The organism is Novosphingobium sp. PhB165, assembly GCF_004341845.1.
Taxonomy (GTDB): domain Bacteria; phylum Pseudomonadota; class Alphaproteobacteria; order Sphingomonadales; family Sphingomonadaceae; genus Novosphingobium.
Window position 1 is genome coordinate 958,850 of sequence record NZ_SLVB01000001.1, and the last position, 56,459, is coordinate 1,015,308.

Genomic DNA, 56,459 nt, shown 5'->3' on the forward strand with positions numbered 1-56,459 from the left:
GCTGGTCAATCCGAACCGTCTGGACGAGAGCGAACTCGCCGCCGGGCATGGACATCTCGCGGCTGTCGGCGTCGCATTCCTGCTGGCCGTGGCCACAGTGCGGGCCCTGCGCCGCAAGGGCTTTTTCGCCACGCACCGCGAACCCGATCTCTTCGCCCTGCTCGACCTTGTCGCGCTGGGCACCGTGGCCGACGTTGCCGCGCTCCACGGCCTCAACCGCGCGCTGGTGGCGCAAGGCCTCAAGATCATGGCCAAGCGCGAGAATATCGGCATGTCGGCGCTGATTGACGCAAGCCGCCTCAATCGCGCGCCCACCTGCTCCGACCTCGGCTTCGCGCTGGGTCCGCGCATCAATGCAGGCGGTCGCGTCGGCGAATCGACGCTGGGCGTGCGCCTGCTCACCACCACCGACACGGAAGAAGCGGACACGATCGCCGCCCAGCTATCCCGCCTCAACGACGAGCGCCGCGCCATTGAGCAGGCGGTGCAGGAAGCCGCCGAAGCGCAGCTTGCAGCCCAGCACAACCGCGCCGTGATCGTTGTCGCCGGTGCCGGCTGGCATCCCGGCGTGATCGGCATCGTCGCCGGACGGATCAAGGAAAAGACCGGAAAGCCGACACTGGTCATCGCCCTTGACGCCGACGAGGCAGGCAACGGCAAAGGTTCGGGCCGTTCGATCTCGGGCGTGGACCTTGGCGCCGCGATCATCGCCGCGCGCGAGACGGGCCTGCTGGTGGCGGGCGGCGGCCATGCCATGGCGGCCGGCCTCACGATCGCGGCCGACAAGCTGGACGCACTGGCCGAATGGCTCGATTCGCGCCTTGGCGCCGACGTTGCGGCGGCCAGCGCCCACCAGTCGATGCTGCTGGATCTGGCGCTCGCACCCGGCGGTCTCACCCCTGATCTGGTCGAGACGCTGGAAAGCGCGGGGCCGTACGGTATGGGCTGGCCGGGCCCGCGCGTGGCAGTCGGGCCGGTACGTGTCATCAAGGCCGATACGGTGGGCGCCGATCACGTCCGCCTGATCGTTGGCGGCAACGACGGCGGCCGCTTCAAGGCCATGGCCTTCCGCGCAGCCGAAACCGACCTTGGGCAGGCCCTGCTCCACGCCTCGCAAGGGCGCCGCCTGTGGCTGGCCGGTCGGGCCAAGATCGACGACTGGGGCAGCCGTCCGCAAGCCGAACTCCACGTCGATGATGCCGCATTTCTCGACTGATTTCGGGAACTGACACGAAGAGTTCATTTTATTCGCCAAGAGGGGGTTGACCCCCCGGGGGACCGCCGCTAGAGGGCCGGTCCTGCCTCCGGCACAGATCGGAATGGCCCCTTCGTCTAGCGGTTAGGACGCGGCCCTTTCACGGCTGAAACACGGGTTCGATTCCCGTAGGGGTCACCATCTTGGTGCACGAGCGCAGGACCAAAATGCCTTTACGGCCCCTTCGTCTAGCGGTCAGGACGCGGCCCTCTCACGGCTGAAACACGGGTTCGATTCCCGTAGGGGTCACCATCTGCGGCTGCTTTCGGGTGACGCTTATGGGTAAAAATATGGCCCCTTCGTCTAGCGGTTAGGACGCGGCCCTTTCACGGCTGAAACACGGGTTCGATTCCCGTAGGGGTCACCATCCTTGAATGGATCGGTGCAGGCATAGCGGCTCAGAGCCGCCTTTTCCCACTCAATTTTGCTTAGTGACAGACCCGCCAGCCGGTCGGCCGGTTCGCCTGATCGAGATGCAGATGATCGGCATGCGCGGCGTTGTAGTCCGGCGAGAGCACGGTCGCGAAGCTCTTGCAGGCCTCGTCCCGCACGGCATGCAGGAACACCGCATCGTCGATGCCACCCTTCCAGTCGCGCCGGACCTCTATCCGACGCCCATTGGCCAGCACGAAGGCCGCCACGTCGATGGCATTGCCGGTGGCATGCTCGCTCCAGTTACCCATATCGCCGTGACCGATGCGACGACAATTCACCGTACCGAGATGCTCTATCCGCACCACCGGGCTGCCGTAGATCATTTCCGCATGCGGCTGGATACCGTGGCGCAGCCACCATGCCAGGCCTGCGTCCAGAGCGCAGGTTCCCTCCGCATGGCGTGGCTTGAGAGCAGGCACCGTCGAGCCCGGGAAGCCAAGCATCCGGCGATCGGCGCGGCGGCAGGTTCCCTCCCCCACCGGCGGCAACGGCTTGCCGGGAAAATCACTGCGGAGCAGGAAGGATTGGCAGTCAGCCGGATCAGCACGCAACGCGGCCAGTTTGCGCCCCGTGGCCCATCCCGGGCGCTCAGCCAGTGTGAGCGGGGCCCAGGGATCGCTTCCGGGATGGTCGCGCAGCCAGTCCGCCGCCGCCAGCCCGAGACAGGCAAGCAGAATGAGCGACATGGCCACGCGGTCGATGGGAAAGATCATGCCGCATCAACGCCCGCACCTTCCCCTTCGCTCCGCACATCGGTTTATTCGAGCATCGAGAAGATCGCCCAGGCCAGTCCGGTGGCGCCCAGGAACAAGGGCCAGGACCAATAGAGTTCGTGACCTTGGTAGAACGTATGCGTGATCGTAAGCGCTCCCCCATGCGAGCCTTGCGATCCGATGACCAGCGAAACGACCCACGTAAGCAGGAAAGCCGGGATCAACGCCTTGATGATTGCCATGACGATAAACTGCCTTGACTGTGCCTGGGGGGAATTCTCCCACCAATTGGTAAATTTCGTACTACTGGAGCGGCCGGTTCAAACGATTGTCGCACTGTGGGTAACTCCGGGAAAACCGGAGGATAGTGCGGGGAAAATTTAGGGAGAACTTCGCTGTACCGGGCAACAAAATAGGGCCGGGCAACAAAAAAGGGGGCGCGAAGCCCCCTTTCCTGTTTTCGCTAAGCCCCTGCCTCAGTGCGGCGGAAGCGGCTGCGGCGGAGCGTCGAAGTCTTCCTCGTGAGTCTCGACGATACCGCGGCCGACATGGCTCTTGCGGTAACCGTAAGCGAAGTAGACGACGAGGCCGATACCGCCCCAGACCGGAAGCACCAGCATCGCTTCAACCGGCAGGTTGAAGAACAGCACCACGCAGCCGATGATCGCGAAGGGCGCCACCACCCACACCAGCGGGGTGCGGAACGGACGGACGCGCTTGGGATCGCGCACGCGCAGGATCAGCACGGCCACCGAGACCATCAGGAACGCGAAGAGCGTGCCCGAGTTCGAGATGTCGGCGAGCTGGCCCACCGGCAGCAGTGCGGCGGCAATCGCCACGAAGACGCCGGTAATCATGGTGACGATGTGCGGCGTCTTCCACTTGGGGTGGACGGTCGCCAGCTTCTCGGGAAGCAGGCCGTCGCGCGCCATCACGAAGAAGATACGGGTCTGGCCGTAGAGCATCATCAGGATGACCGAGGGCAGCGCAAGGTTGGCGGCCAGACCGATGAGGTCGCCCGCGCGGGTGTAGTTGATCGAGCGGAGAACCTGGGCCAGCGCCTCGTTCGAGCAGACCAGCGGCGTTGCGCCCTGCTTGGCGAGTGCGGCGCACTGTGCGGCGAACTCGGGCGAGCCGGGCTGAATGCCCGCTGCGGTCGGCTGGGCGCCGACGGCACCGATCGCCCCGCCGGCGACGAGCAGGTAGAACACGGTGCAGATCGCAAGGCTGCCGATCAGGCCGATCGGCACGTTGCGCTGCGGGTTCTTGGTTTCCTCAGCCGCGGTGGAAACTGCGTCGAAGCCGACATAGGCGAAGAAGATCGAGGCGGCGGCGCCGAAGACGCCCATGCCGCTGCTACCCGCCGGGCCGAACCAGCCGTTCGGCGTGAAAGGCTCGAAATGCTCGACTTTCAGCACCGGCAGGGTCAGCGCGATGAACATCGTCAGCGCGGCGACCTTGATGGCGACGAGGATTGCGTTGAAAGTGGCGCTTTCCTTGGTGCCGATCACCAGCAGCGCCGTCACCGCCAGCGCCACGAAGATGGCGGGGACGTTGATGATGCCGTGGCTAAAATCGACGCCGGTGAGCGACCAGCTGGGTCCAGCCGATAACAATTCGGGTAACTGGAACCCTGTCAAACTCTTGAGCAGGCCCATGAAATAGCCCGACCAGCCGACTGAAACGGCCGAAGCGGCAACGGCATATTCCAGGATCAGCGCCCAGCCGACCATCCAGGCCAGCAATTCGCCGACGACTGCATAGCTGTACGTGTAGGCAGAACCGGAAACCGGCACCATCGAGGCCAGTTCCGAATAGCACAGTGCCGCCACGGCGCAGACGACGCCGGCGATCACGAAGCTCCACATCATGCCGGGCCCGGCCTTCTGGGCCGCCGCGGCAGTGAGAACGAAAATACCGGTGCCGATGATTGCGCCGACACCCAGAAGCGTCAGCTGCACGGGTCCGAGCGACCGGTGAAGAGATTTCTTTTCCGCCGTCGCCAGAATGGCGTCGAGCGGTTTTACGCGTCCGAACATTATTGGACCCCCGAGTTCTTGTATGGCGGCGACGCTAGCGCCATGCCCGAACATCGCAAGCGATAACGCGCTTGGTTCCCCAGTTTTGCTGTATCTGGACCGCATAATGGGGCCAGTTCCGGGCTGTGCCGAAGACATCGAGCTAATGGGGTTTACCGAGCACGGACGAGCCCGCTAAAAGCCCGAGCCATGTCCACGACCTTCCAGCTCGACACCGCGACCAGCCGCGCCAATCCCACTCCGGCACCGATGAAGCGCCTGACGGTTCCTGCCATTCAGCGCCGCAAATCCGGCGGCCTGACCGCCGAGCCGCTGGTCATGCTAACGGCCTATACCGCCCGGCAAGCACAATTGCTGGACGAACATTGCGACATCCTGCTGGTAGGGGATTCGCTGGCGCAGGTCATCTACGGCCTGCCCTCTACCCTGCCCGTCACGCTGGACATGATGATCGCCCACGGCGCCGCCGTGGTGCGCGGCAGCTACCACTCGCTGGTCATCGTGGACATGCCTTTCGGCTCTTATGAGGAAAGCCCGCAGCAGGCATTCGCCTCGGCCGCGCGCGTCATGGCCGAGACCGGCTGCGCCGCCGTCAAGCTGGAGGGCGGCGTCGCCATGGCGGAGACCATCGCCTTCCTGACCAGCCGCGGCATTCCGGTGATGGCGCATATCGGCCTCACCCCGCAGGCCGTGAATGCGCTGGGCGGCTACGGCGCACGGGGACGCAGTCAGGAAGAGCACGCCAAGATCATTTCGGACGGCAAGGCCGTGGCGGATGCGGGCGCCTTCTCGGTTGTCGTCGAAGGCGTGGTGGAACCGATCGCAGTCGCGCTCACGCAGAGCCTTGAAGTACCCGTGATCGGAATCGGCGCTTCGGCGCAGTGCGACGGACAAGTGCTGGTGGCCGAGGACATGCTGGGCATGTTCGACCGCGTGCCTCGCTTCGTGAAGCGCTATGCCGACATGGCGACGCTGGTCTCCGAAGCAGCGGCCAAATATGCCGAGGAGGTGCGCGCCCGCACCTTCCCCGGCGTCGAACAGACCTATCAGCCGAAGTAACCCGATCATGGTCACAGCAACGCTCACCTTGCGGATCGACGATCCGACGGCGCCCTATGTCGCCGACTTGCTCACCCATCACCTTTCCGAGCTGGCCTCGGTCATGGGCGAGCATGCCTTCGCGCTCGATTCCAGCGGCCTTTCGGCGCCGGAAGTGACCTTCTGGACAGCCTGGCGCGGGGACCTGCTTGCCGGTTTCGCCGCGCTCAAAGATCTGGGAGACGGCGAAGGCGAAGTAAAATCGATGCGCGCCGCCCCCGAAGCGCGGGGCACCGGCGTCGGGCGTGCCCTGCTCGATCATGTGGTCTCCGAAGCCCGTGCGCGTGGCTATGCGCGGCTCTATCTGGAAACCGGCACGGCAGAGCTGCACCAACCGGCCATCGCGCTCTACCGCAAGGGCGGCTTCACCTCGTGCCCGCCTTTCGCAGACTACGCAGAAAGCCCCCATAACCAGTTCATGGTGCTTGATTTTATCTCAGCGTGATGTCTCCACATCGGGCGCCACGCCGGGACTTTCCGCGTCACCCACGATACGATTGAGACGGCTGAGCATCGACGCGGCGTAAGCGGCATAAGGCCCGATCCAGCGCTCGTGAATCGCGTGGATCGGCAGGGCGTCGAGGTGGTTCCACCGCTCTCGCCCGCGCCGCTCGACGATCAGCACCCCGGCCTGCTCCAGCACTTTCAGATGCTGCATCACTGTGCAGCGATCGAGTTCCGGCATCAGCGCGCACAGTTCGCCTGTCGTGCAGGCGCGCTCCTTCAGCACGTCCAGCATGCGCCTCCGCACCCGGTGCCCAAGCGCCTTGAACAGCGCGTCGTCTTGATCGTCGGTTGACATGTTACAAAATCATAACATAATCGGATCGACCTGCAAGGGAGTCGAACCATGACGCCGAAGTTCACTGTCGGGGGCCGGATCGCAAAGCCTGTTGGCGAGGTTTTCGAAGCCGTCGCGAACCCTGACTCGCTGTCCGAATTCTTCACCACCGGCGGCGCGAAAGGCCGGCTGGAGACGGGTGCCGTCGTCACCTGGGATTTTCACGATTTCCCCGGCGCCTTCCCCGTCCATGTGGTCGAAGTCGAGAAGGACAAGCGCATCGTCCTGCGCTGGGATGGCGACAAGAGCGCGGTCCCAGCAGATGCCGACGGCACACACCGGACACTCGTGACCATGACGTTCGAAGCGCTCGACGACGGCCGCACGCGCGTCCAGATCGCCGAGGAAGGCTGGCTGGACACGCCGGAGGGGATCAAGGCCTCCTACGGCAATTGCGAAGGCTGGACCGGGATGCTGGCAGCGATGAAAGCGTGGCTGGAACACGGGATAAACTTGCGCGAAGGCTTCTATAAATAACGACACATCCGCAGCGCCCCGGAACCCGCAGACCCCAAACCACCTTCCAATCCCGCTCAGCCTGAGCCTGTCGAAGGCCCCGCAGACAAGCACTACCACCCCTTGCCTCCCCCACCTCGCGATCTAAAAGCGTGGGGCATGAACACGATATCCCCCCCTCGCATCCCCATTCTGGTCGCAGCCCTGCTCGCCGCCGCCTCGCACCCTGCCCTCGCCAAGGAGGCCATCGATCCCGCACGGATCGTTGCCGATGTGAAAACGCTCTCCTCCGACACGTTCGAGGGCCGCGCGCCCGGCACCGTGGGCGAGGAGCGGACCATCGGCTACCTGATCGCGCGCTTCCAGGACCTCGGCCTCCAGCCTGCCGGGCCTGATGGACAGTGGGTCCAGAACGTACCGCTGCTGCACACCCGGCTGGCCGCGCCCCGCACGCTCGCCTTTACCAGCCCCAAGGGCACGATGCCGGTCGAGGTGGCGAAAGACATCTACATCTCCACCGTGCGCCCGGACGACACGGCCCGGATCGCCGGCGCGCCGGTGGTCTTCGTCGGCTACGGCGTGAACGCGCCCGAACGCGGCTGGGACGATTTCAAGGGCGCCGACCTCAAAGGCAAGGTCGTGGTCTTCCTCATCAACGATCCCGATTTCCACGCCGCCAGCGGCGAGCCGGTCGCCGGCAAGTTCGGCGGCCGGACGATGACCTATTACGGCCGCTGGACCTACAAGTTCGAAGAAGCCGCGCGGCAAGGCGCAATCGGCGCGCTGATCGTCCACGAGACCGAAGGCGCGGGCTATGGCTGGAACGTCGTCACCAGCCCGGGCGGCGAGAACTACGACATCGTGCGCGCGCCGGGCAAGCTCACCAGCCTGGCCTTGCAAGGCTGGCTCTCGGGCGATGCGGCAACCCGGCTGTTCGCTTCGGCCGGACTGGACCTTGCAAAACTCTCCACCGCCGCCCGGCGGGCCGACTTCAAGCCCGTGGAACTCAAGGGCGTGGCGTTCGATGCCGATGTGCCGGTGAACCACGAACAGGTCATGAGCCACAACGTGCTGGCCCAGATCCCCGGCACCACGCGCAAGGACGAAGTGGTGATGTTCGGCGCCCACTGGGACGCTTATGGCAAGGGCGCTCCGGACGCGCAGGGCCGCATCTACCGCGCGGGCGCCAATGACGACGGGATCGGCATCGCCGCGCTCTTCGACATTGCCCGGGTCATGAAGGCGGAGACGCCGCCGCAGCGCTCGGTCGTTTTCGCCGCGTGGACGGCGGAGGAGCGCGGGCTGCTCGGCTCCGAATTCTACGCTGCCAATCCGGTGTTCCCGATGGAGAAGACCGTCGCCAACCTCGCCATCGATGTGCTCCAGACGGCGGGCGCCGCGAACGACGTGACGCTGATCGGCAAGGGCCAGGACACGCTGGAGGACGACATGGCCCGCGTCGCCGCTGCACAAGGCCGCCGCGTGACACCCGAGGGCCTGCCCGAGCGTGGGCTGTTCTATCGGGCCGATCACTTCTCCTTCGCCAAGCGCGGCGTGCCGGTGATGCTGCTGATGGGCATCGCGGGCGCGGCGGACCTCAAGGACAGCGGCGTCAAGGCGGGTCAGGCGTGGATCGATGCCTATACTGGCCAGTGCTATCATCAGGCCTGCGACATGTGGTCGCCGGACTGGAACATGGACGGCGCGGTGCAGGATATCGAACTGATCCGCACGATCGGTACCGACCTCGCCAATTCGTCCCGGTGGCCGCAGTGGAAGCCGGGTTCGGAATTCAAGGCAGCACGGGACAAGTCGGAAGCGGCGCGCAAGTAAGCGCCTCGCCCTTAACACAGTGGGCGGCGACCTAAGGGGGCTACACGGGCCGCACGTGATTACCGCCCACCGTTTCCCACCCTCGTCATTGCGAGCGGCGAAGCCGCGCGGCAATCCAGAGTAGGCGCAAACCGCTCTGGATTGCTTCGCTCCGCTCGCAATGACGAACGACGGTGGAGGAACGACGGACTACGGACGGCGGGCGCTGGCTCAGGTCCAGTGGATCAGCAAGGCGGCAAGCGCGTGAAACACCACCGCGCCGCCTACCAGCCATCCAGCCAGCTTGATGGCTCTGGCCGCGCTCTCGTCGCGGGCCTGAGAGACGGGCGCTTCCATCCTCGCGGCAGCGGCGCGCAGGAAACGGGGCGCCTCTTCAGCCACGCGGGAGAATTCCAGCAGCGCGGCTTCGAGTTTATCCGGCTCGGTCAGCCGCGACAGCCGCGAGGCGACAAGCTTGCCGCGCATCCGGCCCAGCGCGTCCGAAAGGTCAAAGTCCGGCGCGATGCCCGCCAGCACGCCGTCCATCGTCACCATCGCCTTGAAGATCAGTACGAGGTCAGGCGGCAGCACCAGCCCCTCCTGCCGCAGCAGCGGGAAGAAATCCGCCACCATCGCATTGAGCACCAGCTTGCCAGTACCGTGCCGCGAGACGAGGCGCTCGGAGGCCCGCAGCAACGTCTCGCGCGGGATATCGCCCCCTTCGGACCATGCCACCAGCATGTCGGCCACGCCGCGCGGATCGCCGCTGCGCAGCGCGAGAATGAAAGTCAGGAATTCGTGCTGTCTTCGCGGGCTGACGAAACCGACCGAGCCAAGGTCCAGCAAGGCCAGCCCATCGTCTCCCGGTTGTTTCGGCGGTATGCACAGCAGGTTGCCGGGATGCGGATCGGCGTGGAAGCGCCCGTTGACCAGCACCATCTCCAGTACCAGTTCCGCCCCCAGCAAGGCGATGCGCGAAGGATCGATCCCGGCGGCCTTGAGTGCCGCCGGGTCGCGTGGGGGAATGCCCTCGACATAGTCCATGACGAGCACTTGCTCGCCGGTCCATTCCCAGTGGATGCGGGGCACGATGACATGTTCCAGCGAGGCGAGATCGGCGCGCAGCAGGTCTGCATTGCGACCTTCGTTGGCGAAATCCAGCTCATCCAGGATCTCGCGGCCCAGCTGTTCGATCATCGCCGTCGGCCGCATCCGCCGCACTGCGCCGCTACGCGCCTCGGCCAATGCCGCGAGGTGGCGCATGAGCCGGAGGTCCGCCTCCATCCGCGCGCGAATGCCGGGGCGGCGGATCTTGACCACGACTTCTGTGCCGTCCTGCAACCGGGCGCGGTGGACTTGCGCGATCGAGGCCGCCGCGAGCGGTTCGGTATCGAAGGCGGCGAAGGCCGTCTCGGGCGTTTCACCCAGTGCAGCTTCCACTTCGGCGCGCAACTGCTCGAACGGCAGGCGCGGGGCGTCGCTCTGCAATTGCTCGAAGGCGGCGATCCATGGGTCAGGCAGCAGATCCCGCCGGGTGGCGAGGATCTGGCCGAGCTTGACGTAAGTCGGCCCCAGCGCCTCCAGCGCGCGGCGCGTGCGTGTCGGCAGGTCGCGGGCTTCCACGCCCTCGCGGCTGTCGCTCTCACCCAGCCCCAGCCGGACCGCCAGTGATTCCAGCCCGAAGCGCGCAATCACGGCAGAGACTTCGGCCATCCGCCCCCGGTCGCGCGTGGCCACCGCGATCGACTTGAACATGCGCGCACTCCTTCAGCCGTGGACAACCTGCCGGACGCGCCCCCGGTTCCGGCGACCCGCCCGCAGTCAGCGCCGGAACGATTGGACACGGCGACGCCCATAAAGCTAGGAATTTCAAATGAGCGGCAGTTTAACGGGCGCGCGGGGGCCCGCATTCGCATTGACAGTCACGCTGGCCGTGGCGCTATCGGCCTGCGGCGGCGGGACAAAGTTCCGCGCGGTCAGCGACGTTCCGGTGCGCGTCGGCGCGCCCTACAAAGTGCGCGGCGTCACCTATACGCCCGCGACCCAGCCCGATTACGACGTGCTCGGCTATGCCACGTGGTACGGCAACGAATCCGGCAACAAAGCCGCCAATGGCGAACGCTTCCGCCCGGACTGGATCACGGCCGCACACAAGACGCTGCCACTGCCCAGCTATGTCGAAGTGACTTCGCTCGACACCGGCCGCCGCATCGTGGTGCGCGTCAACGACCGGGGGCCTTTTGGCGAGAGCGCCCGGGTGATAGACCTGTCACGTGGCGCCGCAGAAGCCCTTGGCATTCGCGGCAAGGGCAAGGCGGCCGTCCGCGTGCGCGTGGTCGAACCACCGGAAAAGGACCGCGCCGCCCTGCGCAAGGGCAAGGCGGCGCAGGAACTCCCGCCAGTCAGTCCGACGACGCTGGCGAACCTGCAATCCCAGTTCGATCGCGGCGTCGGCACCCGCTGAGGACCGGCTCAACCGCGAGGGCGGTCACGCCATCTCGCGCTCGGCGTAAGCTTCCTCTTCCTTGCCGATCAGCAGATTGGCAAGGAACCAATATGCCTCACCCCAGGCCGCGAGCACTTCGTCGGTAGCCGCATCGCCCAGCACGTCACGGATCGCGGGGAGCAGCGCTTCGGCCACGAGCGGGTAGTGTTCTGCCTTCACCCCGGTCTCGACGTGGCGATGGACCATGCGGGCCACGGCGCCATCCAGCTTCTGCAACTTGTCGACATTCTGCGCATAGCCAAGGATCGCGGCGGCAAGGCGGCGCGGCTGCTCACCCGATTGCTGTGCGGCCTGGTCGAACATCGCCCGCACTTCCTCATTCACGAAAAGCCGTTCGTACATACGCGTGGTGATCTCCACGCCATGTTCCTGAAGCGCCGGCGCGGTGGCCTTGACGATGGCGACGGTCCGTTCGCCGAGAGGAGCAGTCATATCGAGTCGCCCTTTTAAAGATGCAAACTGAATGCATCTATACGTCGATCGGAAAAGATGTAAACCAGAAGCATCAATTTACGGAGACCGCGATTGCGCCTGACTGCGCACACCGATTACGCCCTGCGCATCCTGCTTCACGCCGCCATGGACCGGGATCACCTGCTCTCGATCGCGCAAGTGGCTGAAGCCCACGAGATCTCGCGCAATCATGCGATGAAGGTGGTGAACCTGTTGGGGAACGCGGGCTTGCTGGAGACGGTGCGCGGGCGCGGCGGTGGGTTTCGGCTCGGCCGCCCGGCGAGCGAAATCACGCTGGGCGAAGTCGTGCGCCTGACCGAGCCCAACCTGCAACCGGCCGATTGCGACAATTGCCTGCTGAAGGGGGCCTGCGGGCTCACCGGCCTGCTCCGCAATGCCGTGGGCGCGTTTCTGGCCGAACTGGACCGCTCCACGCTGGCCGACGCCGCCGCGGGTACGCGCCTGCCACTGCCGCTGTTTTCTGCGACCTGAATCCGAGCCCAGAATCTGGTGACCTGATTTCCTTGGCCTAACTCTTTTGACCTGACTCCTTCCTCGGATTCGCTGTCCCAAAGTGGGAACCTAGTCGCCGCTTCGGCGTTGCTGGGCGTGAGAGGAGATACATTATGAACATTGGGGCCGAACTTCCTTACCGCCGCAGCCGCTTTGCCCGCCGCACCGGCTCGCTGATCTTCGATCGCCAGCTTGAGGATCGCGTGCGCGCACACGACGAAGGCCGCGAGCAACCCATGCAGATCTGGTCGAACGGTCGCTTCCGGTCGAACTGACCGGGCCGGAAATCCCCCCGCCGGCAAACTCGCCTCTTCACAGAGGCATGGCGCGACCGTCGAGGCGCCGGAGCGTAACATGGTTGCGCTCCGGCGTCATTGCGCTTGGCGATAACGAAAGCCCGTAAGCCCGCTTGCGCAATGCGCCGGAATGGTGCGTGTGAGCGCTTGCCTGTGGCGGATTTCTGCGCTTCAACCCATGGCTTCCACCACCTGCGGCGCCCTCACCGGCGCCAGGGGAGCCGGCTTCATGCACACGCTCCCCCGGATGCCGGCTCATCTTTCAGGGTTGCCGCCGCCAGGAGAAATGACCGATGAAGACCCGGCTCATGGCCGCTGCTGCCCCCCTCGTGCTGGGCACCGGCCTGCTTGGAGGCATGCCGATGACCGCTCTTGCCAAGGATGCCAAGGCCAGCGCGGCGCCCGCCGCTGCAACCGCCTATGCCGGGCCGTTTGCCCAACCCAGCACGCTGCAATTCCAGGCGCCGAACTTCCCCCTCTACAAGGACACCGACTGGCAGCCCGCGATCGAGGCCGGCATTGCCGCCAAGCGCGCCGAAATCAAGGCGATCGCCGCCAACCCGGCCAAGCCGACCTTCGAGAACACCGTGGTCGCCATGGAGCGCGCGGGCAGCATGTTCGACCGGGTCTACAACGTGTTCAGCCAACTCACGTCGGCCAACACCAATGACACGCTCGACGCTGCCGACACGGCCGTGAGCCCGCAGATCTCCGCGCTCAACGACGATATCTACCTCAACGCCGCGCTGTTCGCCCGCGTCAAGGCCGTGCACGACAGCGCGGAAGGCAAGGCGCTGACCGGCGAAGACGCGATGCTGCTCGCCACGACGTACGACAAGTTCGTCAATCGCGGCGCCCTGCTCTCACCCGCGCAAAAGGTCGAACTCAAGAAGATCAACCTTGAGATCGCCACCCTTGAGACCAAGTTCTCGCAGACGCTGACCGCCGGCACTGCCGCCCATGCGGTGGTGTTCGACAACGCCGCCCAGCTCAAGGGCATGAGCGATTCCGACATCGCCGCCGCCGCCAAGCGTGCCGCCGATCAGGGCAAGCCCGGCAAGTACCTGATCCCGCTGCTCAACTTCACGCAGCAGCCGGTTCTGACCCAGCTCGAAAACCGCGACAGCCGCAAGCAGGTGTTCGAGACGAGCATCAACCGCACCTCCTCGGGCGACCAGTACGACACCACCGGCATCGTCACCCAGATCGCGGTGGCACGCGCCAAGAAGGCCCAACTGCTCGGCAAGCCGGACTTCGCGACGCTCCAGATGTACAACCGCATGATCAAGTCGCCGCAGAAGGCGATGGACTTCATGAATGGCTTCGTCCCCGCCCTGCGCGCCACGCAGGACCGCGAGGCTGCGCTGCTGTCCGAAGCCGCCAAGGCCGACGGCGTGACCGACGCGCTCCAGCCCTGGGACTGGAGCTACTATGCCGAGAAGGTCCGCAAGGCGAAGTACGACCTCGATGAAACGGCAATCAAGCCCTACTTCGAAGTCTGGAACGTGCTGGAAAACGGCGTGTTCTACGCCGCCACGCAGACTTACGGGATCACCTTCAAGCGCCGCACCGACCTGCCGGTCTATCACCCGACGATGCGCGTCTACGAAGTCTTCGACAAGGACGGCTCGTCGCTGGCGCTGTTCTATTACGATCCCTTCGCGCGTGCCAACAAGAAGGGCGGCGCGTGGATGAACAACTTCGTTGACCAGTCCTTCGTCAACGGGACCAAGCCCGTGGTGGCCAACACCCTGAACATCGACCCGCCCGCCGATGGCCAGCCCCCGCTTGCCACGTGGGACGATGTGACGACGATGTTCCACGAATTCGGCCACGCGCTGCACGGCTTCTTCGCCAGCCAGAAGTACGCCTCGCTCTCGGGCAGCAATACCGCCACGGACTTCGTGGAGTTCCCCAGCCAATTCAACGAGAACTTCGCGACCGTGCCGCAAGTGCTCCAGAACTTCGCCAAGCACTATCAGACCGGCGCGCCGATGCCGGCGGACCTGCTCACGAAGATCAAGGCGGCGCGCAAGTTCAACCAGAGCCTTGCGCTGGGCGAAACGCTCACCGGCGCGATGCTCGACTTGCGCTGGCACACGCTGAGCCCCGAAGCCGCCGCGCAGCCGCCAATGGCTTTCGAAGCCAAGGCGCTGGCCGAAACGGGCCTGCGGACGGACCTTATCCCGCCGCGCTACCGGACGCCGTACTTCCGCCATATCTGGGACAACGGCTATGCGGCGGGCTACTACTCGTACATCTGGACCGAAGTGCTTGCGCATGACGGCTGGGCCTGGGTGGAGCAGAACGGCGGCATGACCCGCGCCAATGGCGACCACATCCGCGCCACGTTCCTCGGTCAGGGCCACTCGAAGGAACTGGGCGAGATGTTCCGCAACTTCACCGGCCATGACCCGAGCGTCCAGCCGATGCTCGAAGCGCGCGGCCTTACGCAGCCCGCGAAGTAAGACAGACAGGGATCATGCAGGGGGCCTTGCGGCTTCCTGCATGTCCGAAACGCCGGCGCTCGATTGGGCGCAGAAGGAGTGGCGAATGGGCCGGCCTAACGGTCCGTTCGCCACTCCTTCATCTTTTCCCGTCAGATCGTACCGCTCCGGGACAGTCGCGAGCGCGCGCATGCGCTGTCCGCGCTGAACCGCTAGGACGACCGCGTGACCGAAATCCCCTTCCCTGCCGCACTCACCCAGATGGAGCCGCGCCCGCGTGACTTCACGGGGAAGTTCGCGCGCGGCGGGCGACGTCATGCCCGGCGGCGGCTACGGCGACGCTGGGCGCTTGGGGCCGGGGCGCTGGCGGCCGTCGCCCTGCCCGCCGTGGCCGAACCCGGCAATTGGGATCGCTTTACTATAGCCGATGCCCGTAGTGGTGATGGCGCCGTGCTGCCGATGCCCTTCGAGCAGCCGGGCAGCAGCTTCCCGGGCTCTGCTTATTATTACCTCCAGCCAGAACCGGCCGTGGAGACGGACGACGCCAGTGCAGCCCTTCCCGCCGATCCATCCGGACCGGTAGCCCGCGCGTTTCGTTTCGTCGGGACCGAACTCGACCGGGCCCGCGCGCAGCAGTGCATGACCATGGCGATCTATTACGAGGCCGCGACCGAGCCCGATGCCGGCCAGCGCGCGGTGGCGCAAGTCGTGCTCAACCGCCTTGCGCATCCCGCCTATCCCAAGACCGTGTGCGGCGTCGTGTTTCAGGGGTCGGAACGGCCGACCGGCTGCCAGTTCACCTTCGCCTGCGACGGATCGCTGGCCCGTGCGCCGCAGCGCTTTTTCTGGGACCGCGCCGCCGCCGTCGCCCGCGCCGCGCTGGCCGGTTATGTCTACGCGCCCGTGGGCCTCGCGACGCATTATCATACGATCCAGATCAATCCCTACTGGGCGCCAACGCTGCATTATCTCACCACGATCGGCGCGCACCGGTTCTACAGTTTCGAAGGCGCCGCAGGTGCGCCTGCCGCGTTCCGCCTTGCCTATCTCGGCGGCGAGCCGATGGCCGCGCCGCGCCCACGCGACTTGTCCGCCGCCAGTGCCATGGCCGATGCCGCGCTGGACCCGGTCGCGCTGCAACGCGCCTTCGCTACGGCGCCGACTGCGCCTCCACCGGCCGAGAGCGACGCCGCTCCTGCGCCTTCACCGGCCCCACGCTATACGCAAGACGTGCGCGGACGCGGCGGCGATGCCATTTACCGCGCGCAGGGCCTGCCGGAGGCGCAGGGCATCCGTCCTGAATATGCCAATTCCGGCAAGTGGATCGCCGCCCCAGGCACCTGATAAAGGTCTTTCCTTAGTTAATCTGAACACTCTGGAAACCATAGCCCCTCACGAAGACTTAGCGGGCTCCGTGGCAATAGAAGGCCCTACGACAATCACAAAAAGGGCCTGCGACGATGACCATTCGCTTTTCCGCTGCACGGGGCGGGATGACGCCGGTTATCAAGCGCATGCGCTGTGCCTGGGCGCCGCTCGACGCCGCGAACGACAACGACCCGAAACGTCGCGGCACTTTCGCCTCAGGCCCGCTTCTCCCTTCCGCCGCCAACCAGAACGGCCATGACCAGCGGATGCTGACCGAGGCCTTGCGCCACTTCGCGGTCTACGGCCTGTCCGCCGCGCGGCATGCCCGCGCCAATGCCGAGGAAGCCCGGCTCCACGGTGACGAGAAGGCCTGCAACTGGTGGGTGGCAATCTGCCGCCAGCTTGACCGCCGCATGGCCGAAGCGCTCGCACGCAAGATCGCCAACGGCGCCTGACCTCGTTTCCCCATCGAAATCCATAAAAGAGGCGCGGGTCGAAGGGCCCGCGTCTCTTTCGTTTCATCCCTTGTATTGCCGCCTCAATCGCGACAACGCGCCTTGCCGGCGCGCCGACTCGCATCGTCCGTTCTTGCCAGTGCCATTTTGCTGCGGGAGAATCCGGGCAACGCAAGGCTGCCACAGGCTTGCGAATTGCGCGGTTGCTTTTGCGCCGAGCGGTTGGCCGGATGCGATTCCGGGCCCAGTTTCCCGCGCTTCCGACCCCTCTATTGCAATTGCGAACTATTATCAGTAAAATCTTCGTCGCCATGCCGATGCAAGGCGGTTTCCCGGTTGCAATGTCGGATCGAGGGGCGTAACGCGCCCTTCGTTGAACCCGGCACCTGCCTTCAGCGGGACGAAAGCAGGCCGCCTTATAGTCCGTCGATCCCGCCTTGTGGGAAGGACAAGCACGCATCATGGCTCGTAAGAAGATTGCCCTCATCGGCGCCGGCAACATCGGCGGCACCCTCGCGCACCTCGCCGCGCAGAAGGAACTGGGCGATATCGTCCTCTTCGACGTCGCAGAAGGCCTGCCGCAGGGCAAGGCGCTCGATCTGTCGCAGTGCGGTCCGGTTGAAGGCTTCGACGCCAAGATCACCGGCACCAACGACTATGCAGACATCGCCGGCGCAGACGTCATCATCGTCACTGCCGGTGTTGCCCGTAAGCCCGGCATGAGCCGCGACGACCTGCTCGGCATCAACCTCAAGGTGATGAAGTCGGTCGGCGAAGGCATCGCCGCCAACGCACCCGACGCATTCGTGATCTGCATCACCAACCCGCTCGACGCGATGGTCTGGGCGCTGCGCGAATTCTCGGGCCTGCCCCATAACAAGGTCGTCGGCATGGCCGGCGTGCTTGACTCGGCTCGCTTCTCGACCTTCCTGGCCTGGGAATTCGGCGTTTCGGTCCGCGACGTGACCTCGTTCGTGCTCGGCGGCCACGGTGATACCATGGTGCCTGTGGTCGAATATTCGACGGTCAAGGGCATCCCGGTTCCCGACCTCATCAAGATGGGCAAGTCCACGCAGGAGCGTATCGACGCCATCGTCAAGCGCACCGCCAACGGCGGCGGCGAAGTGGTTGCCCTGCTCAAGACCGGCTCGGCCTTCTACGCACCTGCCGCTTCGGCGATCGCCATGGCTGAATCGTACCTGGGCGACCAGAAGCGCGTTCTGCCCTGCGCCGCACACCTTGAAGGCCAGTATGGCGTCGACAACCTTTATGTCGGCGTGCCCGTCGTGATCGGCGCCGGCGGCGTCGAGCAGGTCATCGAAATCGAACTGAACGAAAAGGCGAAGGCCGGTCTTCAGGTCTCGATCGATGCGGTCAAGGAACTGCTGGTCGCCTGCAAGGCGATCGACGGCTCGCTGGCCTGATCCGAAATACCGCCCGAAGGCTCCCGGCACCCTGCCGGTAGAGCCTTCGGGCGGTCCGGATATTTTCAGGGCCGTTGATTTTACGACTTGGACGGTTGCACTTCGCAGAATTTGCGCCATGGCGCTTCCCAAGCCGCACTTCGGCCTACCCCAGGAACAGGAATTAGGATTCCCCTATGTCCATTCTCGTCGACAAGAACACCAAGGTCATTACCCAGGGTATGACCGGTGCCACCGGCACCTTCCACACCGAGCAGGCCCTTGCGTATGGCACGCAGATGGTCGCCGGCGTGACCCCGGGCAAGGGCGGCACGACCCACATCGGTCTGCCGAACTACAACACCGTTGCTGAAGCCAAGGCCGCCACGGGCGCCTCGGCCACCTGCATCTACGTTCCGCCGCCGTTCGCCGCCGATTCGATCCTCGAAGCGATCGACGCCGAGATGGAACTGATCGTCGCGATCACCGAAGGTATCCCGGTTCTCGACATGGTCCGCGTGAAGCGCGCCCTCTCGGGCTCGAAGTCGCGCCTGATCGGTCCGAACTGCCCCGGCGTCCTGACCCCCGGCGAATGCAAGATCGGCATCATGCCCGGCAGCATCTTCTCCAAGGGTTCGGTGGGCGTTGTTTCGCGCTCGGGCACGCTTACCTATGAAGCCGTGTTCCAGACCACCAACGCCGGCCTCGGCCAGACCACGGCCGTCGGCATCGGCGGTGACCCGGTCAACGGCACCAACTTCATCGACGTCCTGGAACTGTTCCTGGCCGACGAAGCGACCAAGTCGATCATCATGATCGGCGAAATCGGCGGCAGCGCCGAAGAAGAAGCGGCGCAGTTCCTCAAGGACGAAGCCAAGCGTGGCCGCAAGAAGCCGATGGTTGGCTTCATCGCCGGCCGCACGGCTCCTCCGGGCCGCCGCATGGGCCACGCCGGCGCGATCGTGTCGGGCGGCCAGGGCGGCGCCGAGGACAAGATCGCGGCGATGGAAGAAGCGGGCATCCGCGTCTCCCCCTCGCCCTCGCTGCTTGGCGAGACGCTGGTCGAGGTTCTCAAAGAACTGGCGTAACCAGTTTTGCCCGTGGCGGCAGCCCATTGCCGCCGCCACGGGTCTATAAATAACCGGTGCGATTTGACGCCGGATGATATGCGAAGAACCGGGAATTCCTCCCCGGATTCCGGCTTCGCGCAGATTATGCTCGGTAGCGCCGGGAATCCCCTCCCGACGCCACATGAAGGTGATTCCCATGGGCGACGAGAGTTTCGACTTCACCCCCGGCTCGGCTGACAATGGCGCCCTCGACGGCCCTCAGGCCGGACCCAGCTGGCAGCGCAAGAACTGGCCCCTCGTCGGCGCCGAGTTCGAGGACGACCTGACGCAGGGCCTCGACCCCGCGGCGCTGAAGGTCCAGATCGAGAAGGCCGCCGCCAAGGGTGGTCCGAAGATCGACCAGTCCCGCATAGACGAAGCGGCGGCCGATGCCATCCGCGCCATGATGCTGATCCGCACATATCGCGTGCGCGGTCACCTGGCGGCGGAACTCGACCCGCTTGGTCTTAACCAGCGCCAGCTTCCGGCTGACCTGACCCCCGAATACCACGGCTTCGTGGGCGCTGCGCAGGACCGTCCGGTCTACGTCGGCGGCGCGCTGGGCCTTGAGTGGACGACCGTTCGCGAGATCGTGCAGATCCTGCGCGCCAACTATTGCGGCAAGGTCGGCCTCGAATACATGCACATCTCCGATGTCGAGGAGCGCCGCTTCCTCCAGGAGCGCATGGAAGGCGCCGACAAGGAAATCGAGTTCACCGTCGAAGGCAAGAAGGCGATCCTTCAGGCCGTCGTCCGCGGTGAGCAGTACGAGAAGTTCCTCGGCAAGAAGTACGTCGGCACGAAGCGCTTCGGCCTCGACGGCGGCGAAGCCATGATCCCGGCGCTGGAAGCCGTGATCAAGTACGGCGGCACGCTGGGCGTGAAGGAAATCGTGTACGGCATGGCCCACCGCGGCCGCCTGAACGTGCTCGCCAACGTCCTCGCCAAGCCCTACAAGGTGATCTTCCACGAATTCTCGGGCGGCACTGCCAACCCGGAAGACGTCGGCGGCTCGGGCGACGTGAAGTATCACCTCGGCACTTCGGCCGACCGTGAGTTCGACGGCATCAAGGTCCACATGAGCCTGATGCCCAACCCGTCGCACCTCGAAACCGTCGATCCGGTCGTGCTCGGCAAGGTCCGCGCCTACCAGACGATCGCGGACGACATCGGCGACGACGTCGGCCCCGGCGCCAAGCACAAGCAGGTGCTGCCGGTCCTCATCCACGGTGACGCGGCCTTCGCCGGCCAGGGCATCATCTGGGAGTGCTTCGGCCTCTCGGGCGTGAAGGGCTACAACACCGGCGGTTGCATCCACTTCATCATCAACAACCAGATCGGCTTCACGACGAGCCCGCAGTTCGCGCGCAACTCGCCGTACCCGTCGGACGTGGCGAAGGGCGTTCAGGCGCCGATCCTGCACGTCAACGGTGACGATCCGGCTGCGGTGACCTTCGCGTGCAAGCTGGCGATCGACTATCGCCAGACCTTCGGCCGCGACATCGTGATCGACATGTGGTGCTATCGCCGCTTCGGCCACAACGAAGGCGACGAGCCCGGCTTCACGCAGCCGCTGATGTACGCGCAGATCCGCCAGCACCCGCCGGTCAGCCAGATCTATGCCGAGCGCCTGAAGAAGGAAGGCGTCATCGACGACGCGTTCCTGCCGCAGACCGAGGCCGCGTTCACGCAGCATCTGGAAGAGCAGTTCGAGGCCGCCAAGACCTACAAGGCCAACCAGGCCGACTGGTTTGCCGGTCAGTGGAGCGGCTTCCACAAGCCTGCCGATCCCGAAACCGCGCGTCGCAACGTCGAAACCGGCATCGAGAACAAGCTGTTCGACAGCCTCGGCCGCGTGCTGACCACTGTTCCTGAGGACCTCACCGTCCACAAGACGCTGGCCCGCGTGATCGCCGCCAAGGACGAGATGTTCAAGTCGGGCGACGGCTTCGACTGGGCCACGGCGGAAGCACTCGCTTTCGGCAGCCTCGTCACCGAAGGCTACAGCGTGCGTCTGTCCGGTCAGGACTGCGAACGCGGCACCTTCTCGCAGCGTCACGCCGTCTGGGTCGACCAGAAGGACGAGCACAAGTACACGCCACTGAAGACCCTGCCCCACGGCAGCTTCGAGGTGCTGAACTCGACGCTTTCGGAATATGGCGTGCTCGGCTTCGAGTACGGCTATGCCAGCGCCGATCCGAAGACCCTGGTGCTGTGGGAAGCGCAGTTCGGCGACTTCGCCAACGGCGCGCAGATCATCATCGACCAGTACGTCGCCTCGGCCGAGTCCAAGTGGCTGCGCGCCAACGGCCTCGTCATGCTCCTGCCCCATGGCTACGAAGGCCAGGGTCCGGAGCACTCGTCGGCCCGTCTGGAGCGTTACCTGCAGCTCTGTGCGCAGGATAACATCCAGGTCTGCAACATCACGACGCCCGCGAACTACTTCCACGTTCTGCGCCGTCAGATGCACCGTCCGTTCCGCAAGCCTCTGGTCATCATGACGCCGAAGTCGCTTCTGCGTCATCCGCTGGCCAAGTCGCTCGCTTCGGAATTCCTCGGTGACGGCCACTTCCGCCGCCTGCTCTCGGATCCCAATGCTCCGAGCGACGCGGCGACGAAGAAGGTCATCCTGTGCTCGGGCAAGGTCTTCTACGACATCCTCGAAGCCCGCGATGCCGCCGAAATCGACGACACGCAGATCATCCGCATGGAACAGCTCTATCCCTTCCCGGGCGAGCCGCTGACCAAGCGCCTGTCGCGCATGCCGAATCTCGAAGAGATCGTCTGGTGCCAGGAAGAACCGCAGAACAACGGTTCCTGGTTCTTCGTCGAATCGCAGATCGAAGCTGCCGCCAAGGAAGCCGGTGTCGCCCAGCCGCGTCCCCGTTATGCCGGCCGCAACGCCTCGGCCTCGCCGGCCACCGGTCTCGCCAAGCGCCACGTCGCCGAACAGGCCGCGCTGGTTGCCGATGCGCTGCACCTCTCCGTACGTTCCGAACTCCGCCGCAAGCAGAAGGCTTGAGATAAATCATGACCACCGAAGTCAAGGTCCCCGTCCTTGGGGAATCCGTCGCCGAGGCCACCATCGGCCAGTGGCTGAAGCAGCCCGGCGAAGCGGTTGCCGCTGACGAACCCATCGCCAGCCTGGAGACCGACAAGGTCGCCATCGACGTCATGGCGCCGCACGCCGGCGTCATGGGCCAGCAGCTTGTCAAGGAAGGCGACACCGTCGTCGTCGGCGCGCTGATCGCCACGATCGAAGCCGGTTCGGGCGCCGCTGCGGCCCCCGCCGCCGCTGCCGCCCCGGCTGCATCTGCGCCGGCTCCTGCCCCGGCGGCCGCTGCCGTCGCCCCTGCTGCGGCTCCCGCAGCGGACGACGCTGCCGCCGGTTCGTCGGTGCTGTCGCCGGCCGTGCGCCGCGCGATCCTGGAACACGGCATCGATCCGGCCACTATCAAGGGCACCGGCAAGGACGGCCGCATCACCAAGGACGACGTCCTTGAAGCGGCCAAGAACAAGCCGGCTTCGGCGCCCGCCGCCTCGGTCCCCGCTGCCGCTGCCCCGGCCGCGCGCAACGAGGAACGTGTCAAGATGACGCGTCTGCGCCAGACGATCGCCAAGCGCCTGAAGTCCGCGCAGGACAACGCTGCGCTTCTCACCACCTTCAACGACGTCGACATGTCGGCCGTCATCGAAGCGCGCGAGAAGTACAAGGACGTGTTCCAGAAGAAGCACGGCATCAAGCTCGGCTTCATGTCGTTCTTCGCCAAGGCTTCGGTCCTGGCGCTCAAGGACATCCCGGCCGTCAACGCGCAGATCGACGGTGACGAGATCGTCTACCACGACTACGTCGACATCTCGATCGCCGTCTCGGCCCCGAACGGCCTCGTCGTTCCGGTCGTGAAGGACTGCGACAAGCTGGGCTTCGCCGGCATCGAGAAGGCCATTGCCGATTTCGGCAAGAAGGCCAAAGAAGGCACGCTGACCATGGCCGACATGGCCGGCGGCACCTTCACCATCTCGAACGGCGGCGTGTTCGGCGGTCTGATGTCGACCCCGATCATCAACCCCCCGCAGTCGGCCGTGCTCGGCCTGCACCGCATCGAGGACCGCCCGGTCGTGCGCAACGGTGAGATCGTGATCCGCCCGATGATGTACATCGCGCTGTCCTACGACCACCGCATCATCGACGGCCGCGAGGCAGTCACCGCGCTCAAGACGATCAAGGAAGCGATCGAGGATCCCACGCGTCTCCTCATCGACCTCTGAGGGTCCAATGCCGCGCGGCATCCTTCGACAAGCTCGCAGATGAGCGGATGTCGCGCGGTAGTTACTTGAAGTTAGAACAATTCCCGCTCAGGCTGAGCTTGTCGAAGCCCCTTAGCGCGACGGAGGCCTAAACAATGGCTGATTACGATTACGACGTCCTTGTCATCGGTGCCGGCCCCGGCGGCTATGTCGCAGCGATCCGCGCCGCGCAGCTCGGTCTGAAGACCGCCTGCGCCGAAGGCCGCGAGACGCTGGGCGGTACCTGCCTCAACGTCGGCTGCATCCCCTCCAAGGCCCTGCTCCACGCTTCGGAATACTTCGAAGCGGCGAAGGAAGGCGGCTCGATGGCCAAGATGGGCATCAAGGTCACGCCCGAACTGGACCTCGACACCATGCAAGGCCAGCGCCTTGACGCGGTGAAAGGCCTGACCGGCGGCATCGAATTCCTGTTCAAGAAGAACAAGATCGACTGGCTGAAGGGCTACGCCCAGTTCAAGGACGCGCACAGCGTTGAGGTTGCCGGCAAGACCGTCACCGCCAAGAACATCGTGATCGCCACCGGTTCCTCGGTCACCCCGCTTCCGGGCGTGGAAATCGACAACGCCGGCGGCGTGGTCGTGGACTCGACCGGCGCGCTGGAACTGGCCTCGGTGCCCAAGAAGATGGTCGTCATCGGTGGCGGCGTGATCGGTCTTGAACTCGGTTCGGTCTGGCGTCGTCTCGGCGCGGAAGTCACCGTCGTCGAATTCCTCGACCAGCTGCTCCCCGGCATGGACCTCGACGTCCGCAAGGAAGCCGCCAAGATCTTCAAGAAGCAGGGCATGACGCTCAAGCTCTCGACCAAGGTCACCGGTGTTTCGGTTGAAGGCAAGGCTGCCAAGGTCACCGTCGAGCCCGCCGCTGGCGGCGCTGCCGAAACGATCGACGCTGATGTCGTGCTCGTCGCCATTGGGCGCAAGCCGAACACCGATGGCCTCGGCCTCGCAAACATCGGCCTCGAACTCAACCAGCGCGGCCAGATCGAGACCGACCACGACTTCGGCACCAAGGTCGACGGCGTCTGGGCCATCGGCGACGTGATCCCCGGCCCGATGCTCGCGCACAAAGCCGAGGACGAAGGCATCGCCGTTGCCGAAAACATCGCGGGCCTGACCGGCATCGTGAACCACGACGTGATCCCCGGCGTGGTCTACACGCAGCCGGAAATCGCCGGCGTCGGCCTGACCGAAGAAGCCGCCAAGGCTCGCGGTGCAGTCAAGGTCGGCAAGTTCCCGATGCTCGCCAACTCGCGCGCCAAGACCAACCATGAGCCCGACGGCTTCGTGAAGGTGATCGCGGACGCCGAAACCGACCGCGTTCTCGGCGTGTGGTGCATCGCCTCGGTGGCGGGCACGATGATCGCCCAGGCCGCGCAGGCCATGGAATTCGGCGCGACGTCGGAAGATATCGCCTACACCTGCCACGCCCACCCGACCCACTCGGAAGCGATCAAGGAAGCGGCCATGGCCGTGCAGGGCAAGCCGATCCACATCTGATCGGCTCCGCCTTGAAGGCATAGAAAAGGCCGGTGGCGCTGATGCGCTACCGGCCTTTTTCTTTGGCAATGCGAACCGATCAGCTCTGCAAATCGTACTGCTTCAGCAGATCGTACAGCGTCGGCCGACTGATCCCCAGCATCTTGGCGGTGCTGGAAATATTGCCCTCGCTCCGGGCCAGCGCATGACGGATGACCTTGCGATCGGCCTGCTCGCGCGCGGTCTTGAGGTTGAGGGCATTGGCCACTTGCTCGTCAGGCTCGGCAAGATCGAGATCGACGGCGGAGACGAGCTTCTCGTCCGCCATGATAACGGCGCGCTTCACCCGGTTCTCCAGCTCGCGCACATTGCCCGGCCAATGCCAGGCATCGATGGCCGCCAGCGCATCGGCGGAAAAGCCCCGCACGCGCGGGTTCATTTCCTTGGCGTAGCGATTGAGGAACGCCTTCGCGAGCAAGGTCGCGTCGCCCGGCCGCTCGGCAAGGCTGGGGATCTTCACGACGATCTCGGCGAGCCGATAGAACAAGTCCTCGCGGAACCGCCCATCGGCGATCATCGCTTCCAGATCCTGATGCGTAGCGCAGACGATGCGCGTATCGACGGGGATCGACTCCCGCGAACCCACGCGCTCGATCACGCGCTCCTGAAGGAAGCGCAGCAGCTTCACCTGAAGCTGGAGCGGAATATCGCCCACTTCGTCGAGGAACAGCGTACCGCCGCCCGCCTGTTCGATCTTGCCGGGTGTGGTCTTCACGGCGCCGGTGAAGGCGCCCTTCTCGTGCCCGAACAACTCGCTTTCCAGCAGGTTCTCAGGGATCGCGGCGCAGTTGATCGCCACGAATTCACCCTTGGCGCGCCCGCTTGCCTCATGCAGCCCGCGCGCCAGCAGTTCCTTGCCGGTACCCGACGCGCCGAGCAGCATCACCGAGACATTGGTGTTGGCCACACGCTCGATCGTCCGCGCGACGCGCACCATTTCCGGCGCTGCGGTGATCATGCGGCCGAGAACCTTGTCGTCCTTCTCCACCTTGGAGGCCAGACGACGGTTCTCGTCCTCAAGTCGATGCAACTGAAGCGCACGGCGCACGATCAGCCCCAGCGCATCGATATCGACCGGCTTCTTGTAGAAGTCGTAAGCGCCGCGCGCGATGGCCTGAAGCGCGGATTCCCGCGCGCCATGCCCCGAGGCGACAATCACCTTGGTATCGGGCTTCAACGCCATGATCTCGTCGAGCACGGCAAAGCCCTCGGTCACGCCGTCGGGATCGGGCGGCAGGCCGAGGTCGAGCGTCACCACATCGGGCATTTCCGAACGCAGCAGCGCCATGGCCTGCGCGCGGTCGCCCGCGATCAGGACCTCGAAATCCTCGTAAGCCCACTTGAGCTGGGCCTGAAGCCCGGCATCGTCCTCTACGACAAGCAGCTTCGGCAGCGCCTTGGAAGTTTCTGTCATCTCAGGCTACTTTCTGATCCTTGGCGGCAAGGGTCTGGTAAAAATCGGTGGCGGCGGCGAGCGGGATGCGGACGACGAAGCGCGATCCCAGCCCCTCGCGGGATTCCACTTCGAGGCGGCCGCGCATCGCACGTACCAGTTCGCGCGCTTCGAACGCGCCGATGCCGAAGCCGCCGCTCTTGGTGGAGACGAATGGCTTGAACAGGCGGTTGCGCACGAATTCGGCAGACATGCCGCAACCGGAATCGAGCACTTCGAACCGGGCATTGAGCCCGTCCGTCGCGAGCGACAAAAACACCGGACTGTCAGGCTCGCTGGCATCGAGCGCGTTCTGAATGAGGTGGACGAGCACCTGATCGAGCGAATGGCGGTTCGCTGTCACCATGGTCTCCAGCGTTTCCGCCAGCACGACTTGCGGATTGTCGCGGAATCGCTCGATCACGCCCCGTGCGACATCACCTGCGGGAACCGGTTCCAGCTTGTCCACCGCGCCGTTTCCATAGCGCGAAAGGCGGGCCAGCAAGGCGTTGAGCTTGTCCGACGAATTGCGCAACGTCACCAGCATGTCGGCGCGGAACGCGGGCTTGTCGGCATGGAGTTCGGCGTTACGGGCCAGCAGGCTGAACTGGCTGGCGAGATTCTTGATATCGTGCATCACGAAAGCGATGCGGCGGTGGAAATCCTCGAACCGGCTCGATTCCGCCAGCGCTTCCTGACTGGAATTCTCCGCAAGGTAGCTCGCAAGCTGCTGGCCAATCACGCGCAGCAGGTCGAAATCCTCCCAGTCCAGCTTGCGCGTCAGTTGCGGACGCGCAAGCACGACCATGCCGACGAGCCGCTCATAATGCACCAGCGGCACCAGCGCCCAGGCGCGCGGCTCGGCCAGCAGCCATGCCGGGACTTCGACTTCGTATCCGCCAGCCATGACGCCGGTGCGCTGCTCATCAAGGTCAGCGATGAAGGCGTGCCTCTCGAACGGCGCCAGCGCACGCAGCGGGTAGGCCACGGCGGGAACGTCGATGTCACGCCAGTTCCAGCGCGCGGCAATGGTGAGGTCGCCCTGATCACCCGGGGTCAGCAGCAGGCCCGCCGCACTGGCGGTGACATCTGCGACCGACTGGACCACGCGCTCACCCAAGGGCAGCGCCTGTTCGCCGCCGTTGCCGATGGTGCGCGTGAACCGCAGCCATTCCTCGCGGTAGTCATATCGGTGCTGGAAGAAGTGCTTGGCCAGCGTCACTTTCAGCCAGCCCCGCACCCGCCGCGACGGTAGCACGACAAGCGCAAAAGCGCTGGCCAGCGTCAGGAAGGCCAACTCGATCAGGCGCGCGAAATCGCCTCCTGCATAAGCCAGCCACTGCGCCACGGCGACCATGGCGACGAGGTAGACGCCGATCACCAGCAATGAAAACGTCTGGAACGTCACCGCGCGCGAGGGGCGCAGGCGCAATTCGTCACGGTTGCGCGCCGCGCCGATGGCGAGGCATGCCGCCAACGCCATCGCCGAGAGACCCCGCAGGGCCGCGATCTCGACCGGCCATGTGCTGCCCAGATAAGCGATCGTGTAAAGGTTGAGGTCGAAGGCCCAAAGCACCGCCAGCCCCGCTGCCGGCCAGCGCAGCGCCCCGCGCGCCTCACGCGGCGCACCCGCGTAGAGGTTGTGGACCAGCACCAGCCCGCCCACGGCCACCAGCAGACGAAGCATCACCGTGAAGTCGAATGCCACCTGCACAACGTGCCGCTCGAAAGCGGGGCGCGAAAGGCCAAGGTCTACCCCCAGATGCAGCACTTCAACGAAGACCAACGCGTAGATTACCGGACGGATCGGCGCGAGGCTGGCGTGGCGCCCGTCGCTGGCGAACAGCGCGTATACGGCCATCAACCAGCCCAGATTGCGCGCGCTCTCTGCCAGAGAGACTGTCAGCATGTTCGCGGTCGCCACTGCGGCCACTGCCCATGTCGCCGTCAGCAACAGCGCGGCGACGATCGGCGTGCCGGCCTTGGCGAAGCGCCCGCGCTGCGGCCAGAGCCAGAACGCCAGGCTCGCCACGGCAACCGCTCCGGAGAGGTTGAGCGCGGCGCCGACGCTCGACCACAATATGGCGGTCTGTTGCCCGATAATCATCGTGCCCCCTCGCTCCACAGCACCACTCGCAACGTCTGAAGAATGATCAGAAAATCGAGGAATGGCGTGTAGTTCTTCGCGTAATAGAGATCGAATTCGAGCTTGTGGCGGGAATCCTCGATCGAGGCGCCATAAGGGTAATTGATCTGCGCCCAGCCAGTGATCCCCGGCTTCACCATGTGCCGCTCAGCGTAATAGGGCAGTTGTTCTTCTAGATCGGCCACGAATTCGGGCCGCTCCGGACGCGGGCCCACAAAGCTCATCTCGCCCTTGAGTACGCTCCAGGCCTGCGGCAGTTCGTCGATCCGCACCTTGCGGATGAAGCGGCCGACGCGGGTCACGCGCGGGTCGTCCTTCTGCGCCCACTTTGCGCCCGCGATCTCGGCATCGGTGCGCATCGAGCGCAGCTTCACCACGTCGAAAGCCTCACCGAACAGCCCCACGCGCGATTGCCGGTAGAACGCCGGGCCCCGGCTGTCGATCTTCACGATCAGCGCGAACAGGACGATGACGGGCGCAGCTAGAACCAGCAGCAGAGCGCTCGCGCAGATGTCGAACACGCGCTTGGCGGCGCTGGAAAGCATCCGGCCCGAGGAAAAGCCGTCGGAGAAGATCAGCCAGCTGGGATTGACCGTATCGAGATCGACGCGGCCGGTTTCACGCTCAAGGAAGCTGGAGAACTCGTTGACGTGCACGCCGGTGGTCTTGATCCGCAACAGATCCTTGAGCGGCAGGGAATTGCGCCGTTCCTCCAGCGCGAGGACCACTTCGCTGACGCCAAGGTTGCCCACGAAGCGAGTGAGATCGTGGATCGCGCCGCGCGCTATCGCTTCCTCGACCACCGGCTTGGCCTCGCTCATGCCGATGTAGCCGACGATGGCAAAGCCGCTCTCCGGCCGTTCGGCCAGATCGCGCAGACGCTGCGCCCGATTTCCGGCGCCGAGCACCAGCACGCGGCGACGGAACGCGGATGTGCCAAGGAAACCGCTCAACACCAGCCGGTTGGCCATCAGCAGCAGGATCGCGAACGCCATCGAATAGGCCAGCGTCGAGCGCCAGAAGTGCTGTCCGGCAACAAGAAAATCGACGAAGGAAAGCGCGATGACGCCCAGCGATACCGCCACCAGCAGGCGGGCGGCCGCAAAGCGCATGGAGCGCAAGGCATCGCCGCCGTAGACCCCGACCGCGACCATGGCGAGCACGATGACCGCCGCAAAGGCGCCGTGGACCCCGAGCCGACCGGCAAGATCGCCCGCCTCCATTCCGATCTGCTCCGCGCGCAGCCGCCACGAGATTTCGTTGGCCAGCGCCAGCAGCACCACGTCGACAAGCCAGAGCAGCACGACCGCGTGGGGAATGTAATGTTTGAACAGGCGAATCATAGTCGCGGGGGCGCCATTTGCCGGGCCGGATGCGGCCTTGCACCGATCCTAAGGAAAATGGGTAAACTGTCGGTAAATCTGACAATCGCCATTGCCGCAGGACGCACCGATTTCAGCCGAATGCGTCCTTTGCCCGGCATCGATGTCGGGCGGATTTACAGCCCGGTAGATGCGGTATCTTAAGAGATCAGGTGCGCGGCATCAGCCTCATCGCAGTAAGCGTGATCGCCTCGCTGCCGGAGGAAATGACCTTGTCCGCCACCGGGGCCCAGAACGGGCTGTGAAGCGAGGGCAGCGGGGCGCCGCCGGACTTGGCAGCCGCCAGCTTGGCCGGATCGACCCCGCCCACCCAGAAGATCACCGACTGGATATGGTTCTCGTCCGCGCGGCGGAATTCGCCGAAATCCTCACCGCCCATGACCGACGGCGTGACGATCACATTGGCATCGCCCATCTTTCCCTTGAGATCGGCGACGGCTGTCTGGGTGAATTCCGGCGAGTTCCATGTTGCGCGCGTATGCGGTTCTTTGACGGTGATGACCGGCATGAGATTGTCCGGCAGGCCGGAGGCGATGGCCTCGCCGCGCGCAATGCGCCGGATCCCGTCGAGCAGGCGCTCGCGCGTCTCGTCCGAATAGCTGCGCACGGTCAGTTGAAGCTTGGCATCGTCGGAAATGACATTGTGCTTGGCGCCAGCGTGGAACGAGCCCACCGTCACCACCACCGGATCGAGCGGATTGGTCTCGCGGCTGGCGAGCGTTTGCAGCTTCATGACGATGCTGCTGGCCAGAACGATCGGGTCCTTGGTGGTCTGCGGGTAGGCGCCATGGCCGCCGATGCCCTTCACGTCCATGTCGACGCTGTCGACATTGGCGAGCGCCCAGCCCACCGCCGCGCCTACCTGTCCCGCGGGCAGATCCGCCGAATCGTGGAAGGCCAGCGTGAAATCGGGCTTGGGGAAGCGGGTATAGAGCCCGTCCTTGAGCATCGCGAGCGCGCCCTCGCCCGTCTCCTCGGCAGGCTGGCCGATCATCACCAGTGTCCCCGCCCACTCGGACTTGTGCGCCGCCATGAGGCGCGCGGTCTCGATCCACGCGGTCATGTGGGTGTCGTGCCCGCAAGCGTGCATCACGCCGCTCTCGACCCCGGCGGTGGACGTGCCGCGCTGCTTTGAGGCGAACGGCAGCCCGGTCTGCTCGACTACCGGCAGCGCATCCATGTCGGCGCGGATCAGCACGGTCGGGCCCTCGCCGTTCTTGAGGACGGCAACGACGCCGGTTCCGCCCACTTTCTCGGTGACGGTAAAGCCTGCATCCCTTGCCGCCTTGGCAAGGATGGCAGCGCTGCGCAATTCCTGCGTGCTCAGTTCGGGATGAGCGTGAAGATCGCGATAGATCGTCATCAAACCCGGCAAGTCGCGGCTGATCGTGGCTGAAAGCTCGTCCTGCGGCGCAGCGGCCAGCGCCGGCGAGGAAAAGCCGAAAACGGCTGCGGAAACAGTGACGAGCAGGGTTGCGCTGGCTTTCATGAAGCGCAGCCTATGTCGTGCCGGGCAGTCCGACAAGCCGCCCTCTTCACGACTTTCCCCAATCCACTCCAGTACTTCACGGGCCCAGCAGGCCATGCTCCTCAAGCGGCCGGGTCACGAAGTCCGGCATATGCAGTTCGCGCACCAGTTGCCGCCGATCCCGCGCGACTTTGGGATAGTCCTTCGCGGCCTGATCGAGCACTTTGCCCGCCGCCTGCACTTGCCCGTCCAGCGCATAGGCCGACGCCAGCAGATAGCGCGGAATGAGCCCGCGATCCTCGGCATTGAGGCGTGCATAGTGCACGGCCTGCGCGCCGTCCTCGCGGAAAAGGGCATCGATCACCAGCCCGGACCAGTACCATGCCGGATGGCCGGGATTGAGCTGGATCGCCTTCTGCGCCAGCGCGGGGGCAATGTCATGCTCCCCCAGCACACCGAGCAGCCGGCTCGCGTCGGCCAGGATCTCGGAATTGTTCGGGCTGATTTCCAGCGCCTTGCCGATCGCCTCGCGCGCGGCGTCGAAGTCGCCGTTGTGGAAGCGGGCAATCGCCAGGAACTGGTATGCCTGCGCATTGGTCGCATTCGCCGCCACCGCCCTTGACGCGGCATCGAGTGCGGCCTGCGAACTGCCGGTACCCTCGGCAACGGCCTGATAGGTGTGAACCCACGAGAGCAGCGCCCAGCCGTTCGAATAGTTCGGATTGGCGGCAACCGCGCGCTCAAGGCACTCCTTCACCGGGCCGAGCGTGCCGGGCTGCTTGCTGCGCATGAACTCGAACGCGCGCAATTCGCAGAAATAGTGCTCCATCGAGACATCGCGGTGGTTTTCGAGATCCTGTCGCATCGTCTCGTGGATCACGCCGTAGGGCTGCCCGAGCCGGGAGGCGACGCCCAGCGCGATCTCGGACTGAAGTTGGAGCAGATGCTTGGGATCGTAGGAGAGCAAGTCACTGTTCTGCGACCAGACCACCACCCCGCCGGGTATCCGCACAAGGCTGGAGTTCACGCGGAACTTGTCTCCCGCCGCCACGACGGAGCCCTGAAGCACGAAACTGCTGCCGCGCGGCGCCGCTTTCGCCCGCCGCTCGACCGCCGGCGAGACCCCGTTCTCGTCCAGGCCAATCACCGCGAGATTGGGTAGCTGGGAGAGATAATTGACGAGATCGTACTGAATACCATCGCGCACTTGCGTGATTTCGGGCGAGGCCCCGCTGAGGGCGAACGGGACAACGAAGACTGTCGGCCCCTGCGGCATTTCTCCGGCACGGGCGATCGCGGTATCGCGCTCGTCCCCCGGCCAATATACGATCAGCAGCGCGGATACGAGCGCCAGCACTGCCAGCAGCACCCAGGCGCGGCGGCGCAAGTTCAGCGCGCTCGCCGAATGGATCATGTCTTCACGGCGAGGCTCGATGGGGGGCGTATCCATCGCGGGCGGGGCATGGGCCTCCGGCTCAGCCGGTCCATTCCTGTCAGCCGCATCGGTGAGCGCTGTCTCCGTACCGGGCGGTACCTCATTCGTTGGCGGAATTGGAGCCGCCGTCACCAGCGCCGGTTCCGGCGCATACGTGCGAACCGGCGCATCCTCCAGCGTTGGCACGTAGGAGCCGCGCTGGATAACGATGCGGACGGGATCGTCCTGCCCCTCCCCCGCATAGTGTTCGACCAGCGCCTTGCGCAGCCGCGTCATCTGCACGCGCACGATCGAATCCGACGAGGCATCGAAATCCTCGTCCCGCCCGAAGACATCGAGCGCAATGGCATAGCCTTTCAGCCTGTCCGCATGACCAGCGACAGTCTGTGTGACAAGATGGGTGAGAAGTTCCGCAAGCCGCGGCGAGGATCGGAAAGTAGCGGATCCGACAACGCGCGAAAGCGCGTCCTGGAATTCGGCATGACTACGTTCCATGTCATTCCCTTCGCGGACAAAATAGTCCGGATAGAGAGACTTGGCAAACGTACTTGCCGCCCGTTGCATGCAGCCGGGCGCGGTACGGCGCGGTTCAGGGCAATCCGCGCCGGTCCACTCCCCCCGGAGTAGACCGGCGCAGCGGGGCGGAGTGAACTCCTGCCCGTTTTGCGACCCGAAGCAGCCACGGCCGTCCTCGGGGGACGGGCGTGGCCGGACTTGCGGGAAATGCGGGAATCCGATCGGCGGCAGTAGGGGAAACCGCACGCGCCCGGCCCAACTCGGCACTCGTGAAACGGGCCGGATTCCAGCAGTTCTCGATACGAATGCAGTTTGCGAACCGGAGGAAGACAGCCTGAGCCGGCAAGTCCGCAATACGGAAGGCATCGACGTATCGAGCGACGAAACGGCTAATGACCCAAATCGGCCGGGGCCGTCAGTGTTTAACCGTTAAACTGCGCGGGATTTGGGATTATCAGTGCTGAAACATCAGCATTTTACCAAGGAAGGGCGGCCGATACGGCAGGCCCTATTCCCGGTGATCATTCTCGGCCGGATCATCATCCATCCGGCGAATCGCGTGTGGTGCCCCTGGCCCGACTCGAACGGGCACGCCTTGCGACAAACGATTTTGAGTCGTTCGCGTCTACCATTCCGCCACAGGGGCACGCTTGCACGCCGGCCATTCATACGATGATGAACGGCCCTGACGCCGACGCCTTAGCCGCGCCGGCGCCCATGCTCAAGTCACTTGAGCGCAGTTACCAATATCTTGTGGAGACGCGAGTGCAAAACGTCGTTGCCGGCAAGGATCTCGGTGTCGCAGATCGACGGCGAACGGCCCTTCCAGTCCGAAACGAAGCCGCCGGCCTCACGCACGAGAAGGCAGCCCGCGGCCGTGTCCCACGGCTTGAGATCGGCTTCCCAGAAGCCTTCGTAACGACCCGAGGCAACCCACGCGAGGTCGAGCGCGGCCGAACCGAAGCGGCGGATGCCCGCAACCTGCGGGGCAAGCCCGTGATAGATTCGCGTCCACTGCCCGGCATCGCCATGGCCCGCGAACGGAATGCCGGTGGCGATCACGCTCTCGTCGAGGTGACGGCGCGAGGATACGCGCAGGCGGCGATCCTGAAGCCAGGCGCCGCGTGCCTTCTCGGCCCAGTAGCTCTCGTCAGTGACGGGCTGATAGATCAGTCCGGCAGTGACTTCGCCCCAGCCCTTGCCGTCAAGGCGCGGCTCCTGCACCGCGATCGAAATCGCGAAGTGCGGAATGCCGTGAAGGAAGTTGGTCGTGCCGTCGAGCGGATCGACGATGAAGCGCGGCTTGGTGGGATCGCCCTCGATCTCGCCCGCTTCCTCGAACAGGAATCCCCAGTCGGGGCGCGCGGCGCGCAGTTCGTCCCAGATCGTCCGCTCGGCAGCCTGATCGGCCTTGGAGACGAAGTCCGCCGGGCCCTTGCGCGAGACCTGGAGGTGCTCGATTTCGCCGAAGTCGCGACGGAGCCGGTTGCCCGCCTTGCGGGCCGCCTTTTCCATCACGCGCATGAGACCGGAAATGGCCGCCATAATACCTTAGTCCTTCGATGGCCGGATGTTACCGGCCGGTTATCCATATGCAAGTCGGCCGCGCCGACCCGATCATCGGCCCTGAACGGGCTTTCCGGGCGCGGGCTGGCCCGGTGCAGCTTGGCCGGGTGCCGCCTGCGCGCTGTGATTGCAGATCGCCACCATGGCGCTCAGCATTTCATCAGGCTTGTCGCGGTGCACCTTCTCGGGATTGTCGGCGATGACCTTGTCCATCGCCGTACTGATCCGCGAGAGCGAATTGTTGTAGAGGCAGCCGACCAGCACGCCCTTGACCGGTTCATCAACCTTGTCGGACTGGAGCCCGGAGATCAGCACCTTGAGGTAGAGCAGCGCGTGCTGCACCTCAGGCGGCGGTGCCGCAGGCTGCGGGGCCGGCTTGGCTGCGGACGCGGCGGCCGGCTTCGCGGCAGGCTTGGCCGCAGCCGCCAGCACCGGTGAGGCGCCGAAGGCCAGAGAACCGGCGAGCAGCGCGGAAACGACCGCCCGGCGCATCAGTCGGCCTTCCTGACGTAGGCCTTCTCGTACACGTCGACGACGATGCGCGTACCGCTTTCGATGTGCGGCGGCACCATCACGCGCACCCCGTTGTCGAGCACGGCGGGCTTGTAGCTGGACGAAGCGGTCTGGCCCTTCACCACGGCGTCGGCTTCGACGATGGTAGCTTCAACCTGTTCGGGGAGCTGGACCGAGATCGGACGCTCTTCCCACAGTTCGAGAAGAACCTGCATGCCGTCCTGAAGGAACGACGCGGCATCGCCGAGCAGGTCGGCCGGGAGCTGGATCTGCTCGTAGGTTTCGATGTCCATGAACACCAGCTGGTCACCCTCGACATAAAGGAACTGGAAGTCCTTGGTGTCGAGACGCACCTTTTCGACGGTGTCGGCGCTGCGGAAGCGCACGTTCGTCTTGCGGCCGTCGATGAGGTTCTTCATCTCGACCTGCATGAAGGCGCCGCCCTTGCCCGGCTGGGTGTGCTGCGTCTTGGCAACTTTCCAGATGCCCTTTTCGTATTCGAGGATATTGCCGGGACGAATGTCGACGCCGCTGATCTTCATGGAGTAAACCTTAAGATGGGAAAGAGCCGGTGTACGGAAAGCATGGGCCCTTAGCCGAGGACACTGACTGTGGCAATTGCTTCGCGCCAATGCTAGCGCATTGGTCATGAATCGCGCCTTATTCGCCCCTGCTCGAGCGCTTGCGCCCGCATTGCTGCTTGCGCCCGTCCTGCTGATGACCATGGCCGCGCCGGTGGCGGCGCGCAACTCGGCACCGCCGATCCCCGGCGGCCCCTTGGGAACATTGGCGCTGGGCCGCTACAACTGCGAGAAGGACGGCGATGCCGGTGGTCCGGTGGGAATCCCGGTGCCGACGCTCAATTTCCAGGTGGTCATCTATTCCAGCTACAAAGGCGTCGACGGCGTGCGCGGCAGTTATCTGTTAACTGGCGACGACGTGGTGATGACCGGCGGCGGACTCAGGGGCATGCGCCTGCACCGCATTTCGCCCGGCTTCCTGCGCGTGGTCGGTGCGGACGGCGCCGATACCGAAACGCGCTGCGTGCTGAGTTCGCGCAGGCCGCAGTTCCATGGCGATTCCGGTTCGAGTTCCGATTCCGACAGCGACGGTTGATCTCTCCGCTTAATGGCAGCACCTAAAGGTCCCCGCGGCTGATCGCTCCGGCGGTTTGCCCTGACTTCCGATCCACTCTAGCCACCGGCAATACGAATTGCGGGGAGCAGGACAATGGACCTCGGATTGGCCGGAAAGCTGGCGATCGTCACCGGGGCGACCGCCAATATCGGCCGCGCCATAGCGCTCGAACTGGCACGCGAAGGGGCACGGACCGTACTTGTCGGCCGCGATGCGGAGGCCGGCGCACGACTGGCCGAGGAATGCCGGCTGGCCGGAGCGCCTGAGGCGCTTTTCGTTGCCGCCGACCTCACCGACCCGGGCACTCCGGCCCGCGTGCTGGACGCTGCCGAGACACTTGGCCCGGTCGATGTGCTGGTCAACAACGTGGGCGGCAATGTCGCGCAGGGCTTCTTTGCCGATTCCGATCCCGCCACCTGGATGGCCGATATCGACCTCAATTTCGGCACGGTGCTGCGCATGACCCATGCCGTGCTGCCGGGCATGATCGTGCGCAAGGCGGGCGCCATCGTCAATGTCGGCTCCACTGCGGCGCTTGTCGGCGACTACCAGCTTGCGGTCTATTCGGCCGCCAAGGGCGCGGTGCACAGCTTCACCGTGGTCCTGGCCAAGGAACTGGGCCAGCACGGTATCCGCGTGAACGCCATCGCACCCTACGCCACGATCTCCCGCGATCCCGCCGCATTCAGCAAAGGCAGCCGCTTCCATCCCGAATCCGGCATGTTCAGCCGCGGAACCGCCAGCGTGTCCGAGGAGGACCGCGCAATCCGCCAGCGCCGCACGTTCGTCGGGCGGCCTTTTGCGCTGCCCGAGGAAATGGCGGGCATGGTCGCTTTCCTTGCGGGCGAGCGGGCCAGCTTCATCACCGGGCAAGTCTATCCGGTGGATGGCGGGGCGCTGCTCTAAAACGCGAAATCCGGGAAGGGTAAGACATGGCCATCGACGAAAAGGCACTCCGCGAACTGCTCGACAAGGACGCGATCCGCGATCTGGTGCTGCTCTATTCGCGCGCGATCGACCGGCAGGACATTGCGCTGCTGCGCGATCTCTACACCGAGGATGCCACCGACTCGCATGGCGACAGCTTCGATGGTCCGGCGGAAGACTACTGCCGTTTCATCGAGGGGTCGTTCCCCTACATGCCCTATTCGGGCCACCATGTGTGCAACCATATGATCGCCGTGGATGCCGGGGGCGATACGGCGTGCGGCGAAGTCTACGCGCTGGCGTGGCACCTCATTCCGGCGCGCGACGGCTCGCAGGAAGAGGACTTCATGGCGGTGCGCTACATCGATAATTACCGCCGCTGTGCCGACGGCAAATGGCGCTTCTCGAAGCGCGTGGTGACCTACGACTTCAAGCTGCGCCGCCCCTTCGACGGCGGCGGATTGCTCGGCCAGGGCGCAGCGGACCCGAGCTATGCCCTGTGCGACCATCCGCTCTTCGCGCGGGGCGCGCGGACCTGAGAAAACAGCCCTCGCCGCCTACCCTCGGCAGCACGATGATCGTCTGCCGAGGTGGCTTGCAGCAGGCTCAGGCCGAAGGCGCATAGCCTCCGTTAAGCGGATAAGTCTGCCCCGTGATCCATTCCGCCGCGTTCGAGCAGAGGAAGCTCACCAGCGCGGCCACATCGCTCGACTTGCCGTAGCGGCGGATCGTGTAGCGCGACAGCATCGCCTTGGCATGATCGCTCGCCGTCACTTCGGCCAGTTGCTCCTCGCTCATGTCCGGCATCAGCGCGGAGAGCGAGACCGAATTGCAGGTCACGTTATAGCGCCCCAGTTCCTTGGCGATCGAGCGCATGAAGCCCTGCGCGCCGGCCTTGGCCGAGGCATAGACGGCCATCTTGGCCTCACCCACGCGGCCCGAATCCGAAACGATGGTGACGATCCGCCCGCGTTTCGCCTCGACCATGTTGGGGATCAGCGCATAGCTGCAATTGTAGACCCCGTAGAGATTGGTGCCGAGATAGCGCTGCCAGTGCGCCGGGTCTTCCTCCCAGAAGTTCTGCGTCGGCCGAATTGAGGCCGTGGGGCCCGCCATGCCGGCATTGTTGACGAGCACGGTCGCCGCACCCAGTTCGCGGGTGATCGCCGTGTTGGCCGCCCTTGCCGCTTCCAGGTCGGTAACGTCGAACGGCACCGCCAGTGCCGGCACGCCCAGCGCGCGCACTTCGGCTGCCACGGCCTCCGCCCGCTCGGCAACGTAGTCGTTCACGGCGATGCCGCCCGCATTGTGCCGGGCCAGTTCCAGAGCGGTCGCCCGCCCCGCATTCTGTCCGGCGCCGGTGACCAGTGCCACTTGTCCGCCCAGATCGATCAGATCGCTTCCCTGCATTCTGTCCTCATCCATTGATTTCTTCTGTCACGGTCAAGTTTCGCACGGCCTTGCGTGCCTCGCGACGGCCTGAGACCCGATATCGCGCGCGCGGTTACGCCATCGCTCCAAGGGTGCTTAGTCTTGTCCGCAAACAGGAAATCGGGAGAGACGGGATGATCGAAGGCTTTGACCTGACCGGACGCGCTGCGCTGGTCACCGGCGGCGGCACCGGCATCGGCAAGGAAGTGGCACGCCTGCTGGCGCAGCGCGGTGCCGATGTCATGCTGGTTGCCCGCCGCGCCGACCGGCTGGAGGCCGCCGCGCGCGAGATCGCGGAAGAGACCGGCCGCCGCGTGGCAAGCCTGTCCTGCGACGTAACCGATGCCGACGCGGCCACGGCCATGGTTCAGGAAGCGGCAGATCGGCTGGGGCGGCTCGACGTGCTCATCAACAATGCCGGAATGTCGAGCTTTTCCGCGCTTTCGAAGATGGCGCCCGAACTTTGGGACAAGGACGTTCGGCTCAATCTCAATGCCGCGTTCTACGTCTCGCACGCGGCCATCGCCCATCTCAAGGCGCATGGGAACGGGGCGGTGGTCAATGTCTCGTCGCTGGCCGGGATCAACGGCACGGTGGGCTGCGGCGCCTATTCCGCCGCCAAGGCAGGACTCCAGATGTTCACCCGCGTCGCCGCCGCCGAATGGGGGCCTGCTGGCGTGCGCGTCAATTGCGTGGCGCCGGGCATGATCGCCACCGAGCTTGCGAAACGAGGCTGGGCCAAGGTCGGCTTCGACGCGACCGATGCGTGCAAGGTGTTTCCTCTGCGCCGGCCGGGGACTCCGCTGGAAGTGGCGCAGGCGATTGCCTTCCTCGCCAGTGATGCGGCCAGCTACAACACCGGCGAAACGCTGACGGTGGGTGGCGGTCCACAGCTCAAAGGCATGATCGACGCGGATTGAACGGCGGAGCACCACACTCTCGGCACAACACTCGTCGCCCCCGCGAAGGCGGGGGCCCCGCTTCCTTCTCGCTACGTCTCAAGAACAAGCGGGGTCCCCGCCTCCGCGGGGACGACGGATCGTGTTTGGATGGGCAGCGCGCCCTATCCCCAGAGCGCCTCTGCCGCCGCCAGTCCCTGCGCGCCGCGTCCGCCCAGTTCCGAGGTCAGCAGCTTGAGCCGGTACGTCCACAAATGCAGCGGATGCTCCAGCGTCATGCCCATGCCGCCAAGGAACTGGTGGTAATCGTAGCACACCCGCTTGGCGGCTTCCTGCGCATGAAGCAGGGCCATGGCCGCGTCGGCACTGTCGCCGGTGGCCGCCGCGCGCATGGCGAGCCAGTGAGCGGTATTGGTCACCACTTGCGCCTCGGCCAGACGGTGGCGCATGGCCTGGAAGGTCGCGAGCGGGCGGCCGAACTGCTTGCGCTCGGACACATAGGTCACCACGCTTGCCAGAGCCGCGCCGAGCAGCCCCGCTGCTTCCGCCGCCATGGCGACGCGCCATGCGCGAGTCACTTCGGCGGGATCGACATCGTGCGAAGTCATCGCCTCGGGCAGCCCGGTCAGGAAGGCCACCGGATAAGCGTAAAGCGTATCCTCCTGCGCCGCGGCGATCTGATCGGCGCTCGCCGTGAAACTGCGAACGCCCGACTGGCCGACAACCACCACCGTCGCACCGGGACGCAGAAAGCGCACGGGCCCAGAGGTCCGGCCTTCCTCGACCAGACAAAGCGGACGCGGCAACTCGGGATCGATCAGCGGGCGCACCAGAGCCGATGCCGCCGCTTCCACCGCGAACGGCAGGCGCGCCAGCTTCTCGACTACCAGCGCTGCGGTTACGGGGCCGAGTTCCTCAACCGCCATGACATCGAGAAAGCCGTTCTCGACAAGCGCCGCGTCAAGTTCCGCGCTTTCCAACGCCAGCCCGGCATCATGGAGCGGCGCCGAGGCGAACGGCCGTGCGAGCGCTTCGACGAAATCGAGGACCTGCGTCTGGTCTTCGTTAAGGGCAAGCTGCATCAGCGCGGCTCCCGGGGCAGTTCCAGCACGTCGCTGGCGATGATATTGAGCTGGATCTCGGCCGATCCAGCGGCGACACCGGCGACGATGCCGCGCTGGTGGTGCATCTTGAGATAGGGCGAAGCGCCCGCGAGCGCTTCGGGCAGGAACTCCACCACGAATTCGCAAACCGCGCGTTCGGCCATAACGGTGGCATAGCGGGCAGAGCTGGACTCGGCGCCGATGGCCAGCCCGTCCACGCGCTTCTGGACGACGGCATAATTGGCCGTTCCCGCCGCCTCGCAGAGCGCCGCACAGCGCGCCGCCTCGATCCGGACGTATTCGCGGGTGAAGTCGCCGCGATCCTTGAGCATCATGACAGCACGGTCGAGCGCGGCGCGGGCCAAGGTGAAGCGCGGAATGCCGAGGCGTTCATTGCGCAGCGAATAGGCGACGATCTCCCAAGCCTGTCCCTCCTCGCCGAAACGAGCGGTCTCGGGCACGGTCACGTCATCGAAGAAGACTTCGTGAATGTCGCCCTCGCCGATCAGCGAGGGGATCTGGCGCACGGTGATGCCCGGCGTGTCCATCGGCACGAGGACGATGGTAATGCCCTTCTTGCGGTCATCACTGGTGCGCGTGAGCAGGAAGCAGGTGTCCGCCAGCCCGGCGTAGGAAGTCCAGATTTTCTGGCCGTTGATGACGTAATGGCCATCCTTCAGCACGGCGCGGGTGCGCAAGGACGCAAGGTCCGATCCCGCATCCGGCTCCGAGAAGCCCTGACACCACAGCGATTCCCCGCGCGTGATCGGCTCCAGATAGCGCGCCTTCTGCTCGGCCGTGCCGTACTTTTCCAGCGTGGGGCCGATCCAGTTGACGTTCATGTACTGTCCGCCGCGCGGCTCACCGGCGATCCACATCTCTTCGGAGAGGATCTGCTGCTCCCAGGGCCCCAGCCCCTCACCGCCCATCTCCTTGGGCCAGTGCGGGAACAGCAGGCCCACTTCGGCCAGTTTCTCGCAAAAACCGCGGGCAAACGCCGTCAGCGCCGGAGACGCGGGACCGTGTTCGGAGAACTTCTCCCACCCCTCGGGCAGCTGGGCGTGCAGGAAGTCCCGGATCTTGTGCCGGAACGCATCCTGTTCCTCGGTCCATTCGAACTGCATGGCATCCTTCGCGTCTGTTCTTTCTCCCGGCGTTACCCAGCGGGCATCGCACCCACAAGCCAAGGGCCAACGCCCCGGCGAAAACCGCCTGGGAGTTCACCGAATTGACGAAAATGCGCCTCGTGAGCATCCTCTTGCCAAGGGGCTCGGCCGGTCGATCGCCAAACCCGGGACCGGAATTGGGGAAACAACGATGCCGGCAATCCGCCAGATCATCCTGCTCAGCATTGCTCTTGCCGCTCCGGCCGCCGCGCAAGCGCCGAAGGCCGCCGCACTGTCACCCGCGCAGTTCGACCAGTTGATGCGCGCGGCGGGCTACGTGAAGGCCGGCAATGTCTGACACGGCTGCGACGGCGCCACTACCGTCACCCGTCAGGCGGTGGAACTCAAGGACATCAACGGAGACGGCCACCCCGAAGCCCTCATCACCGCCGAAAGCACCGAATGCTTCGGCATGGCCGGCGCAGGTTTCCAGCTCCTGCGCCAGACACCCGCCGGCTGGCAGCTCATGGCCAACGAGACCGGCATTGCCACCTTCCAGACCACGCGCGGGGTCGACGGCTATCCCGATATCGAGATCAGCGGCCCCGGCTTCTGCTTCCCCATCGCCCGCTGGAGCGGCAGTGAATACAAGACGATCCGCTTCGCTTACGAAGGCAAGACCTGCAAGCCGCCGCGCTGAATCACTGGCGAACCGCCCCGATGGCCGCGGGCGAGACATAGCGCGTGGTCGAAATCCCTCCATCCACCGCGATGGTCTGGCCATTGACGAAGCCTGCCTCGTCGGAAGCAAGGAAGGCCACCATGTTGCCAATATCCGCCGCCGAGCAATCGCGCTGGAGCGGGGTGAGTTCGTGGTTGGTGCGGCGGAAGAAGTCGAGATCCCAGAAGGCCGTCGTCATTTCCGTGCGAACCACGGTCGGCGCGACATAGTTCGAGCGGATGCCGCGCGGGCCGTATTCGGCGGCCATCGTCTGCATCAAGCCGATCTGTCCGGCCTTGACGGTGGAATAAGCCCCGCCGCCCGGAGTGCCGTAGAGTCCCCAGGTCGAACCGATGAAGAGGATCGAACTTCCCTCACCCATCACTTTCAGTGCCTCTCGGCAGAGCCGGAACGGCGCGCGCAGGGAAATGCCGAGCACTTCGTCCAGCATGTCGTCAGTGGTCTGGTCCACCGGCCCAAAGTTGAACGAGCCCGCATTGTTGACCAGCACATCGAGCCGGCCGAACTTCTCCACCGCAGCTTCGACAATCGCACGCGGCGCGTCGTCCGCCGTGGCATCGACGGCGACGAAATCGAACGCCATCGTATCAGCCAGCGCATCTTTCAGCGCCTGAAGCTTGCCCGCATTGCGCCCGGTGCCGAGGACTTTCACGCCCTTCGCGCCCAGCGCGCGGACTATGGCCTCGCCTATGCCGCCTGCCGCTCCGGTGACGACTGCTACCTTGCCCTTCATTGAACCTGCTCCGCTTGTGCCGTCGCCGCTTTGAGGAAGCGAGATCCCCGCCTTCGCGGGAATAACGGTAATTTTTCAATCACGATTGTCCTGGGAAGCTGCGAAGAGGCCAGCGAGATCGCCCCCACCTTACTCCGTCATCCCCGCGAAGGCGGGGATCCCGCTTCCTTCAACCTCTCGATTTAGCCCGTTCGCTGGTTCCCCGCACGCTCGGCAATGTCGTTGGCGGCAACGAACCCGAAGGTCATAGCCGGTCCAATGGTCGCCCCCGCCCCGGGATAAGTGTCGCCGAACGGCGTCCCCGAATTGTTGCCCGCCGCATAGAGCCCCGCAATCGGCTGCCCCGCGCCATCCAGCACCCGCGCCCGCGCGTCGCAGCGCAGCCCGCCCTTGGTGCCGAGATCGCCATTGTTGATCGGCACCGCGTAGAACGGCGCCTTGTCGATCGGCCCGATATTCGGGTTGGGCGTGGACGAAGGATCCCCGAACATCTGGTCATAGGGGTTCATGCCCCGCCCGAACTCCGGATCGACGCCGGTCTTCGCATAGCCGTTCATATTGGCGATCGTCTGCTTCACCGCCTCGACCGGCAGATGCGTCTTGGCGCAAAGTTCCTCAATGGTCTCCGCGCGGAAGACGTAATGGTCCCACCAGTCCGCCGGAACCTTGTACTCGGCGGTATGGACCGTGGGCATCAGCCCGCCGGCGCTGAACTTCTTGCGGAATTTGGCGTCGAAGATCAGCCAGCACGGGCAGTTCGCCCCGCTCTCAACCTGATCGCGCACCATGGCCTGACCGAACTGGTCGTAGCCGCAGGCCTCGTCCACAAAGCGCACCCCCTTGCGGTTCACCACCACGCTCCACGGACGGCCGACATCGAAAGCAGCCTGATGGATCTCATGGAAGTTGGAGGCGCCCTTCATCGGCAGGGTCATCGTCGGGATCCACCAGCCTTGCGAGGTATGCTCGGTAGACGCGCCGATCCCTTCCGCCGCGATCATTGCCTCGCCGCGATTGCCATCTTCCGGCGTCGAGGAATGACGTGTGAGGCCAGGGACAGGATAGAACCGATCGCGCAGCGCCTGATTCCACTCGAACCCGCCCGCCGCCAGCACGACGCCGTGCCGCGCCTCCACGGCATATTTGCGGCCGAAGTTGGAAACCTCGATCCCGGTAACCCGGCCGCCCTCGTCCACCGTCAGGCCTTCGAGAGAAGTTTCCATCCGCAATTCCGCACCGCGCGCGAAGACCTGCTCGTAGGTCGCCCCCATCAGTGCCGCGCCCTGCGTGAAGCGCTTGTCCCGGTGCGAAACCTTGCGCGTCGAGCGATCCATCCAGTAGCGCCCGATCATCTTGCCCGCGACCATGCGCCAGCCCTTGGACTGCATCATCAGCGCGAACGTCTCGGTCAGGTCCATGGCATAGCGGCCGAACAGCTTGAAGCGGTTGTACTGCTCGCGCATCAAGGCATAGCGCCCGTCGCCCAGTTGCCGTCCGTCGAACGTCGGTACGATCACCGAACGATCCGCCCGCGCACCGGGACGGCCGGGAAAATAGTCCGGCCACGCCGCCGCCATGACCGAAACGCCGGTGGACTTGAGGAAATGCAGCATGCGCGGCGCCTCGTCCACGAAAGCCTCCAGCCGCTCGCGGTTGACCGGCACGCCGATGGTGGCGTCGAGATATTCCAGCGCGCTCTCACGGCTGTCTCCCTGATCGCCGTCGAGCCCGTGATTGGGGATCCACATGACCCCGCCCGAAGTAGCGGAAGTGCCGCCGAACTTATGCGATTTCTCGACGATCAGCACTTTCAGGCCAAGATCGGCGCTGCGCAGCGCCGCCATGGCGCCCGCCGAGCCCGATCCCACCACCACGACATCGAAACTCTCAGCAGCCGCCACCCATGTTCTCCCGATGTGCGCATCATGCGGCGCGCATTTTTCGGGAGTCTTATCGCGTCGGCGGCTTGCCCGCGAAATGACCGCCACGGTACAGCGTCTTGCTTGATCCTGCTTGTGCCCGCTCCGCGCCCTTGCGTCGCGGCGGCACCGCAAGCAGGTCCGCAAGACATGCCCCCTTCAGGGCCCCTAAGCGAACCGGGATGATGATGACCGAAAAGACCTTCGTTGCCGCAGCCAAATTGGAAGACGTGCCCGCCGGCTCGAAGCTCATGGTGGAAGTGAACGGCATCAGCGTGCTCCTGTGCAACACGAAGGACCGCATTTTCGCCGTGCGCAACTTGTGCAGCCATGCCTACGAGACGCTGGAATGCGGAAGGATGCGCAATGGCTGGATCTCCTGCCCGGTCCATGGTGCCCGCTTCGATCTCGAAACCGGCGCGCCGATCAATCCGCCCGCGACGATGCCGATCGAGGTTTACGAAGTGCGGGTGGAAGGCGAGATGATCGAAGTGGCCGTGTGAAGGCGGCTGGCGGACCAATCGCCGCCACCCTTTGCCTGACGCTGCCCTGACCCAAACTCACTCCGTCGCCCCCGTGAAGGCGGGGGCCCCGCTGCTTCCTTGCCACTCCAGCCAAGAAAAGCGGGATCGCCGCCTTCGCGGAGATGACGGGTTCTATTGCTCACGATCTATCGGCCCCTTCTAACGCCGACTTGGCCCATATCCCCGATATCGCCGCAGCGACCTGCCTCCGTCTGGACGCCCACCAGCGCGACCGGCAAGGACAGGGCATGACCGATACAGCCGATCTAGAAGCCCTGCGGCGCGAAGTCCGCAGCTTCCTCGCCGCCGAAGCGCCCACCGGCTGGCGCGATGCCAGCCGCACGCAAGACGATTTCGTCCGCACCCAGCGGGACTGGTTCGGTAAGCTTGTCCGCGCCGGATATGCGATCCCGCACTGGCCCGCCGAATATCCCGGCGGCGGCCGCAGTCTGGCCGAACAGAAAGTGATCTACGAAGAACTGGCCGGCGCCGATTGCCCGCGCCTGCTGCTCTCGTTCGTCTCCACTTACCATGCCTTCGCCACCCTGCACGAATGCGGCAATGCCGAGCAGAAGGCGCGTTATCTGCCGAAAATCCTTGAGGGCGAGACATGGTGCCAGGGCTTCTCCGAGCCCGGCGCCGGATCGGATCTCGCCGCGATCAAGACGCGCGCGGAACTGAAGGGCGATGTCTACGTCATCAACGGCCAGAAAGTCTGGTCGACGATGGCCCAGTTCGCGGACAAGTGCCTGCTGCTGGCGCGCACTTCGTCTGACGGCGTCAAGCAGGCGGGCATCACCTACCTGCTGATGGACATGAAGGCCCCCGGCGTCACTGTCCGCCCGATCCACCAGATCCAGGGCGACGAGGAATTCGCCGAAATCTTCCTCGACAACGTGGAGATTCCGGTCTCCGAACGCGTGGGCGAGGAAGGCAAAGGCTGGGCCGTGGCGCAAGCCACGCTGGCTTCCGAACGCGGCCTCACGCTGATGGAACTGTCCTACCGCATGCGCGGCGCGCTGGGCCGCGTGGCCAAGCTGATCCGCGAGCATGGGCACGAGGAAGATCGCGGCGTGCTGCGCGATTTCGGTACGCTGGTCACGCAAGTGGACGCCGTCTGCGCGATTGCCGACCAGTTCCTCGACAACCGCATCAACGGGATCGAGCGCATGGGCGACGCCTCCATCGTCAAGAACGCCTATAGCCGCGCGCTGCGGGCCTATTCGGCGCTGGGCCTGCGACTGGGCGGCATGGACGAGCAATATGTCGCGCCGATCACTTTCGGCGATCTCAATACCGGCAACTGGATGGCCGATTTCATGAATTCCTATGCCTGGACCATCGCCGGCGGCAGCGAGGAAGTGCAGCGCAACATCATCGCCGAACGCATGCTCGACATGCCGCGCGAGCCGAAGGGGTGGGTGCTGTGATCGAGCTCAACGAACTGACCGACGCCGCGCAGAAGGCGTTCCCGGCCGACAAGCTCTCGCCCTCGCGCGATGAAAGCTGGCAACTGGCCGCCGAGATGGGCTGGCTGATGGTGCGCCTGCCCGAAGAGGACGGCGGCCTTGGCTTCACGCGCGAGGCTTCGACGGCGCTGCACCTCGAAATGGGCCGCGTTCTGGCCGCCATGCCGCTGATCCCGGCCCAACTGGGCCTTCAGGCGGTTATCGCCAGCGAGGATTTCGCCGAGCGGGCGGACTGGCTCGAACGGCTGGCGGGCGGCGAATATGCGCCGCTGCCGATGTTGTCCGCGAAGCTGACGCAAGGCTCGGACGGCAGCATTTCGGGCACGATTTCCGGTGTTTTCGAGGCCGACATGGCGGTTGCCGTGGTCGCGCAGCTTCCCGGTGGTTATGCGCTGGTACCGCTCGATGCGCCGGGCGTCTCGCTGGTCGAACGGCCGATCTGGGACCCCAGCCGCCGCCTCTTTGACGTGGTGCTGGAAAGCTATACCCCTACCCTCATGCTCACCGACGCGTCGGGCGCCAAGGCGCTCCACGACCGGCTTTCGGGTGAGGCGCAACTCGCCCTCGCGGCGGACTGCATCGGCGCGGCGGGCGCCGCGCTCGACATGACGATCGAGTACATGAAGGTCCGCCGCCAGTTCGACCGGCCGATTGCGCTCTTCCAGGCCCTGAAGCACCGCGCCGCCGACATGAAGACGCGCATCGTCGTTGCCGAAGCCCTGCTGTGGAAGCGCGTGCGGGACGAAAGCGCAAGCGTGACCGAACTGGCGGCTGCCAAAGTCCTCGCCGCCGAAGCCTTCCGTTTCGTCACGGAAGAGATGGTGCAACTCCACGGCGGCATCGGCCTCACCGACGAGCATCCCTGCCACCTGTTCCTCAAGCGCGCGCTGCTGAACCTGCAACTTTGCGGCAATGCAGACCTCTGGAACGAGCGCGTGGGGCGCGAAGCACTCGCCTGAAAAGGCGGGACTTGCGCAACCTTGCGGGGGCGGTGACAGTTGGGACTCCCAAGTCCCCGCAGGAACCGCCCCGATGAGCGAGCCAGCCAGCGTTACCGCGCACTTCAAGGCCAATATCGTCCTCTACGGCGCGCTCGCGGCCAATCTCGGCATCGCCGTCGCCAAGTTCACGGCCGCCGCGATCAGCGGTTCTTCCTCGATGCTGACCGAGGGCGTGCACTCGCTGGTCGACAGCGGCAACCAGATCCTGCTGCTCTACGGCCAGAAGCGCGCCAGCCGCCCCGCCGACTTTTCACACCCCTTCGGATATGGGCGTGAACTCTATTTCTGGGCCTTCGTCGTCGCCATCCTGATCTTCGCGGTGGGCGCGGGCGTGTCGATCTACGAGGGGCTGGTCCACATCACCAATCCGCGCCGGATCGAGGATCCGACACTGAACTATATCGTGCTGGCCATCGCCTTCGTCATGGAAGGCGCCTCATGGACCCTTGCCGTGCGCGAATTCAATGCCGGTCGCGGCGACCAGACCTGGTGGCGCGCGATCCACCGCAGCAAGGATCCTCCCGGCTTCATCGTGCTGTTCGAGGACAGCGCCGCGCTGATCGGCCTCGTCATCGCCGCGATCGGCATCTGGGCGGCGATCCACTTCGACGATCCCCGCATCGATGGCGTGGCCTCGGTCCTGATCGGCTGCGTTCTCGCGGGTGTGGCCATCGTTCTGGCGCGCGAAGCGAAGGGTCTTCTGATCGGCGAAGCGGCCGACCCGGTGCTCATCGGCCAGCTTCGCGGAGTGCTCGACGGCCACCCGCGTATCGACGCGGTGAACCACATACGCACTATCCACACGAGTCCGCAGGCGATCTTCGTGGCCATCAGCGCCGACTTTGCCGACGACCTCCTTATGGGCGAGGCAGAAACCCTGATCGAGGAACTGGAGCACCGGATGAAAGCGCTCTCGCCCTGGATCACCTCGATCTATATCCGGCCCGAGAAACGGGCAGATGCGATGGTGTGGTAGGCTAATTCGGCAATTCCGACATCGTGGCCCGGCTTTGCTTTGCTTTGCTCTGCCTCGCACCCTCCTCCCAGACACCGTCGCCCCCGCGAAGGCGGGGGCCCCGCTGCCTTTTTGCCTTGCGCGCAAGAAAAGCGGGGTCCCCGCCTTCGCGGGGACGACGGGACAGGTTTGGGTTGGTTTGATGTGAGGGGGTCTACGCCGGTTCCGGCCGCAAGGCTGGTCAGCCGTTCAACACCTTTGTCACTCCCCGCAAAACGAAAAAGGCCCCCGCATTGCTGCGAAGGCCCTTCGTTTCCGTAACGCGGTGCTGCCGGATCAGCCCATCGCGACGAGGCGCTGCGCCTCGGCAATGATTTCGGGCGGCTGCACGAGGAAAGCGTCTTCCAGCTTCTTGGCGAACGGCACCGAGCAATAGGGCGCGCCAAGGCGGCCAACCGGCGCCTTGAGCTTGCCGAACAGCGTTTCCTGCACGGTCGCGGCGATTTCCGCGCCCGGGCCGAAGTTGCGGCCGGCTTCGTGAACCACGAGCAGGCGACCGGTCTTCTCGGCCGAGGCCAGCACGGTTTCCTTGTCCCACGGCGAGATCGTGCGCAGGTCCACCACTTCGACCGAGACGCCTGCCTTGGTCAGTTCCTCATAAGCCTGCATGACGGTGAACATCATCTGGCCATAGGAAACGATCGTGATGTCGCTACCCGGTGCAACGACGTTCGCCTTGCCCAGCGGGATCGGGCCCTGGTTGACCGGCACGTCCATCGGCACGAACAGCGTCTTGCCGCTTTCGACGATGATGACCGGATCCGGGTCTTGAATGGCCGAGAGGTAGAGGCCCTTGAAGTCCGCCGGGGTCCAGGGGATCACCACCTTGATGCCGGCGGTGTGGCAGAACCATGCCTCGTAGAAGTCGGCATGCTGGCCGGCGGTCTGGTTGCCCGCGCCGGTCAAGGTGCGGATCACCATCGGCACCTGGCTCTGGCCGCCCGACATGAAGCGCAGCTTGGCCGCGTGGTTCACGATCATGTCCATGGCGACAGTCGTGAAGTTCATCAGCATGATTTCGGCAACGGGCTTGTAGCCGCCCATGGCCGCGCCGATGGCCGCACCGATGATCGCCTGTTCCGAGATCGGCGTCGAGCGCACGCGCATCGTGCCGAACTTGGTGGAAAGGCCGCGCGTAACGCCGACGACGCCGCCGCCTTCGTTGTCCGCGATGTCCTCGCCCAGCACGAGAACCTTGGGATCGGCCTCCATCGCCTCCATCAGCGCGGCGTTGATCGCCTGGAGGCCGTTCATCTTCACCGTTTCGACGGTGGTGGTTTCAAGCGTATCGGTGCTCATGCCGGAATCTCCTCGGCAAAGACGTCGCGGCGCAGTTCGTCGTCGGACGGGAATTCGCAGGCCATCGCGAATTCGATGGCGTCGTTCACTTCGGCCTCGATCTTCGCGGTCAGCGCGTCGAGTTCCTCGGCCGTCGCAATGCCGTCGTCGATCAGCTTCTGGCGGTAGATCGGCAGCGGATCCTTGGCCATCGCCTCCGCCTTCTCTTCCTTGGTCATGTAGCCGTCGGCATCGCCGAAGACGTGACCCATGAAGCGGAAGGTCTTGCATTCAAGGAGCGTCGGCCCCTCGCCCGCGCGAGCACGCTCGATGGCGGCATGGGCGTGGGCATAGACGTCGACCGGGTCGTTGCCGTCCACGGTGTAGCCCGGCATGCCGTAGCCGATCGCGCGCTTCGAGATCTGGTCCACCGAAGTGCCGTTCTCGTAGCGGGTGTGCTCGGCAAAGCCGTTGTTCTGGCACACGAAGATCACCGGCAGCTTCCACACGGAGGCCAGGTTCAGCGCTTCGTGGAACGCGCCGATGTTGCTGGCGCCGTCACCGAAATAGGCGACCGTCACCTGCTTGGTGCCGTCCAGCAGCGCCGCCCAGCCGAAGCCGTTGGCGATTGGCATGGACGAACCGACGATGCCGGTGGTGACCATCACGCCGGTTTCCGGGTGGGTCAGGTGCATCGGGCCGCCCTTGCCCTTGCAAGTGCCGTCGACGCGGCCGCAAATCTCTGCCCATAGCGGGCGGAGCGGCATGTCCTTGGCGACCATGTCGTGGATGCCGCGATAGATCGTGCAGATCTTGTCGTCGTTATTCAGCAGCACCGAGATGGCCGAAGGAATGCATTCCTGCCCGCGCGCCGAGTAGTACGGCGCGGTAATGCGGCCGCGACGGATCTGGGTGCGGGTGGCGTCGTCGTTGCGCTCGATCCGGATCATCCGGCGATAAATGTCGAGCTGGGTCTTGGCGTCGGGCTTGGCCCGGTTCTCCAGTGTCTGGCTCATAAGTCCTCTCTAGAACAGCCTCATTCCGCCCAGTCATGAACGGGGCTGGCTGAACTCAAGTTCAGTACCCCAAGGCCGCCTTCACGCAAGGGTGGGCCGGACCGCCTCGGCGTTATCCGCCGCCAGCCGGGCGACCGCCAGCGCGCGAACTTCGCTTGACTTCACTTTTTCACTGCCGGTGATGGCGTAGTCTTCATCGCGGAAGAACAGCACCCGGCGCGGCACCTTGAAGCTGGCGATCTCCGCCTTGCAGGAGGCGATGACAGTCGCTTCGTCGAGCGCCGCCCCGTCGATCGGAACGATGCAGGCGACCACCATTTCGCCCAGCAGATCGTCCGGCACGCCCACTGTCTGGGTCCGTTTCACCCCCGGAATCCGGGCGATCACATCGTCCACCTCGATCGGCGCGACATTGGCCCCGCCGGTCTTGATCATCTCGGTCATGCGCCCTTCCCAGAAGAAGCGCCCCGCCTCGTCGACCCGTCCGGCATCGCCGGTGCAGAAGAAACCCTCTGCATCGAAGCATTCCTCCGGCGCCTTGCCGAGGTAGCCGGACATCAGCGTCGGCCCCTTGATGCACATCTCCCCAACCGTTCCGACAGGCACTGGACGGCCCGATATCGGCTCTACGATTTTTAGGAAATTCCCCGGCAAAGGGGCCCCGAACGAGCCTTCGAAGCCATGTTCGGTGTCGCCCGCAACGAAGGACGTGCAGATCGTCATCGTTTCGGTGCAGCCGAACGACATCGGCACTTCCCAATCGGTGTTTACCGTCGGATGCTGCCAGATCAGTTCTCCGCGCGGCACATATTTCACGCTGGAGAGGTCGGCGCCCGCCCACTTCGGAGAGGCCTGAAGCCGCGCCCACTGGTGCGGGCGGCCATTGAGGAAGGTCACCTGCTCCTTCTCCGCCAATTCGAGCGCCTCGTCGGCATCGAACACCCGCTGGAGCACCACCGTGCCACCGGTCGAAAGCGCCGTACCCACCACCATCGAGACATTGCCCGACCAGAAGAAGCCGTTGCCCGTCCAGCTCCGCACCGGTTCATGCATCGCGAAAAGCCGGGGCCAGCGCCACCATTGCACCGCGAAAGCCCGCTGTGAATGGACCACGCCCTTGGGCAGGCTGGTCGTGCCGGACGAGAAGAAGATGCCGCCGACATCGGCCGGATGCACGCCATCGGCCCGCGCCAGCACGAGATCGTCAGCGATCCCGGTGCCATGGGCAACGAATTCGTCCCACGTCTCCACCGCGCCGCCCGCTTCTACCGCGAAAGGCTCCGCTTCGCCGCGCAGCCCGCCAAGCGCCACAAGCTGCCGCAGATAAGGGAAATGCGCCGAGGCCAGCTCCCCCCGCCGCGCGGTGGCAATCATCGGCTCCAGTTCGCGCAGCATCGCGCCGAAGTCCTTCTTGAGCACCCGCGCCTCATAGAGCAGCAGCGTGATCTCGGACGCGCGCAGCAGGTGATCCAGTTCCTGCGGCGTCGAAAAAGTGCTGAGCGCCACCGGTACTCCGCCTGCCAGCGCCGTGCCGAACAGGCTCGATAGGAACTCCGGCCGGTTGGTCATAAGGATGCCTACGCGTTCACCCTTGCCGATCCCGCAAGCCACCAGCGCACGCGCCACTTCCATCGAACGCGCCAGCAACTCGTTGTAAGACCATGCAATGCGATGGTCGCCCTTGCGCAGCACGACAGCCTCGCTCGGACCATGGCGACGGGCAACCTCGCGCAGATAGCCGGCGATGGTATGCGCGCCCTGCCCCGGCTCTCCGGCGAGCGGTGGGGCCTGCACCAGCGATTGCCCGCTATCGGGCAATTCGCACGCGCCCGCGTCGGCATGATGCATGATCCTTATTCCTTCCAAGTCGCGCGATTTCATCTCGCGACCGGGCCTAGCAGCGCCCTAGAGCGCGGCGAAAGCTGGGAAGACGCGGAAGGTCTGCGCAGTCACTTCGCTGCGCCGATGCAGGCAAACAAATAGTTCGGAACCGATCGCCCTCACATCGCTTATTGCCCTTGGACGGTCTGTTACATCCATTCATCTTGGGGGATGCACGGTCGGCCAGAATCGCATTGTTCGCGCTCTCACGCTCGGCTTGGAGCGGTATGGGGCGTTAAACAATAGAAACAGGAGTGAATGCGATGTCGCCATATCTGACGAAACTTGCCCCTATCGCGGTGATTCTCGTGGGATCGATGGGCCTCGGTGGCTGCGCCACCAAGGGCTATGTAAACGACCAGATCGCCACCGTGAACCAGCGGATCGATGGGCTGGATGCGAAGCTCCAACAGACTGACGGCACTGCCAAGCAGGCCCTTTCCGAGGCACAGGCTGCCTCCGGTCAGGCCCAGCAGAACAGCCAGCGGATCGATCAGCTGAGCGGCCGCGTCGACAGTGTCGAACAGCAGCTGGCGGCCATGAAGACCAAGCCCAAGAAGGCGCGCAACTAAGCGCACCTTCGGCTGAACTGCAATGTGATGTGTCGGCGCCTTCGCGACGCCGACCATTCCTGCCGATTATTTCGGGCAGACGTTTTCTGCGACCTATTTTCCAAGCGTTTTTCTTCGAGTACACTCTTACGATGATCAGTGTTTCCATGGCGTTTGCAGCGCTAGCGCTGGCCGGTGCCGCTCCGGCACAGGCGAAGCCGCCCGTCCACAAACCGGCGACTTCCGAACAGACGGCCAAGAAGAAAACCGCCCCGAAAAAGGCCAAAGCCGCACCGGGCAAAACCGCACCGGCAGATGCTTCGGCAAAGGAAGCAAAGCCCGCGAAGACGGTGGAAATTTCCGTCGATGCCGCCCGTGTGGCCGACTGGGTCGGTTCTTCGGGCGACAACCAGTCGCTGCCTTACGTCATTGTCGATAAGCCGGCCGCGCGTGCCTATCTGTACGATGCCGAGGGCAAGTTGCTGGCGAATGCGCCGGTGCTGATCGGCAAGGCGCTCGGCGATGAAGCAACGCCCGGCATCGGTGCCAAGTCGCTGTCCGAGATCGGCCCGGCCGAGAAGACCACGCCTGCCGGCCGCTTCCTGGCGAAGTTCGGGTTTGCTGCCGGTCAGCAGAAAGTGCTCTGGGTCGATTATGCGACGTCGGTGGCGCTTCACACGATTCCGGTCGGCAACAAGGAAAACCGCAAGGCGCGGATGCTGTCGCCGACGATCGACGACAACCGCATCACCTTCGGTTGTATCAACGTGCCCCAGGCCTTCTACAAAAGAGGCGTAGAACCCCTATTCGCGAAGAAGGGCGGCTATGTCTACGTGCTGCCCGACAGCACGCCGATCGAGGACGTCTTCCCGCGCCTACGCGTTCAGTCATTCGTGACCACCACGGCTGCTGCCGGTAACTGATCTATTGACGACGGCACGGCGGATTCGCGAAGCAACACCAAAATTTGCGGAAGAATTTCCTGATTTCAGACGCCGGGGCAGCCCAGCCGAAGATCGGACTTTGTGGAACTACGTAGCGCCGAGTTCGAGAATGTGCGTCGCGGCCTCTTCATTGCAACCATGAAAGCCAAGGCGCTCATAAAACGCCGCAGCTTCGGCCGTTGTCGTGCGAAGCCGGAGCGTCGAAAACCTCCGTCCAGCGCCAACTATTATATGCTTCACCAGCATTGTCCCCACGCCGCGACGCCGCGCTTGCGAGCACACGTAAACGTGTCGAATGCGACCGATACCCAGGGCGGACGAATAGGGGTCAATATTAAGTCCCCCTACCGCTATCAACTTTCCGCCGGCATAGGCAGCCAATAGAAATTCACCCGCACCTTGAAAGCGATTTGCGCCGGAACTCCATTCGTCACGAAGCCGTCGCATGGAGCGATGACCTTCACTTTCAGCCTCGATGACAAGAGGGGCCATCTCGTCACCGAGCGCCTTCATCTTTCGCAATTCAACGGATCGCATGCCAACAGCCTACCGTGACGGGTGGCGCCGCGATATCCCGTCCAGCACACCGGGCGCCCTCTTCCCAAACTCGCAATCCACGGAGCATCCCGGCGCCACCTCGCGGGACGCCGGGCCGAACGGATCAAAGCTGGTTGCCAAGCCCCGCAGCATGCTTCGCGGCGACCCAGCCGAATGTCATCGACGGACCCACGCTGGCACCCGCACCGGGGTAGACGCGACCCATGGGCGAGGCGGTGGTGACGCCGCAGGCATAAAGCCCCTCGATCGGCGTACCGTCCGCCTTGAGCACGCGCGAATCGCAGTCGCAGATCACGCCGCCATAAGTGCCGACATCGCCGGGGACCACGGGAATGGCGTAGAATGGCCCCTTCTCGATCGTGCCCATGCAGGCATTGGGGCCGTCCTTGAAGAAGGGGTCGCCCAGCCAATTGTCATAGGCGCGCTCGCCGCGGTGGAAGTCTTCGTCCTTGCCGCCGCGAACGAAGCCGTTCCAACGCTCTACCGTGGTTTTCAGGGTCTCTGCCGGCACGCCGATCTGCTGGCCGAGCGCTTCCACGGTATCCGCCTTGCACATCCAGCCGGAAGCGAGCCAGCTTGCCATGTTCTTCTTGGCCGTGCCTTTACCGGCCACGGCATATTCGTCCATGTACTGCTGGTCCATGATCGCCCAACTCGGGATCGCGGGAATCGTGCGGTTGCGCACCAGCATGTTCTCGCAGAACTCCTCGTAGGAGCCGCCCTCG

At 64.9% G+C, this 56,459-nt stretch carries 53 protein-coding genes and 4 tRNA genes (2 of these 57 running past the window's edge); 32 read left to right on the forward strand and 25 right to left on the reverse strand.

Translation table 11 applies throughout. The annotated features are described in order from the left end of the window. The 4 genes from recJ to EDF56_RS04590 form a co-directional block, all read left to right on the forward strand. Positions 1-1,216: the 3' portion of a single-stranded-DNA-specific exonuclease RecJ gene (recJ, locus tag EDF56_RS04575; RefSeq protein WP_132385505.1), read on the forward strand. Its footprint begins 584 nt before the window's first position; 1,216 of the gene's 1,800 nt are visible here — the last part of the coding sequence; its start codon lies off the left edge, out of view; the stop codon is at positions 1,214-1,216. A gap of 105 nt (positions 1,217-1,321) precedes the next feature. Continuing rightward, positions 1,322-1,396: transfer RNA gene (locus tag EDF56_RS04580), tRNA-Glu, on the forward strand. 36 nt (positions 1,397-1,432) lie between these two features. Then, a tRNA-Glu gene (locus EDF56_RS04585) sits at positions 1,433-1,507 on the forward strand. A 40-nt stretch (positions 1,508-1,547) separates the two neighbouring features. After that, positions 1,548-1,622: transfer RNA gene (locus tag EDF56_RS04590), tRNA-Glu, on the forward strand. A 61-nt stretch (positions 1,623-1,683) separates the two neighbouring features. Here EDF56_RS04590 and EDF56_RS04595 read toward each other — a convergent pair. The 3 genes from EDF56_RS04595 to EDF56_RS04605 all read right to left on the reverse strand — a co-directional run bounded on the left by EDF56_RS04595 (position 1,684) and on the right by EDF56_RS04605 (position 4,445). Further along, positions 1,684-2,403: an extensin family protein gene (locus tag EDF56_RS04595; protein WP_132385506.1), complete on the reverse strand. Its 720-nt coding sequence runs from the start codon at positions 2,401-2,403 to the stop codon at positions 1,684-1,686. A 44-nt stretch (positions 2,404-2,447) separates the two neighbouring features. Further along, on the reverse strand, positions 2,448-2,645 hold the full coding sequence (locus EDF56_RS04600; protein ID WP_132385507.1) for a hypothetical protein: 198 nt from the start codon (positions 2,643-2,645) through the stop codon (positions 2,448-2,450). A 234-nt stretch (positions 2,646-2,879) separates the two neighbouring features. Continuing rightward, a complete protein-coding gene (locus EDF56_RS04605; protein ID WP_132385790.1) occupies positions 2,880-4,445 on the reverse strand; it encodes an amino acid permease in 1,566 nt (521 codons plus the stop codon). A gap of 186 nt (positions 4,446-4,631) precedes the next feature. Here EDF56_RS04605 and panB point away from each other — a divergent pair, with 186 nt between their 5' ends. Next, positions 4,632-5,501 carry a 3-methyl-2-oxobutanoate hydroxymethyltransferase gene (panB, locus tag EDF56_RS04610; protein WP_132385508.1) on the forward strand — a complete coding sequence of 290 codons (870 nt, stop codon included), beginning with the start codon at positions 4,632-4,634 and terminating at the stop codon, positions 5,499-5,501. A 7-nt stretch (positions 5,502-5,508) separates the two neighbouring features. Then, positions 5,509-5,985 carry a GNAT family N-acetyltransferase gene (locus EDF56_RS04615; protein WP_243652378.1) on the forward strand — a complete coding sequence of 159 codons (477 nt, stop codon included), beginning with the start codon at positions 5,509-5,511 and terminating at the stop codon, positions 5,983-5,985. On the opposite strand, the gene EDF56_RS04620 is transcribed toward EDF56_RS04615, so the two are convergent. Continuing rightward, positions 5,977-6,342: a metalloregulator ArsR/SmtB family transcription factor gene (locus tag EDF56_RS04620; protein WP_132385509.1), complete on the reverse strand. Its 366-nt coding sequence runs from the start codon at positions 6,340-6,342 to the stop codon at positions 5,977-5,979. The two genes, EDF56_RS04615 and EDF56_RS04620, sit on opposite strands and share 9 nt — an antisense overlap. A gap of 48 nt (positions 6,343-6,390) precedes the next feature. Between EDF56_RS04620 and EDF56_RS04625 the strand changes: the two genes are divergently transcribed. After that, positions 6,391-6,858, forward strand: a complete 468-nt coding sequence (locus tag EDF56_RS04625) for an SRPBCC family protein (RefSeq protein WP_132385510.1) — start codon at positions 6,391-6,393, stop codon at positions 6,856-6,858. Between the two features lie 138 nt (positions 6,859-6,996). Next, positions 6,997-8,670, forward strand: coding sequence for a M28 family metallopeptidase (locus tag EDF56_RS04630; RefSeq protein ID WP_132385511.1), 1,674 nt, complete (start codon positions 6,997-6,999; stop codon positions 8,668-8,670). Between the two features lie 210 nt (positions 8,671-8,880). Here the strand turns inward: EDF56_RS04630 and EDF56_RS04635 are convergent, their stop codons facing one another. After that, a complete protein-coding gene (locus EDF56_RS04635; RefSeq protein ID WP_132385512.1) occupies positions 8,881-10,404 on the reverse strand; it encodes an AarF/UbiB family protein in 1,524 nt (507 codons plus the stop codon). Positions 10,405-10,522: 118 nt separating this feature from the next. Here EDF56_RS04635 and EDF56_RS04640 point away from each other — a divergent pair, with 118 nt between their 5' ends. Next, positions 10,523-11,113, forward strand: a complete 591-nt coding sequence (locus EDF56_RS04640; RefSeq protein WP_132385513.1) for a septal ring lytic transglycosylase RlpA family protein — start codon at positions 10,523-10,525, stop codon at positions 11,111-11,113. Positions 11,114-11,137: 24 nt separating this feature from the next. Here the strand turns inward: EDF56_RS04640 and EDF56_RS04645 are convergent, their stop codons facing one another. Then, positions 11,138-11,587: a globin domain-containing protein gene (locus tag EDF56_RS04645; protein ID WP_132385514.1), complete on the reverse strand. Its 450-nt coding sequence runs from the start codon at positions 11,585-11,587 to the stop codon at positions 11,138-11,140. 93 nt (positions 11,588-11,680) lie between these two features. Between EDF56_RS04645 and EDF56_RS04650 the strand changes: the two genes are divergently transcribed. The 10 genes from EDF56_RS04650 (at position 11,681) to lpdA (ending at position 25,003) form a co-directional block, all read left to right on the forward strand. Then, entirely contained in the window at positions 11,681-12,100 is a 420-nt protein-coding gene (locus EDF56_RS04650) for an Rrf2 family transcriptional regulator (RefSeq protein ID WP_132385515.1), read from the forward strand. Positions 12,101-12,234: 134 nt separating this feature from the next. Next, on the forward strand, positions 12,235-12,396 hold the full coding sequence (locus EDF56_RS25840; protein WP_165912071.1) for a hypothetical protein: 162 nt from the start codon (positions 12,235-12,237) through the stop codon (positions 12,394-12,396). Positions 12,397-12,710: 314 nt separating this feature from the next. Further along, positions 12,711-14,885, forward strand: a complete 2,175-nt coding sequence (locus EDF56_RS04655; RefSeq protein ID WP_243652379.1) for a M3 family metallopeptidase — start codon at positions 12,711-12,713, stop codon at positions 14,883-14,885. Between the two features lie 204 nt (positions 14,886-15,089). After that, a complete protein-coding gene (locus tag EDF56_RS04660) occupies positions 15,090-16,208 on the forward strand; it encodes a cell wall hydrolase (RefSeq protein ID WP_243652380.1) in 1,119 nt (372 codons plus the stop codon). Between the two features lie 116 nt (positions 16,209-16,324). Further along, entirely contained in the window at positions 16,325-16,687 is a 363-nt protein-coding gene (locus tag EDF56_RS04665) for a hypothetical protein (RefSeq protein ID WP_132385516.1), read from the forward strand. A 461-nt stretch (positions 16,688-17,148) separates the two neighbouring features. Continuing rightward, positions 17,149-18,111: a malate dehydrogenase gene (mdh, locus tag EDF56_RS04670; protein ID WP_132385517.1), complete on the forward strand. Its 963-nt coding sequence runs from the start codon at positions 17,149-17,151 to the stop codon at positions 18,109-18,111. Between the two features lie 176 nt (positions 18,112-18,287). Continuing rightward, positions 18,288-19,178 carry a succinate--CoA ligase subunit alpha gene (sucD, locus tag EDF56_RS04675; protein WP_132385518.1) on the forward strand — a complete coding sequence of 297 codons (891 nt, stop codon included), beginning with the start codon at positions 18,288-18,290 and terminating at the stop codon, positions 19,176-19,178. 178 nt (positions 19,179-19,356) lie between these two features. Beyond that, a complete protein-coding gene (locus tag EDF56_RS04680; RefSeq protein ID WP_132385519.1) occupies positions 19,357-22,221 on the forward strand; it encodes a 2-oxoglutarate dehydrogenase E1 component in 2,865 nt (954 codons plus the stop codon). Between the two features lie 8 nt (positions 22,222-22,229). Continuing rightward, complete coding sequence (gene odhB, locus EDF56_RS04685) at positions 22,230-23,468, forward strand: 2-oxoglutarate dehydrogenase complex dihydrolipoyllysine-residue succinyltransferase (RefSeq protein ID WP_132385520.1); 1,239 nt, start codon at positions 22,230-22,232, stop codon at positions 23,466-23,468. Between the two features lie 134 nt (positions 23,469-23,602). Beyond that, positions 23,603-25,003, forward strand: coding sequence for a dihydrolipoyl dehydrogenase (lpdA, locus tag EDF56_RS04690; RefSeq protein WP_132385521.1), 1,401 nt, complete (start codon positions 23,603-23,605; stop codon positions 25,001-25,003). 79 nt (positions 25,004-25,082) lie between these two features. On the opposite strand, the gene prsR is transcribed toward lpdA, so the two are convergent. From prsR to EDF56_RS04705, 3 genes are read right to left on the reverse strand one after another with little or no spacing between them, the layout of a single operon-like run. After that, positions 25,083-26,456 carry a PEP-CTERM-box response regulator transcription factor gene (gene prsR, locus EDF56_RS04695; protein ID WP_132385522.1) on the reverse strand — a complete coding sequence of 458 codons (1,374 nt, stop codon included), beginning with the start codon at positions 26,454-26,456 and terminating at the stop codon, positions 25,083-25,085. 1 nt (position 26,457) lies between these two features. Beyond that, positions 26,458-28,581 (reverse strand): XrtA/PEP-CTERM system histidine kinase PrsK, encoded by a 2,124-nt coding sequence (gene prsK / locus EDF56_RS04700; protein WP_132385523.1) that lies wholly within the window; start codon positions 28,579-28,581, stop codon positions 26,458-26,460. Then, positions 28,578-29,963 carry a TIGR03013 family XrtA/PEP-CTERM system glycosyltransferase gene (locus EDF56_RS04705; RefSeq protein ID WP_132385524.1) on the reverse strand — a complete coding sequence of 462 codons (1,386 nt, stop codon included), beginning with the start codon at positions 29,961-29,963 and terminating at the stop codon, positions 28,578-28,580. Before EDF56_RS04705 ends, prsK begins: the two co-directional genes overlap by 4 nt. Positions 29,964-30,020: 57 nt before the next feature. Between EDF56_RS04705 and EDF56_RS26575 the strand changes: the two genes are divergently transcribed. Next, positions 30,021-30,146 (forward strand): hypothetical protein, encoded by a 126-nt coding sequence (locus tag EDF56_RS26575; RefSeq protein WP_279389696.1) that lies wholly within the window; start codon positions 30,021-30,023, stop codon positions 30,144-30,146. 4 nt (positions 30,147-30,150) lie between these two features. On the opposite strand, the gene EDF56_RS04710 is transcribed toward EDF56_RS26575, so the two are convergent. The 6 genes from EDF56_RS04710 to efp form a co-directional block, all read right to left on the reverse strand. Next, positions 30,151-31,491, reverse strand: a complete 1,341-nt coding sequence (locus EDF56_RS04710; protein WP_132385525.1) for an amidohydrolase — start codon at positions 31,489-31,491, stop codon at positions 30,151-30,153. 76 nt (positions 31,492-31,567) lie between these two features. Beyond that, positions 31,568-33,469, reverse strand: coding sequence for a tetratricopeptide repeat protein (locus EDF56_RS04715; protein WP_165912072.1), 1,902 nt, complete (start codon positions 33,467-33,469; stop codon positions 31,568-31,570). 514 nt (positions 33,470-33,983) lie between these two features. Further along, positions 33,984-34,067, reverse strand: a tRNA-Leu gene (locus EDF56_RS04720). 80 nt (positions 34,068-34,147) lie between these two features. After that, positions 34,148-34,966, reverse strand: coding sequence for an inositol monophosphatase family protein (locus EDF56_RS04725; protein WP_132385527.1), 819 nt, complete (start codon positions 34,964-34,966; stop codon positions 34,148-34,150). Between the two features lie 72 nt (positions 34,967-35,038). Then, positions 35,039-35,479, reverse strand: coding sequence for a hypothetical protein (locus EDF56_RS04730; protein ID WP_132385528.1), 441 nt, complete (start codon positions 35,477-35,479; stop codon positions 35,039-35,041). Further along, positions 35,479-36,042: an elongation factor P gene (gene efp, locus EDF56_RS04735; protein ID WP_132385529.1), complete on the reverse strand. Its 564-nt coding sequence runs from the start codon at positions 36,040-36,042 to the stop codon at positions 35,479-35,481. The genes EDF56_RS04730 and efp overlap by 1 nt, the downstream gene beginning before the upstream one ends. Positions 36,043-36,193: 151 nt before the next feature. Between efp and EDF56_RS04740 the strand changes: the two genes are divergently transcribed. From EDF56_RS04740 to EDF56_RS04750, 3 genes are all read left to right on the forward strand, one after another. Beyond that, a complete protein-coding gene (locus EDF56_RS04740) occupies positions 36,194-36,616 on the forward strand; it encodes a hypothetical protein (protein WP_243652381.1) in 423 nt (140 codons plus the stop codon). 114 nt (positions 36,617-36,730) lie between these two features. Then, on the forward strand, positions 36,731-37,543 hold the full coding sequence (locus EDF56_RS04745) for an SDR family NAD(P)-dependent oxidoreductase (protein WP_132385530.1): 813 nt from the start codon (positions 36,731-36,733) through the stop codon (positions 37,541-37,543). Between the two features lie 26 nt (positions 37,544-37,569). Further along, positions 37,570-38,103, forward strand: coding sequence for a nuclear transport factor 2 family protein (locus EDF56_RS04750; RefSeq protein WP_132385531.1), 534 nt, complete (start codon positions 37,570-37,572; stop codon positions 38,101-38,103). Positions 38,104-38,170: 67 nt separating this feature from the next. On the opposite strand, the gene EDF56_RS04755 is transcribed toward EDF56_RS04750, so the two are convergent. Next, on the reverse strand, positions 38,171-38,974 hold the full coding sequence (locus EDF56_RS04755; protein ID WP_132385795.1) for an SDR family NAD(P)-dependent oxidoreductase: 804 nt from the start codon (positions 38,972-38,974) through the stop codon (positions 38,171-38,173). Positions 38,975-39,129: 155 nt separating this feature from the next. Between EDF56_RS04755 and EDF56_RS04760 the strand changes: the two genes are divergently transcribed. Further along, complete coding sequence (locus tag EDF56_RS04760; RefSeq protein ID WP_132385532.1) at positions 39,130-39,915, forward strand: SDR family NAD(P)-dependent oxidoreductase; 786 nt, start codon at positions 39,130-39,132, stop codon at positions 39,913-39,915. A gap of 143 nt (positions 39,916-40,058) precedes the next feature. Here the strand turns inward: EDF56_RS04760 and EDF56_RS04765 are convergent, their stop codons facing one another. Further along, positions 40,059-40,976 carry an acyl-CoA dehydrogenase family protein gene (locus EDF56_RS04765; RefSeq protein ID WP_132385533.1) on the reverse strand — a complete coding sequence of 306 codons (918 nt, stop codon included), beginning with the start codon at positions 40,974-40,976 and terminating at the stop codon, positions 40,059-40,061. After that, the gene (locus tag EDF56_RS04770) at positions 40,976-42,121 is read right to left on the reverse strand and encodes an acyl-CoA dehydrogenase family protein (RefSeq protein WP_132385534.1); all 1,146 of its coding nucleotides are present in this window, start codon (positions 42,119-42,121) and stop codon (positions 40,976-40,978) included. Before EDF56_RS04770 ends, EDF56_RS04765 begins: the two co-directional genes overlap by 1 nt. 193 nt (positions 42,122-42,314) lie before the next feature. Here EDF56_RS04770 and EDF56_RS25845 point away from each other — a divergent pair, with 193 nt between their 5' ends. After that, complete coding sequence (locus EDF56_RS25845; protein ID WP_165912073.1) at positions 42,315-42,461, forward strand: hypothetical protein; 147 nt, start codon at positions 42,315-42,317, stop codon at positions 42,459-42,461. A 39-nt stretch (positions 42,462-42,500) separates the two neighbouring features. Next, the gene (locus EDF56_RS04775; RefSeq protein ID WP_132385535.1) at positions 42,501-42,803 is read left to right on the forward strand and encodes a hypothetical protein; all 303 of its coding nucleotides are present in this window, start codon (positions 42,501-42,503) and stop codon (positions 42,801-42,803) included. Between the two features lies 1 nt (position 42,804). Here the strand turns inward: EDF56_RS04775 and EDF56_RS04780 are convergent, their stop codons facing one another. Next, positions 42,805-43,578: an SDR family oxidoreductase gene (locus EDF56_RS04780; RefSeq protein WP_132385536.1), complete on the reverse strand. Its 774-nt coding sequence runs from the start codon at positions 43,576-43,578 to the stop codon at positions 42,805-42,807. 182 nt (positions 43,579-43,760) lie between these two features. Then, a complete protein-coding gene (locus EDF56_RS04785; protein WP_132385537.1) occupies positions 43,761-45,479 on the reverse strand; it encodes an FAD-dependent oxidoreductase in 1,719 nt (572 codons plus the stop codon). 206 nt (positions 45,480-45,685) lie between these two features. Between EDF56_RS04785 and EDF56_RS04790 the strand changes: the two genes are divergently transcribed. The 4 genes from EDF56_RS04790 to EDF56_RS04805 all read left to right on the forward strand — a co-directional run bounded on the left by EDF56_RS04790 (position 45,686) and on the right by EDF56_RS04805 (position 49,467). Next, positions 45,686-46,000 (forward strand): Rieske 2Fe-2S domain-containing protein, encoded by a 315-nt coding sequence (locus EDF56_RS04790; RefSeq protein ID WP_132385796.1) that lies wholly within the window; start codon positions 45,686-45,688, stop codon positions 45,998-46,000. 269 nt (positions 46,001-46,269) lie between these two features. Next, complete coding sequence (locus EDF56_RS04795) at positions 46,270-47,451, forward strand: acyl-CoA dehydrogenase family protein (RefSeq protein WP_132385538.1); 1,182 nt, start codon at positions 46,270-46,272, stop codon at positions 47,449-47,451. Next, on the forward strand, positions 47,448-48,449 hold the full coding sequence (locus tag EDF56_RS04800; RefSeq protein ID WP_132385539.1) for an acyl-CoA dehydrogenase family protein: 1,002 nt from the start codon (positions 47,448-47,450) through the stop codon (positions 48,447-48,449). Before EDF56_RS04795 ends, EDF56_RS04800 begins: the two co-directional genes overlap by 4 nt. Before the next feature lie 73 nt (positions 48,450-48,522). Beyond that, the gene (locus EDF56_RS04805; protein ID WP_132385540.1) at positions 48,523-49,467 is read left to right on the forward strand and encodes a cation diffusion facilitator family transporter; all 945 of its coding nucleotides are present in this window, start codon (positions 48,523-48,525) and stop codon (positions 49,465-49,467) included. 315 nt (positions 49,468-49,782) lie between these two features. Here EDF56_RS04805 and EDF56_RS04810 read toward each other — a convergent pair whose 3' ends face one another. From EDF56_RS04810 to EDF56_RS04820, 3 genes are all read right to left on the reverse strand, one after another. After that, positions 49,783-50,805: a transketolase C-terminal domain-containing protein gene (locus EDF56_RS04810; protein WP_132385541.1), complete on the reverse strand. Its 1,023-nt coding sequence runs from the start codon at positions 50,803-50,805 to the stop codon at positions 49,783-49,785. Further along, on the reverse strand, positions 50,802-51,800 hold the full coding sequence (locus tag EDF56_RS04815) for a thiamine pyrophosphate-dependent dehydrogenase E1 component subunit alpha (protein WP_132385542.1): 999 nt from the start codon (positions 51,798-51,800) through the stop codon (positions 50,802-50,804). Before EDF56_RS04815 ends, EDF56_RS04810 begins: the two co-directional genes overlap by 4 nt. An 81-nt stretch (positions 51,801-51,881) precedes the next feature. Next, complete coding sequence (locus EDF56_RS04820) at positions 51,882-53,648, reverse strand: class I adenylate-forming enzyme family protein (protein WP_132385543.1); 1,767 nt, start codon at positions 53,646-53,648, stop codon at positions 51,882-51,884. A gap of 296 nt (positions 53,649-53,944) precedes the next feature. Here EDF56_RS04820 and EDF56_RS04825 point away from each other — a divergent pair, with 296 nt between their 5' ends. Next, a complete protein-coding gene (locus EDF56_RS04825; RefSeq protein WP_132385544.1) occupies positions 53,945-54,253 on the forward strand; it encodes a hypothetical protein in 309 nt (102 codons plus the stop codon). 131 nt (positions 54,254-54,384) lie between these two features. Continuing rightward, entirely contained in the window at positions 54,385-55,155 is a 771-nt protein-coding gene (locus EDF56_RS04830) for a L,D-transpeptidase (RefSeq protein WP_132385797.1), read from the forward strand. Positions 55,156-55,263: 108 nt separating this feature from the next. On the opposite strand, the gene EDF56_RS04835 is transcribed toward EDF56_RS04830, so the two are convergent. Both EDF56_RS04835 and EDF56_RS04840 read right to left on the reverse strand, forming a co-directional pair. After that, positions 55,264-55,689 carry a GNAT family N-acetyltransferase gene (locus EDF56_RS04835; RefSeq protein WP_165912074.1) on the reverse strand — a complete coding sequence of 142 codons (426 nt, stop codon included), beginning with the start codon at positions 55,687-55,689 and terminating at the stop codon, positions 55,264-55,266. A gap of 148 nt (positions 55,690-55,837) precedes the next feature. Continuing rightward, a protein-coding gene (locus EDF56_RS04840; RefSeq protein WP_132385546.1) for an FAD-binding protein crosses the window boundary here: on the reverse strand, positions 55,838-56,459 show its 3' portion. Its footprint extends 1,067 nt past the window's final position; the window shows 622 of its 1,689 coding nt (coding positions 1,068-1,689); the start codon falls outside the window, past its right edge — the gene reads right to left on this strand; the stop codon is at positions 55,838-55,840.

Coding starts and splice junctions, on each gene's coding strand:
- EDF56_RS26575 (WP_279389696.1), top strand. CDS start 30,021: ATGGGTAAACTGTCGGTAAATCTGACAATCGCCATTGCCGCAGGACGC.
- EDF56_RS04810 (WP_132385541.1), bottom strand. CDS start 50,805: ATGAGCACCGATACGCTTGAAACCACCACCGTCGAAACGGTGAAGATG.
- EDF56_RS04705 (WP_132385524.1), bottom strand. CDS start 29,963: ATGATTCGCCTGTTCAAACATTACATTCCCCACGCGGTCGTGCTGCTC.
- sucD (WP_132385518.1), top strand. CDS start 18,288: ATGTCCATTCTCGTCGACAAGAACACCAAGGTCATTACCCAGGGTATG.
- EDF56_RS04625 (WP_132385510.1), top strand. CDS start 6,391: ATGACGCCGAAGTTCACTGTCGGGGGCCGGATCGCAAAGCCTGTTGGC.
- EDF56_RS04635 (WP_132385512.1), bottom strand. CDS start 10,404: ATGTTCAAGTCGATCGCGGTGGCCACGCGCGACCGGGGGCGGATGGCC.
- EDF56_RS25840 (WP_165912071.1), top strand. CDS start 12,235: ATGAACATTGGGGCCGAACTTCCTTACCGCCGCAGCCGCTTTGCCCGC.
- EDF56_RS04680 (WP_132385519.1), top strand. CDS start 19,357: ATGGGCGACGAGAGTTTCGACTTCACCCCCGGCTCGGCTGACAATGGC.
- EDF56_RS04790 (WP_132385796.1), top strand. CDS start 45,686: ATGACCGAAAAGACCTTCGTTGCCGCAGCCAAATTGGAAGACGTGCCC.
- EDF56_RS04780 (WP_132385536.1), bottom strand. CDS start 43,578: ATGAAGGGCAAGGTAGCAGTCGTCACCGGAGCGGCAGGCGGCATAGGC.
- EDF56_RS04750 (WP_132385531.1), top strand. CDS start 37,570: ATGGCCATCGACGAAAAGGCACTCCGCGAACTGCTCGACAAGGACGCG.
- EDF56_RS25845 (WP_165912073.1), top strand. CDS start 42,315: ATGCCGGCAATCCGCCAGATCATCCTGCTCAGCATTGCTCTTGCCGCT.
- panB (WP_132385508.1), top strand. CDS start 4,632: ATGTCCACGACCTTCCAGCTCGACACCGCGACCAGCCGCGCCAATCCC.
- prsK (WP_132385523.1), bottom strand. CDS start 28,581: ATGATTATCGGGCAACAGACCGCCATATTGTGGTCGAGCGTCGGCGCC.
- efp (WP_132385529.1), bottom strand. CDS start 36,042: ATGAAGATCAGCGGCGTCGACATTCGTCCCGGCAATATCCTCGAATAC.
- EDF56_RS04600 (WP_132385507.1), bottom strand. CDS start 2,645: ATGGCAATCATCAAGGCGTTGATCCCGGCTTTCCTGCTTACGTGGGTC.
- EDF56_RS04835 (WP_165912074.1), bottom strand. CDS start 55,689: ATGAAGGCGCTCGGTGACGAGATGGCCCCTCTTGTCATCGAGGCTGAA.
- EDF56_RS04730 (WP_132385528.1), bottom strand. CDS start 35,479: ATGCGCCGGGCGGTCGTTTCCGCGCTGCTCGCCGGTTCTCTGGCCTTC.
- lpdA (WP_132385521.1), top strand. CDS start 23,603: ATGGCTGATTACGATTACGACGTCCTTGTCATCGGTGCCGGCCCCGGC.
- EDF56_RS04665 (WP_132385516.1), top strand. CDS start 16,325: ATGACCATTCGCTTTTCCGCTGCACGGGGCGGGATGACGCCGGTTATC.
- EDF56_RS04820 (WP_132385543.1), bottom strand. CDS start 53,648: ATGCATCATGCCGACGCGGGCGCGTGCGAATTGCCCGATAGCGGGCAA.
- EDF56_RS04815 (WP_132385542.1), bottom strand. CDS start 51,800: ATGAGCCAGACACTGGAGAACCGGGCCAAGCCCGACGCCAAGACCCAG.
- EDF56_RS04805 (WP_132385540.1), top strand. CDS start 48,523: ATGAGCGAGCCAGCCAGCGTTACCGCGCACTTCAAGGCCAATATCGTC.
- mdh (WP_132385517.1), top strand. CDS start 17,149: ATGGCTCGTAAGAAGATTGCCCTCATCGGCGCCGGCAACATCGGCGGC.
- EDF56_RS04640 (WP_132385513.1), top strand. CDS start 10,523: ATGAGCGGCAGTTTAACGGGCGCGCGGGGGCCCGCATTCGCATTGACA.
- prsR (WP_132385522.1), bottom strand. CDS start 26,456: ATGACAGAAACTTCCAAGGCGCTGCCGAAGCTGCTTGTCGTAGAGGAC.
- EDF56_RS04770 (WP_132385534.1), bottom strand. CDS start 42,121: ATGCAGTTCGAATGGACCGAGGAACAGGATGCGTTCCGGCACAAGATC.
- EDF56_RS04795 (WP_132385538.1), top strand. CDS start 46,270: ATGACCGATACAGCCGATCTAGAAGCCCTGCGGCGCGAAGTCCGCAGC.
- EDF56_RS04755 (WP_132385795.1), bottom strand. CDS start 38,974: ATGCAGGGAAGCGATCTGATCGATCTGGGCGGACAAGTGGCACTGGTC.
- EDF56_RS04630 (WP_132385511.1), top strand. CDS start 6,997: ATGAACACGATATCCCCCCCTCGCATCCCCATTCTGGTCGCAGCCCTG.
- EDF56_RS04615 (WP_243652378.1), top strand. CDS start 5,509: ATGGTCACAGCAACGCTCACCTTGCGGATCGACGATCCGACGGCGCCC.
- EDF56_RS04760 (WP_132385532.1), top strand. CDS start 39,130: ATGATCGAAGGCTTTGACCTGACCGGACGCGCTGCGCTGGTCACCGGC.
- odhB (WP_132385520.1), top strand. CDS start 22,230: ATGACCACCGAAGTCAAGGTCCCCGTCCTTGGGGAATCCGTCGCCGAG.
- EDF56_RS04825 (WP_132385544.1), top strand. CDS start 53,945: ATGTCGCCATATCTGACGAAACTTGCCCCTATCGCGGTGATTCTCGTG.
- EDF56_RS04765 (WP_132385533.1), bottom strand. CDS start 40,976: ATGCAGCTTGCCCTTAACGAAGACCAGACGCAGGTCCTCGATTTCGTC.
- EDF56_RS04745 (WP_132385530.1), top strand. CDS start 36,731: ATGGACCTCGGATTGGCCGGAAAGCTGGCGATCGTCACCGGGGCGACC.
- EDF56_RS04710 (WP_132385525.1), bottom strand. CDS start 31,491: ATGAAAGCCAGCGCAACCCTGCTCGTCACTGTTTCCGCAGCCGTTTTC.
- EDF56_RS04830 (WP_132385797.1), top strand. CDS start 54,385: ATGATCAGTGTTTCCATGGCGTTTGCAGCGCTAGCGCTGGCCGGTGCC.
- EDF56_RS04655 (WP_243652379.1), top strand. CDS start 12,711: ATGAAGACCCGGCTCATGGCCGCTGCTGCCCCCCTCGTGCTGGGCACC.
- EDF56_RS04595 (WP_132385506.1), bottom strand. CDS start 2,403: ATGATCTTTCCCATCGACCGCGTGGCCATGTCGCTCATTCTGCTTGCC.
- EDF56_RS04620 (WP_132385509.1), bottom strand. CDS start 6,342: ATGTCAACCGACGATCAAGACGACGCGCTGTTCAAGGCGCTTGGGCAC.
- EDF56_RS04645 (WP_132385514.1), bottom strand. CDS start 11,587: ATGACTGCTCCTCTCGGCGAACGGACCGTCGCCATCGTCAAGGCCACC.
- EDF56_RS04715 (WP_165912072.1), bottom strand. CDS start 33,469: ATGCAACGGGCGGCAAGTACGTTTGCCAAGTCTCTCTATCCGGACTAT.
- EDF56_RS04725 (WP_132385527.1), bottom strand. CDS start 34,966: ATGGCGGCCATTTCCGGTCTCATGCGCGTGATGGAAAAGGCGGCCCGC.